Source organism: Planococcus chinensis, assembly GCF_042681545.1.
Classification (GTDB): domain Bacteria; phylum Bacillota; class Bacilli; order Bacillales_A; family Planococcaceae; genus Planococcus; species Planococcus chinensis.
The window spans coordinates 56680-114350 of the sequence record NZ_JBHUFW010000011.1; the positions used below are offsets into that span (position 1 = coordinate 56680).

Annotated in this window: 57 protein-coding genes and 1 riboswitch (2 of these 58 only partly in view); of the genes, 44 read left to right on the forward strand and 13 right to left on the reverse strand. The window is 49.6% G+C overall.

The features are described from left to right. From ACFSDB_RS12890 to ccpA, 7 genes are all read left to right on the forward strand, one after another. Window positions 1–377: the 3' end of a DNA translocase FtsK gene (locus ACFSDB_RS12890; RefSeq protein ID WP_204890208.1), read on the forward strand. Its footprint begins 2353 nt before the window's first position; the window shows 377 of its 2730 coding nt (coding positions 2354–2730); the start codon falls outside the window, past its left edge; the stop codon is at window positions 375–377. A gap of 155 nt (window positions 378–532) precedes the next feature. Continuing rightward, window positions 533–1846, forward strand: coding sequence for a UDP-N-acetylmuramate--L-alanine ligase (murC, locus tag ACFSDB_RS12895; protein WP_204890209.1), 1314 nt, complete (start codon window positions 533–535; stop codon window positions 1844–1846). Between the two features lie 173 nt (window positions 1847–2019). Continuing rightward, window positions 2020–2511 carry a DUF948 domain-containing protein gene (locus tag ACFSDB_RS12900; protein WP_204890210.1) on the forward strand — a complete coding sequence of 164 codons (492 nt, stop codon included), beginning with the start codon at window positions 2020–2022 and terminating at the stop codon, window positions 2509–2511. Between the two features lie 31 nt (window positions 2512–2542). Continuing rightward, window positions 2543–3484: a YtxH domain-containing protein gene (locus ACFSDB_RS12905; RefSeq protein WP_204890211.1), complete on the forward strand. Its 942-nt coding sequence runs from the start codon at window positions 2543–2545 to the stop codon at window positions 3482–3484. Between the two features lie 16 nt (window positions 3485–3500). Further along, entirely contained in the window at window positions 3501–3830 is a 330-nt protein-coding gene (gene ytxJ, locus ACFSDB_RS12910) for a bacillithiol system redox-active protein YtxJ (protein ID WP_204890212.1), read from the forward strand. 168 nt (window positions 3831–3998) lie between these two features. After that, window positions 3999–5084, forward strand: coding sequence for a bifunctional 3-deoxy-7-phosphoheptulonate synthase/chorismate mutase (locus ACFSDB_RS12915; RefSeq protein ID WP_204890213.1), 1086 nt, complete (start codon window positions 3999–4001; stop codon window positions 5082–5084). Window positions 5085–5183: 99 nt separating this feature from the next. After that, window positions 5184–6182: a catabolite control protein A gene (ccpA, locus tag ACFSDB_RS12920; protein ID WP_204890214.1), complete on the forward strand. Its 999-nt coding sequence runs from the start codon at window positions 5184–5186 to the stop codon at window positions 6180–6182. A gap of 20 nt (window positions 6183–6202) precedes the next feature. On the opposite strand, the gene ACFSDB_RS12925 is transcribed toward ccpA, so the two are convergent. From ACFSDB_RS12925 to ACFSDB_RS12935, 3 genes are read right to left on the reverse strand one after another with little or no spacing between them, the layout of a single operon-like run. Further along, window positions 6203–7381: an acetoin utilization protein AcuC gene (locus ACFSDB_RS12925; protein ID WP_377340280.1), complete on the reverse strand. Its 1179-nt coding sequence runs from the start codon at window positions 7379–7381 to the stop codon at window positions 6203–6205. Then, window positions 7351–7995, reverse strand: coding sequence for an acetoin utilization AcuB family protein (locus ACFSDB_RS12930; RefSeq protein WP_204890215.1), 645 nt, complete (start codon window positions 7993–7995; stop codon window positions 7351–7353). The genes ACFSDB_RS12925 and ACFSDB_RS12930 overlap by 31 nt, the downstream gene beginning before the upstream one ends. Before the next feature lie 20 nt (window positions 7996–8015). Beyond that, window positions 8016–8648, reverse strand: a complete 633-nt coding sequence (locus ACFSDB_RS12935) for a GNAT family N-acetyltransferase (protein ID WP_204890216.1) — start codon at window positions 8646–8648, stop codon at window positions 8016–8018. Window positions 8649–8815: 167 nt separating this feature from the next. Here ACFSDB_RS12935 and acsA point away from each other — a divergent pair, with 167 nt between their 5' ends. Then, window positions 8816–10534, forward strand: coding sequence for an acetate--CoA ligase (acsA, locus tag ACFSDB_RS12940; protein ID WP_204890673.1), 1719 nt, complete (start codon window positions 8816–8818; stop codon window positions 10532–10534). 56 nt (window positions 10535–10590) lie between these two features. Here the strand turns inward: acsA and ACFSDB_RS12945 are convergent, their stop codons facing one another. Beyond that, window positions 10591–13533: a transglycosylase domain-containing protein gene (locus tag ACFSDB_RS12945; protein WP_417629301.1), complete on the reverse strand. Its 2943-nt coding sequence runs from the start codon at window positions 13531–13533 to the stop codon at window positions 10591–10593. A 367-nt stretch (window positions 13534–13900) separates the two neighbouring features. On the opposite strand from ACFSDB_RS12945, the gene tyrS reads away from it, so the two are divergent. Together tyrS and ACFSDB_RS12955 are read left to right on the forward strand one after the other, a co-directional pair. Continuing rightward, window positions 13901–15169, forward strand: a complete 1269-nt coding sequence (gene tyrS, locus ACFSDB_RS12950; protein ID WP_204890218.1) for a tyrosine--tRNA ligase — start codon at window positions 13901–13903, stop codon at window positions 15167–15169. Between the two features lie 144 nt (window positions 15170–15313). Continuing rightward, on the forward strand, window positions 15314–16159 hold the full coding sequence (locus tag ACFSDB_RS12955; protein ID WP_204890219.1) for a general stress protein: 846 nt from the start codon (window positions 15314–15316) through the stop codon (window positions 16157–16159). 36 nt (window positions 16160–16195) lie between these two features. Here the strand turns inward: ACFSDB_RS12955 and ACFSDB_RS12960 are convergent, their stop codons facing one another. Continuing rightward, window positions 16196–17002: a cobalamin-binding protein gene (locus tag ACFSDB_RS12960; RefSeq protein ID WP_204890220.1), complete on the reverse strand. Its 807-nt coding sequence runs from the start codon at window positions 17000–17002 to the stop codon at window positions 16196–16198. Between the two features lie 219 nt (window positions 17003–17221). Here ACFSDB_RS12960 and ACFSDB_RS12965 point away from each other — a divergent pair, with 219 nt between their 5' ends. After that, on the forward strand, window positions 17222–18073 hold the full coding sequence (locus ACFSDB_RS12965) for an STAS domain-containing protein (RefSeq protein WP_204890221.1): 852 nt from the start codon (window positions 17222–17224) through the stop codon (window positions 18071–18073). A 406-nt stretch (window positions 18074–18479) separates the two neighbouring features. On the opposite strand, the gene rpsD is transcribed toward ACFSDB_RS12965, so the two are convergent. Continuing rightward, window positions 18480–19082, reverse strand: a complete 603-nt coding sequence (rpsD, locus tag ACFSDB_RS12970; protein ID WP_204890222.1) for a 30S ribosomal protein S4 — start codon at window positions 19080–19082, stop codon at window positions 18480–18482. A 334-nt stretch (window positions 19083–19416) separates the two neighbouring features. On the opposite strand from rpsD, the gene megL reads away from it, so the two are divergent. Next, complete coding sequence (gene megL / locus ACFSDB_RS12975) at window positions 19417–20625, forward strand: methionine gamma-lyase (RefSeq protein ID WP_204890223.1); 1209 nt, start codon at window positions 19417–19419, stop codon at window positions 20623–20625. A gap of 44 nt (window positions 20626–20669) precedes the next feature. On the opposite strand, the gene ACFSDB_RS12980 is transcribed toward megL, so the two are convergent. Next, a complete protein-coding gene (locus tag ACFSDB_RS12980) occupies window positions 20670–21149 on the reverse strand; it encodes a GAF domain-containing protein (protein ID WP_204890224.1) in 480 nt (159 codons plus the stop codon). A 27-nt stretch (window positions 21150–21176) separates the two neighbouring features. After that, window positions 21177–21971 (reverse strand): histidinol-phosphatase HisJ, encoded by a 795-nt coding sequence (gene hisJ, locus ACFSDB_RS12985; RefSeq protein ID WP_204890225.1) that lies wholly within the window; start codon window positions 21969–21971, stop codon window positions 21177–21179. A gap of 149 nt (window positions 21972–22120) precedes the next feature. Between hisJ and ezrA the strand changes: the two genes are divergently transcribed. The 15 genes from ezrA (at window position 22121) to ACFSDB_RS13060 (ending at window position 36707) form a co-directional block, all read left to right on the forward strand. Continuing rightward, window positions 22121–23824: a septation ring formation regulator EzrA gene (ezrA, locus tag ACFSDB_RS12990; RefSeq protein WP_204890226.1), complete on the forward strand. Its 1704-nt coding sequence runs from the start codon at window positions 22121–22123 to the stop codon at window positions 23822–23824. Window positions 23825–23880: 56 nt separating this feature from the next. Beyond that, entirely contained in the window at window positions 23881–24984 is a 1104-nt protein-coding gene (locus ACFSDB_RS12995; RefSeq protein ID WP_204890227.1) for a cysteine desulfurase family protein, read from the forward strand. A gap of 3 nt (window positions 24985–24987) precedes the next feature. Then, entirely contained in the window at window positions 24988–26190 is a 1203-nt protein-coding gene (gene thiI, locus ACFSDB_RS13000; RefSeq protein ID WP_204890228.1) for a tRNA uracil 4-sulfurtransferase ThiI, read from the forward strand. Window positions 26191–26350: 160 nt separating this feature from the next. Beyond that, entirely contained in the window at window positions 26351–27925 is a 1575-nt protein-coding gene (mbcS, locus tag ACFSDB_RS13005; RefSeq protein ID WP_204890229.1) for an acyl-CoA synthetase MbcS, read from the forward strand. A gap of 529 nt (window positions 27926–28454) precedes the next feature. Further along, complete coding sequence (gene rarD, locus ACFSDB_RS13010) at window positions 28455–29372, forward strand: EamA family transporter RarD (RefSeq protein ID WP_204890230.1); 918 nt, start codon at window positions 28455–28457, stop codon at window positions 29370–29372. An 82-nt stretch (window positions 29373–29454) separates the two neighbouring features. Further along, entirely contained in the window at window positions 29455–30468 is a 1014-nt protein-coding gene (gene sppA / locus ACFSDB_RS13015) for a signal peptide peptidase SppA (protein ID WP_204890231.1), read from the forward strand. Between the two features lie 16 nt (window positions 30469–30484). Further along, a complete protein-coding gene (locus tag ACFSDB_RS13020; RefSeq protein WP_204890232.1) occupies window positions 30485–31063 on the forward strand; it encodes an RDD family protein in 579 nt (192 codons plus the stop codon). Window positions 31064–31093: 30 nt separating this feature from the next. Next, window positions 31094–31600: a thiol peroxidase gene (gene tpx / locus ACFSDB_RS13025; protein ID WP_204890233.1), complete on the forward strand. Its 507-nt coding sequence runs from the start codon at window positions 31094–31096 to the stop codon at window positions 31598–31600. Window positions 31601–31654: 54 nt separating this feature from the next. Then, window positions 31655–32578, forward strand: a complete 924-nt coding sequence (locus ACFSDB_RS13030; protein WP_204890234.1) for a class I SAM-dependent methyltransferase — start codon at window positions 31655–31657, stop codon at window positions 32576–32578. Between the two features lie 73 nt (window positions 32579–32651). After that, window positions 32652–32837, forward strand: a complete 186-nt coding sequence (locus ACFSDB_RS13035; RefSeq protein ID WP_204890235.1) for a hypothetical protein — start codon at window positions 32652–32654, stop codon at window positions 32835–32837. A gap of 84 nt (window positions 32838–32921) precedes the next feature. Further along, window positions 32922–33767, forward strand: coding sequence for an alpha/beta fold hydrolase (locus ACFSDB_RS13040; protein ID WP_204890236.1), 846 nt, complete (start codon window positions 32922–32924; stop codon window positions 33765–33767). A gap of 40 nt (window positions 33768–33807) precedes the next feature. After that, complete coding sequence (locus ACFSDB_RS13045; protein WP_204890237.1) at window positions 33808–34404, forward strand: histidine phosphatase family protein; 597 nt, start codon at window positions 33808–33810, stop codon at window positions 34402–34404. Between the two features lie 116 nt (window positions 34405–34520). Further along, window positions 34521–35372, forward strand: a complete 852-nt coding sequence (locus ACFSDB_RS13050; protein ID WP_204890238.1) for a pentapeptide repeat-containing protein — start codon at window positions 34521–34523, stop codon at window positions 35370–35372. 1 nt (window position 35373) lies between these two features. Beyond that, entirely contained in the window at window positions 35374–36198 is an 825-nt protein-coding gene (locus ACFSDB_RS13055; protein WP_377340294.1) for an aminoglycoside 6-adenylyltransferase, read from the forward strand. Continuing rightward, entirely contained in the window at window positions 36195–36707 is a 513-nt protein-coding gene (locus ACFSDB_RS13060) for a GNAT family N-acetyltransferase (protein ID WP_204890239.1), read from the forward strand. The genes ACFSDB_RS13055 and ACFSDB_RS13060 overlap by 4 nt, the downstream gene beginning before the upstream one ends. Before the next feature lie 60 nt (window positions 36708–36767). On the opposite strand, the gene ACFSDB_RS13065 is transcribed toward ACFSDB_RS13060, so the two are convergent. Continuing rightward, window positions 36768–38420: an ABC transporter substrate-binding protein gene (locus tag ACFSDB_RS13065; RefSeq protein WP_204890240.1), complete on the reverse strand. Its 1653-nt coding sequence runs from the start codon at window positions 38418–38420 to the stop codon at window positions 36768–36770. 101 nt (window positions 38421–38521) lie between these two features. On the opposite strand from ACFSDB_RS13065, the gene ACFSDB_RS13070 reads away from it, so the two are divergent. The 11 genes from ACFSDB_RS13070 to ACFSDB_RS13120 all read left to right on the forward strand — a co-directional run bounded on the left by ACFSDB_RS13070 (window position 38522) and on the right by ACFSDB_RS13120 (window position 46047). Beyond that, complete coding sequence (locus ACFSDB_RS13070; RefSeq protein WP_204890241.1) at window positions 38522–39775, forward strand: MDR family MFS transporter; 1254 nt, start codon at window positions 38522–38524, stop codon at window positions 39773–39775. A gap of 131 nt (window positions 39776–39906) precedes the next feature. Continuing rightward, window positions 39907–40464 carry a GNAT family N-acetyltransferase gene (locus ACFSDB_RS13075; protein WP_204890242.1) on the forward strand — a complete coding sequence of 186 codons (558 nt, stop codon included), beginning with the start codon at window positions 39907–39909 and terminating at the stop codon, window positions 40462–40464. Next, on the forward strand, window positions 40461–41060 hold the full coding sequence (locus tag ACFSDB_RS13080; RefSeq protein ID WP_204890243.1) for a DEAD/DEAH box helicase family protein: 600 nt from the start codon (window positions 40461–40463) through the stop codon (window positions 41058–41060). The genes ACFSDB_RS13075 and ACFSDB_RS13080 overlap by 4 nt, the downstream gene beginning before the upstream one ends. Then, window positions 41048–41992: an MBL fold metallo-hydrolase gene (locus ACFSDB_RS13085; protein WP_204890244.1), complete on the forward strand. Its 945-nt coding sequence runs from the start codon at window positions 41048–41050 to the stop codon at window positions 41990–41992. Before ACFSDB_RS13080 ends, ACFSDB_RS13085 begins: the two co-directional genes overlap by 13 nt. A 20-nt stretch (window positions 41993–42012) precedes the next feature. Beyond that, on the forward strand, window positions 42013–42537 hold the full coding sequence (locus ACFSDB_RS13090; RefSeq protein WP_204890245.1) for a P-loop nucleotide/nucleoside kinase family protein: 525 nt from the start codon (window positions 42013–42015) through the stop codon (window positions 42535–42537). 20 nt (window positions 42538–42557) lie between these two features. Beyond that, window positions 42558–43409, forward strand: coding sequence for a DUF2785 domain-containing protein (locus ACFSDB_RS13095; RefSeq protein WP_204890246.1), 852 nt, complete (start codon window positions 42558–42560; stop codon window positions 43407–43409). Between the two features lie 15 nt (window positions 43410–43424). After that, window positions 43425–43841, forward strand: a complete 417-nt coding sequence (locus tag ACFSDB_RS13100; protein ID WP_204890247.1) for an NUDIX hydrolase — start codon at window positions 43425–43427, stop codon at window positions 43839–43841. Between the two features lie 95 nt (window positions 43842–43936). After that, window positions 43937–44197, forward strand: coding sequence for a hypothetical protein (locus ACFSDB_RS13105; RefSeq protein WP_204890248.1), 261 nt, complete (start codon window positions 43937–43939; stop codon window positions 44195–44197). After that, complete coding sequence (locus ACFSDB_RS13110; RefSeq protein WP_204890249.1) at window positions 44187–44756, forward strand: GrpB family protein; 570 nt, start codon at window positions 44187–44189, stop codon at window positions 44754–44756. The genes ACFSDB_RS13105 and ACFSDB_RS13110 overlap by 11 nt, the downstream gene beginning before the upstream one ends. A gap of 28 nt (window positions 44757–44784) precedes the next feature. Next, entirely contained in the window at window positions 44785–45699 is a 915-nt protein-coding gene (locus ACFSDB_RS13115; RefSeq protein WP_204890250.1) for a DMT family transporter, read from the forward strand. Window positions 45700–45741: 42 nt separating this feature from the next. Beyond that, on the forward strand, window positions 45742–46047 hold the full coding sequence (locus ACFSDB_RS13120) for a hypothetical protein (RefSeq protein ID WP_204890251.1): 306 nt from the start codon (window positions 45742–45744) through the stop codon (window positions 46045–46047). Window positions 46048–46136: 89 nt separating this feature from the next. On the opposite strand, the gene ACFSDB_RS13125 is transcribed toward ACFSDB_RS13120, so the two are convergent. After that, window positions 46137–49346 (reverse strand): M36 family metallopeptidase, encoded by a 3210-nt coding sequence (locus tag ACFSDB_RS13125; RefSeq protein ID WP_204890252.1) that lies wholly within the window; start codon window positions 49344–49346, stop codon window positions 46137–46139. 429 nt (window positions 49347–49775) lie between these two features. Between ACFSDB_RS13125 and ACFSDB_RS13130 the strand changes: the two genes are divergently transcribed. The 4 genes from ACFSDB_RS13130 to ACFSDB_RS13145 all read left to right on the forward strand — a co-directional run bounded on the left by ACFSDB_RS13130 (window position 49776) and on the right by ACFSDB_RS13145 (window position 53332). Further along, window positions 49776–50165 (forward strand): GNAT family N-acetyltransferase, encoded by a 390-nt coding sequence (locus ACFSDB_RS13130; protein ID WP_204890253.1) that lies wholly within the window; start codon window positions 49776–49778, stop codon window positions 50163–50165. Window positions 50166–50298: 133 nt separating this feature from the next. Then, window positions 50299–51345, forward strand: a complete 1047-nt coding sequence (locus ACFSDB_RS13135; RefSeq protein WP_204890254.1) for an AbrB family transcriptional regulator — start codon at window positions 50299–50301, stop codon at window positions 51343–51345. A gap of 190 nt (window positions 51346–51535) precedes the next feature. Further along, window positions 51536–52354 (forward strand): STAS domain-containing protein, encoded by an 819-nt coding sequence (locus tag ACFSDB_RS13140; RefSeq protein WP_204890255.1) that lies wholly within the window; start codon window positions 51536–51538, stop codon window positions 52352–52354. A gap of 81 nt (window positions 52355–52435) precedes the next feature. Beyond that, entirely contained in the window at window positions 52436–53332 is an 897-nt protein-coding gene (locus tag ACFSDB_RS13145; RefSeq protein ID WP_377340305.1) for a DMT family transporter, read from the forward strand. A gap of 490 nt (window positions 53333–53822) precedes the next feature. Here the strand turns inward: ACFSDB_RS13145 and queE are convergent, their stop codons facing one another. From queE to queC, 3 genes are read right to left on the reverse strand one after another with little or no spacing between them, the layout of a single operon-like run. Continuing rightward, a complete protein-coding gene (queE, locus tag ACFSDB_RS13150) occupies window positions 53823–54515 on the reverse strand; it encodes a 7-carboxy-7-deazaguanine synthase QueE (RefSeq protein WP_204890676.1) in 693 nt (230 codons plus the stop codon). 11 nt (window positions 54516–54526) lie between these two features. Further along, entirely contained in the window at window positions 54527–54952 is a 426-nt protein-coding gene (gene queD / locus ACFSDB_RS13155; RefSeq protein ID WP_204890256.1) for a 6-carboxytetrahydropterin synthase QueD, read from the reverse strand. Then, window positions 54949–55614, reverse strand: a complete 666-nt coding sequence (queC, locus tag ACFSDB_RS13160) for a 7-cyano-7-deazaguanine synthase QueC (protein WP_204890257.1) — start codon at window positions 55612–55614, stop codon at window positions 54949–54951. Before queC ends, queD begins: the two co-directional genes overlap by 4 nt. Window positions 55615–55621: 7 nt before the next feature. Beyond that, window positions 55622–55665, reverse strand: a riboswitch (PreQ1 riboswitch). Window positions 55666–55797: 132 nt separating this feature from the next. On the opposite strand from queC, the gene ACFSDB_RS13165 reads away from it, so the two are divergent. Beyond that, the gene (locus tag ACFSDB_RS13165; RefSeq protein WP_204890258.1) at window positions 55798–56412 is read left to right on the forward strand and encodes a kinase; all 615 of its coding nucleotides are present in this window, start codon (window positions 55798–55800) and stop codon (window positions 56410–56412) included. Then, on the forward strand, window positions 56409–57671 hold the 5' portion of the coding sequence (locus ACFSDB_RS13170; protein WP_204890259.1) for a M1 family metallopeptidase. It continues 126 nt past the right edge of the window; only the first 1263 of its 1389 coding nucleotides appear in the window; its start codon is at window positions 56409–56411; the stop codon falls past the right edge of the window. The genes ACFSDB_RS13165 and ACFSDB_RS13170 overlap by 4 nt, the downstream gene beginning before the upstream one ends.

Sequence of the window (57671 nt, forward strand, 5' to 3'; positions counted from 1 at the left end):
TGCTTTATCTTGGAAACGGCATGTCCGCACCGGTCCGCATCCAAGGCACGTTCGTTACAGATGATGAGATTGAAGACGTCATTGAACATGTCCGCGCCCAAGGAGAACCGGAATACATTTTCAAAGAAGATGAACTGATCCGGCGCAGCGATGCGTCAGACATCCAGGACGACCTGTTCGAGGAGGCCTGCCGGTTTATTATGTCCCAAGGCAGTGCATCGACTTCGCTCTTGCAGCGGAAGTTCCACATCGGCTATAATCGCGCAGCCCGCCTTATGGATCTGCTTGAACAGCACGGGTTTATTTCCGAACAGAATGGCAGCAAAGCCCGTACTGTTTTGATCACAGAAGAAGATTTAGAAACCGTCTTTCAGTAAAAAGTGCCCAACTGGCGCACAATAACAGGAAATATCGGGTATATCGACAAACTATTAAATAATGATATAATCTATTGATTATGTTGCGTTGACGAGCTGGAAACATTCCTTCAGGAAAACAGAAAGCTTTTTCAACTTCCACAGGAGGTTCATTTATGACAGTTTTACATTTTACCGGAATCAAAGGGTCGGGTATGAGTGCATTAGCGCAGATCATGCATGATATGGGCGCACAAGTCCAAGGATCCGATATTGCACAGCACTTCTTTACGGAGGAGCGGCTTCGGGACAGAGGCATCACGATTCTGCCTTTCGACCCTGAAAACATTCACCCGAACATGACCATCATTGCCGGAAACGCTTTTAACGACGCCCATCCGGAGCTCGTCCAGGCACGGGAGCAAGGTGCAACCATCATCCGCTACCATGAATTCTTAGGCGATTTAATGAAACAGTATGTTTCAGTCGCCATCACCGGCGCCCATGGCAAGACGTCGACAACCGGCTTGATGGCCCATGTGCTCGACGGTTTCAAACCGACATCCTATCTGATCGGCGACGGCACCGGATACGGCAAGGAAAATTCGCATTTCTTTGTTGCAGAAGCTTGTGAATACCGCCGCCATTTCCTGGCGTACCATCCGGATTATGCCATCATGACCAATATCGATTTCGATCACCCCGATTATTTTGCCGGCATCGATGATGTCTTCAACGCTTTTGAAGAAATGGCGAAGCAAGTCAAGAAGTGCATCATAGCTTGCGGAGATGACGAATATTTGCAGCGCATCCAGGCCCCTGTACCGGTCGTATACTACGGCTTCGGCCAGGAAAACGATTTTCAGGCGCGCAATGTCGTCAAATCGACTTCAGGAACGACGTTCGATGTGATGATACGCAATGAATTTTTCCATACATTCACGATCCCGATGTTCGGCGACCATGCCATACTGAATGCCTTGGCCGTGATTTCACTGTGCCATTACGAAAACATTCCAGCAGAAATCATCCAGCAGCAGTTTGCCGACTTTGAAGGAGTGAAGCGCCGCTTTACCCAAACGGAGCTCGGTGAACGCATCCTGATAGATGACTATGCCCACCACCCGACGGAAATCCGGGCGACGCTTCAATCGGCGCGCCAGAAGTTCCCAGACCGGGAAATCATCGCGATTTTCCAGCCGCATACATTTACGCGCACACAGACTTTCCTGCAGGAGTTTGCAGATAGCCTGAGTGAGGCAGACTATGTATATCTTTGTGATATTTTCGGATCAGCCCGGGAAGAAGCGGGCGTCTTGACAATCCATGACCTTGAAGAGAAGATTTCTGGCAGCCGCATTCTCCAAGCAGATAATGTGGCACCGCTCCTCGAACATGGAAATGCTGTGTACTTGTTTATGGGCGCAGGGGATGTCACGAAATTCCAAGAAGCCTTCGAGAACTTGATCAACTCGGAAAAAGCAGTTTGACCCTCGGGTCGGATTGCTTTTTTTTCGCCTTGTACTTTTTCCAGCAGGTCTTTGTATAAGGAAAGAAGGAAAAAACCGGGACATTGTTGAATAAATCTAAAGACCCTGTGTTTATACCACGATAGCTCAGGGTACAAAAGAGATATACCAGTATTTAAAAAGGAGGAAACAGAATGGATTGGAGAATATTGCTTTACATAGCGGCTATCGTAGCAGCTGTAGGATTTTTAATTTTATGCGTAGCGCTCGCTATGACATTAAACTCCCTCAAAAACACACTGAAGGAAGTTTCCGGGACTGTTTCAGGCCTCGAAAACCAATTACAGGGTGTGACGTTGGAAACAACGAATCTTCTGCATAAGACAAATGAATTGGCAGAAGATATCCAAGTGAAATCAGAAAAATTGAATACGGTGGTGGATGCAGTAAGAGGAGTCGGCAGCGCAGTTACCGATTTGAACGCCTCTGTTCGCCGCATTACGACAACCGTGTCTTCGCAAGTAGAAAACAACGAGGAAAAAATTGCGCAAGTCGTTCAATGGGGCAATGTTGCATTGGGCATCCGCGACAAATGGAAAGAGCGCAAAATCTATGAAACGCGCGCTGCTTCTTCATATGCACCCGTAGAAGGGCAGAAGCAATTGCCGCATAACGATCGATTCTAATTCGACTAACAAAAAATTGGAGGAATCACTTATGACTCAAAACAATAATAATAATAATGGAAATTACCAGAGCAATAATTACCGCAAACCGAACTATGAACCGGACTACACGAATTCGTACTATTCCGGCCAAAATGAATACGGCTCACAGCAAAGCGCTTTCGTTCCGCAATCTTACGGAATGGGCAACCGCTATGACGACCTGTACGATTATGAAGAGGAATCTTCATCTTCAGGCTTCCTGCTTGGCGCAATCGTCGGCGGAATCATCGGTGCCGCTGCGGCATTGATGCTGGCTCCGAAACCAGGCAAGGAATTGCGTTCTGATTTGAACACACATGCAGGAACGCTAAAAGAGAAAACTTCGACTTATACATCAACCGCTAAAGAAAAATCAGGCGGATTGACGCAGCAAGTGAAAGAACAGTCTTCAAAAGTGGTGGACAAAGTGAAAGGCATGAAAGGCGGCCAGTCTCCTATGGATGACGGCACTGCTTCTTCCGAAGGCGAAGAAACAATCGCTATGCTTGATACGGTCCAAGGATCTGTGGACCAAGCCCATTCTTCAGGCCAAGAAGCATTCACATCGACAGCCAACGCTTTGAAAGAAGCGGTTGAAGAAGTGAAAGATGAGAAAAAAGCACAGAATACAAGCGGTTCAACAAACCCGTCAAGCAGCACAACCACTACTGGAAGCATTGCGAACAAATCGACCGACAGCAGCTCGAACACTTCCGGCAGCAATGTGAACAAGGCATCGGGCAGCACAAGCAATAGTTCGAATAACAACTCAAATAAAAACACATCGAATAGCAGCACTTCAGGCAGTGCAGGAAGCAGTTCAAACAGCAGCACTTCCGGTTCTTCAGGAAGCAGCTCAAACAAGAACAATTCCAATAACAACTCAAACAACAATAACTCAAACAACAGTAATTCAAACAAGAACAACCCGAACAATAAATCATCGAAATAATCTGGGAGCGGATTGAATGGAAAATCTAGTGCGTGTTCAAGATTTGGACAGTTTGAAACAAGCCACGGCCCATACTGAGCATTACTGGCTGTTCAAGCACAGCAGCACATGCCCTGTATCTGCAGCAGCTTGGAACGAGTACAATGAATACTGTTCATTGCACCCGAACCAGCTCTTCCTGTTCCTTGTCGTTCAGGAAGACCGTGAACTTTCGAAAAATATCGAGGCATTGACGCAAGTCAAGCATGAATCGCCTCAGCTTTTCCACTTTGCCAACCAAAAGGTCGACTGGAAAGCTTCCCATGGAGGTATTACAAGCAAAGCGATGCAGGAATTTATCGCTTAAATAAGAGCCGAAGCCCTTGTGGCTTCGGCTTTTTGCTGCATAAAACACTTTAGCGCGTTGAAGCGCTAAAATAAAGTTCGTGACTTTCCTTCTTCCTTTGCTTATAATAGTTTAAACGTGTTAAGATGAAGCACAAAGCACGGTGAAATACGAAGGGAGCAATATGGAATGAGCCATTTAGATTTAGAGCAACTTAGAGAAAAAGTAGACGCAGTCAACTTGGAAATTCTTTCATTGATCAACGAACGGGCAAAAGTGATCCAGGAAATTGGTAAAATCAAGGAAAAACAAGGTGTCAACCGCTATGATCCTTTGCGCGAACGCCATATGCTGAACTTATTGAAAGAAAATAATAACGGGCCTCTTGACCAAAAGACCGTTGACCATATCTTCAAAGAGATTTTCAAATCCGCTTTGGATATGCAAGAAGAAGATCATCGCAAAGCTCTTCTCGTTTCCCGGAAAAAGAAAGCGGAAGACACCATTATCACAATCAATGGAGAGCGCGTTGGAGACGGTACACCATCATTTATCTTCGGACCATGTGCGGTTGAATCGCAGGAGCAAGTATCGAAAGTCGCTGAAGCGATCGGCGCAAAAGGCCTTCGCATGATCCGCGGCGGAGCTTACAAACCGCGTACATCCCCGTATGACTTCCAGGGCCTTGGACTGGATGGCTTGAAAATGCTGAAAGCTGCAGCCGAGCAGTATAACTTGGCTGTTGTCTCTGAAATCGTAACGCCTCACCATTTAGAAGAAGCTCTACCATACCTGGACGTTGTCCAAGTCGGAGCTCGCAACATGCAGAACTTCGAATTGTTGAAAGCAGTCGGCCAAATCAATAAACCGGTATTGCTCAAGAGAGGGATGTCAGCAACGATTGATGAATTCATCAATGCTGCTGAATACATCATCGCTTCCGGAAATGATCAGATCATCCTTTGTGAACGCGGTATCCGCACTTACGAGAAAGCGACCCGCAACACACTCGATATTTCTGCAGTGCCAATCTTGAAACAAGAAACGCACCTTCCGGTATTCGTGGATGTAACGCATTCTACCGGACGCCGCGACCTTCTTCTGCCGGCTGCCAAAGCTGCAATCGCGATCGGAGCTGACGGTGTTATGGCCGAAGTGCATCCGGATCCGGCAGTTGCATTGTCGGACGCTGCTCAGCAAATGGACTTGAACCAATTCGATGAGTACTACGATGCGTTGATGAAGTTCATGAAGCAGTATGAATTGAAAATGTAAGACCGAAGAGCCGGGACGCCACCCGGCTTTTCTTTTTTTAGTTGATATCAGGAAAGTTTTTATCGTATGATAAAAGATATAGAGGAAGGAGGGCGCATCGTGACCGTAACAATTTATGACGTGGCAAGAGAAGCGAATGTATCCATGGCTACTGTTTCGCGTGTAGTGAATGGAAACCAGAACGTTAAGCCTGCCACCAGGAAAAAAGTATTGAAAGTGATCGAAGAGCTTGGTTACCGCCCCAATGCAGTAGCAAGAGGGTTGGCAAGCAAAAAGACCACCACGGTTGGCGTCATCATTCCGGATATTTCAAATAGCATGTATGCCGAACTAGCCCGTGGAATTGAGGACATTGCGACAATGTACCGCTACAATATCATCTTGTCGAACTCTGACCAAAACGAGAACAAGGAATTGCAATTGCTTGAAACAATGCTCGGCAAACAAGTGGATGGCATTGTATTCATGAGCGATGTGATTTCCAGCGAGCTTCTGTATGAGATGCAGAGATCGCCGACGCCGATCGTATTGGCAGGTTCAATTGACGACTCCGATTCGATTGCTTCCGTAAACATCGATTATTACGGCGCAGCTTACGAAGCGGTACAGAAATTGATCCGCAATGGCCACAAGAAGATCGCTTTCTTGAGCGGACCGCTGACGTCCAAGGTGAATAAAGACTATAAATTGAAAGCTTATCAGAATGCCTTAAACGATGCCGGCATCGAATATGATGAAAAGTTGATTGTCGAATGCGACAATTCTTACGATGAAGCCATTGAAGCGGTCAAAACTTTAGCCGATGCAAATCCGACAGCTTATTTTGTCAGCAATGATGAAATGTCTATCGGCGTCATCCACGGCGTGGAAGCGAACGGCAAGAAGATTCCGGAAGACGTTGAAATCATCAGCTACGAGAACTCCAAATTGTCCCGTATGGCCCGCCCGATGCTTACATCGGTTGCTTTGCCGCTTTACGATATCGGCGCTGTCTCCATGCGCTTATTGACGAAGTATATGAACAAAGAGGAAATCGAAGAAAAACAAGTGATCCTGCCTTATCGGATCGAAGAACGCCAATCGACAAAGAACGCATAAAAGCTCCCGAAAGGGAGCTTTTATGCGTTTCTGATCATGTACAGTGCTTTGTTCAGCATTTCGCTGTTTTTCTCAGTGATTTCTTCTTTCCGCGGGATGGCCTGGTACATGTTTTCAGGATCTTCCCAAGTGCCGATCAGTTTGACCGGCGACTCCGGCTGCCATTTTTCAATCCAGCGGGCAGGCAAATTGCCAGATGGAAGGGGGATATTGTTCATTTCCATCCATAGAAGCGACCAGGCGCGCGGTACCACCCGCCAGATATCGTAACCGCCGCCGCCAATAGCTATCCAGCGGCCCTCACAATACTCATGGGCAAGCTCATGGGCCACTTTAGGGATTTCCCGGTAAATCGCCATCGTACCATAAAGATGCGTGAGAGGGTCCAAATAATGGGCATCAGCGCCATTCTGGCTGACGATGACATCCGGTTTGAAAAATTCGACAATTTCCTTCATGGCGGTGCGATAGATTTCAATGAAAGATTCATCTTCTGTAAAGGCATCGATCGGGAAATTGAAGGTTGTTCCATAACCTTGGCCGCTGCCGCGCTCATTGATGTTTCCGGTGCCGGGGAAGAGATATCTGCCGGTTTCATGGATTGACACGGTACAAACATCCGGATCGTCGTAGAAGCTCCACTGGACGCCGTCTCCGTGATGGGCATCCGTATCGATATACAAGACGCGTGCACCGTATTTCTTTTTCAAGTAATTGATGGCGACGGAGCCGTCGTTATAGATGCAGAATCCGGAAGCTTTCCCGCGGAATCCATGATGAAGGCCGCCGCCAAGATTGAGGGCGTGCTGGGCTTTGCCTTCCATGACCCAATCGACTGCCGTGAGCGTACCGCCGACAAGGCGTGCGCTCGCTTCATGCATATTCTCGAATATCGGTGTATCTTCTGTGCCGATGCCGTAGCTTTCGCCTTCTTCCGGTGTGATTTCTCCAGCCCCGGCTTTTTTCACTATTTCAATATAGCGTTGGTCGTGCGCGAGCAGCAATTCCTCGTCTGTCGCTATGCGCGCAGGGACCACCAGTTCTTCTGGAAGCGCATTCATTTCTCTCAGCAAGTCGACGGTCAGGACAAGCCGCTTTTGGTTGAACGGATGAGTTTCCGAAAACTTATACCCCAGTTGGTCTTCCGAAAAAACAAAAACCGCATGTTTCATTCGTTCATTTGTGGTGTGTTTGGCCATAGGACATCGAAACCTTCTTTTTGTAAGTCGTCAATAATCGCAAGCGGATTCATGGTCTGGATCCGGAATACCAGGATTTTATTGGAGCTATTGCCTTTGTCGGGGTAGACAAGGACGCTCAATACGTTGACGTGGTGCTGATAAAAAACCTTTGAAACTTCGTATAGGACACCTGAGCGGTTCGGCACCCGGATTTCAATATGGGAGCCGGGCTGGTTGGCACCCGTCAATTCAATGTATTTGTACAATAAATCCGTTTCAGTCAAAAAGCCTACAAGCTTGTCGTGGCTGATAATCGGCAGGCAGCCGATTTTCTGGTGGTAGAACGTCAATGCGGTCTCTTCGACAAAATCCATCGGATGGCCGGTGACCGGATTTTTGGTCATGATCTCTGCCACTGTTTTTTCATAGGCATTGATTTTAGGCGCTACTGAGAACCGGGAGGGAAGGGCATCTTTCAAGTCGCGTTCAGTTACGACTCCTACCACTTTTCCGTCATCCACGACTGGCGCGTGGCGAATCCGTTCATTTTCAAACAGATCCAGAACATCCTGGACAGTCTGTTGCGGATTGAGCGTATGGACATCCGTTTTCATAATTTCTTCAATTAGCATGGATTTACCCCTCCTCAGATTCAGTACATATAGCGGTTTTTAAAGCGAAGCTGATCGAATTGCTGGACTGACTCCGGCGGCACGCGTTTGCCGATTTTCGCCATCAGGCAGTTTGCCGGATGGGAGCTGATTTCCGGATCGTCTGTGGCATAATATTCCAATCCGCCGGCTTGCATCATTTTCTCCATGATTTTGCGGTATTCCCAGACATTCAACCCGGTGCCTTTCAAATCCCAATGCCAATAGTATTCCGTCGTGATGACAATAAAGTCTTCCAAAGCATCATCCATCATTGAAACTCTTAAGAGGGATTTTCCGACGCCGGTGCCGCGGAATTTCGGGATGACTTCAATGGCGCCTAGTTCGATTAAGTTTTCCATATTCCCTTCAGACCAGCGTTCAAGCGGATCCGGGTACAGGAACGTTACATAGCCGACAATCATGTTCCGGTCCCTGGCGATCAGAATACGCCCTTCAGGCAAATCGGCGATATCCGTAATCGCCTTATGCTGCTGGGCGGGTGGCCGGAAAGCGACAAGGTCTTCATGAAATTCAAGCGCTTTCAATTCCCTAGAAGGCACGGGGCCTTCAATGATGATCGGGCCGTGCTTCGTTTTCAGTTCCAATGCGTTATAGGTCTTCTTATGTTCCATCATTTCACCGCCTATTAGGTACAATTAGGTACATTATACATGAATTGCAATTGGAATTATAGGCTAAGCGAAATGGTTGTCCAATATTCTAAAAAATTAAAATTGTTCGCAATCAATTGGCAGAATGTTGTAGAATGAAAGAGAATCAACACGAAAGGGTGATGGGGATGAAAGTGGAAACGATTGCAGCGGTACCAGGTGAACACAACTTACATAATTATGAAGACGTTTCATCGGACTTCAATTGGGCGGATGTCGAAAAAGAATTCAGCTGGTCGGCTACCGGGAAAGTGAACATGGCGTATGAAGCGATTGACCGCCATGCAGAATCAGACCGGAAAAATAAAGTTGCGCTTTACTACAAAGACGCGAACCGCCATGAGGCTTATACATTCTACGAAATGAAGCGGATGACGAACAGGGCGGCGAATGTAATGAAAGCCCATTCAGATCTGGAAAAAGGGGACCGCGCGTTCATCTTTATGCCGCGTTCGCCGGAATTGTATTTTGCCATGTTCGGTGCTTTGAAAATGGGCTTGATTGTAGGGCCGCTGTTTGAGGCCTTTATGGAAGGGGCGATTTACGACCGTCTGGACGACAGCGATGCCAAAGCGATCATTACGACGCCTGAGCTCCTGCCGCGTATTCCGGTCGATCGCCTGCCGAATCTGAAAACGGTCTTTATTGTTGGCGAAGGCGTCGAGGAAGACAACCGGATGGTCGATTTTATGAAGCATCTGGAAGGCGCTTCAGACAAATTCGAAATGGAATGGCTGGACAAGGAAGACGGGTTGGTCCTGCATTATACATCGGGATCGACCGGCAAGCCAAAAGGTGTCCTTCACGCCCAGTACGCCATGGTCCAACAGCTTCAGACAGCAAAATGGGTGCTCGATTTGAAAGAACAGGATATTTACTGGTGCACGGCTGATCCGGGCTGGGTAACAGGCACCGCGTACGGCGTCTTCGCTCCGTGGCTGTCGGGGACGACAACGGTCATCCTGGGCGGCCGCTTCTCACCGGACGCTTGGTACAAAGCGATCGAGGATTTCGGCGTGACGGTATGGTACAGCGCGCCGACCGCATTCCGCATGCTTATGGGAGCAGGCGATGCGCTGGTCAAAGAATATGATCTCTCAACCCTACGCCATGTACTGTCTGTCGGCGAACCGCTGAATCCGGAAGTCGTCCGCTGGGGCGTGCAGGTATTCGGGAAACGCATCCACGATACATGGTGGATGACGGAGACCGGGGCGCAGACCATCTGCAACTACCCGTCCATGGACATCAAACCAGGTTCGATGGGCAAACCGGTGCCGGGCATCAAAGTAGCGATTGTCGATGACCAAGGAAACGAATTGCCGCCGAACCAGATGGGCAACCTGGCGATCGAAAAAGGCTGGCCGTCCATGATGCGCCAGATCTGGAACAACCCGGCCAAATACGAATCTTATTTCATGAACGATAAATGGTACGTGTCTGGAGATTCTGCCTATATGGATGAAGAAGGGTACTTCTGGTTCCAGGGCCGTGTAGATGACGTAATCATGACGTCCGGCGAACGGGTCGGGCCATTCGAAGTCGAAAGCAAGCTGCTGGAACATCCGGCTGTCGCAGAAGCGGGCGTCATCGGAAAACCTGATCCAGTCCGCGGGGAAGTGATCAAGGCATTTGTGGCGCTGAACGAAGGCTATGAGCCGTCTGAGGAACTGGTGCAGGACATCCAGCAATTCGTGAAAAAAGGGCTGGCTGCGCACGCCGCTCCGAAAGAGATCGAATTCAAGGACAAGCTGCCGAAGACACGAAGCGGGAAAATCATGCGCCGCGTCTTGAAAGCATGGGAACTTGATTTGCCAACGGGTGACTTATCCACAATGGAAGATTAATCGAAAAGCAAAAACGCCTCAGCTGATTTCTCAGCTGAGGCGTTTTTTTGTATGGATCAAGCTGCATCCGCTTCTGGATCCTCTGGTTCTTCTGGTTCTTCCGGTTCTTCAGGCTCATCCGTTTCCGGTTCCTCCGGTTCTTCCGGTTCCGGCTCGTCCGGTTCAGCAGGTTTGTCCGGCTCCTCTTCTGGAGGAGGGGTGGTGCCGCTGCTTGGCGGAGTCGGTTCTTCCGGTTTTTCCGGTTTCGGCTTTGGTTCAGCAATGCTGACCGCGTTGGACGGGCCGGATTGTTTGCCGGTGATGTCGACAGCTACAACAATATAGCTGCCAGGGCTCGGCAATTGATAGGAATTGCCGCGCGCCTCTGAGATCGAAGCGATGGACGATCCGCCGCTTCTGTAGATCCGGTAGCCGACCACGTCATTGGATGAAGAATCGCTCCAAGTGATGGTGCGGCCGTCGATGCTGGCGCTCACGCCAGAAGGCGCTACGCCGTTCGGTGTGATGCTTGTCGCGGAAACAACGGATGAGAATCTGGAGTTTCCAGGGAATAGCTTGCTGCCGTCTCCGCCGTATGGCGCCAGCATGCGTTCCACAAAGTCTTTTGAAACGCCGGTGCCTCCGCCGCTGACAAACTCGCTAGGCGTGCTAGGAAGCGCAGCGACACGGCTGCCGTTGATCGTCGTATACGTTCCGGACGTCAAGCTATCATCCGGTTTTGACGGTACCATGACATTGGCGTTGAACAGATCCGATTCGACCAATCCTGCAGCCGAGCATGCACCGCCCGGAGCAAGTCCGGAGATGCCGCAGAACGAGCGGGTGACGACGCCTTTCGGCGCTTTGAAAGTTTCTTTCGTTCCGATAAGTTCCGGGTTGACGTCATAAGAACTGTTTGCCATGCTGGCCCATAATTGGTTCACTCGCACAGATGGCATCAAATTCGAGTTCTTGAAGTTATCAAGGGAGTATTTTTCCTTGTCATAGCCAAGCCATACGGTCATGGTGATGTTCGGGTTGTAGCCGACCAGCCAGACATCGCGTGTATCTTGTGTCGTACCGGTCTTGCCGGCGAAATCGCTGTTGAATTTCAGCAAGCCGTTTGCACGGTTCGCTGTCCCGCGGTCGTTGTTGAACACGTCACGCAGCATATCGGTTAAGATATAAGCGGACTGCGGAGAGTAAATCTCCGACGGTTCCACTTTGCGTTCGAAGACGATGTTTCCGTCCGCGTCCTCGATGCGGTCGATCATATGCGGTTCGATCCGCTTCCCGCCATTGGCAAGAGTGGCGTATCCGCTTGTCAGTTCTTCAACGGAACCTTCGATACCGCCGCCAAGTGCGGCAGAAGGATATCCGTATTTTTCAGGATCCTCGACAGTCGAGAAGCCAGATTTTGCTAAATAGGTAGCTGGTAATTTTTCTTTTATTTGTGCATAGAGACGTAATGCCGGCAAGTTCTGGGACTGTGCCAAGGCATCGCGCGCCGGCATGATGCCTTGCTCGCTTGTTGGCACAAAGTTGGCCGGTTCGTACATTTTGCCGCCATCCATGACAGAGAACTTCACATCGACTACCGGGCTGCCGGCGCCAATGTTGCCGTACTCTAATGCGGGACCATATACAAGCAGAGGTTTGACCGTCGAGCCGAGTGAACGGAATGCCTGCGTGGCATGGTTCAATTTCTCGATTTCATGGTCGCGTCCGCCGACAAAGCTCAGGATGCGGCCGGTCTTGTTCTCGATGGTCATCGATCCGACCTGGACGGGAAGAGGCTTCATTTCTTCTTCGCCGTCTTCATTCGTGACAGGCACGGTCAATGTGGTGCCGTAGCTCTGGTAAGCATTTTTCGCTTTTTCCTGGGCATCGTACATTTCTTTGTTCAAAGAAGAATGGATGCGGTAGCCGTTCGAGCGGACAGCGCGGTCTGCCAAGATGGCGTATTCTTCATAAAGTTTGTTGTTCTCTTCCAATTCCTTCGGGTCGATGCCGTTTTGCTCTGCCAGGACATCCATGATGATCCGGGCTGCACGCTTCTCAAGTTCGACAGTGATGAACGGGTATTTCTCATAAGAACGCTGTTCATCCAACCGGAAATCTTTGACGATATCATAAGCAACGGCTTCGTTATATTCCGCTTCGGTGATGTAATTGGTTTCCTTCATCCGGTAAAGGACCGTCTTCATGCGGTCGATGCCGGGCTGCAGGCCTTCAGCTTCTTTCAGTCCGCCGCCTGATGAATAAGGCGTGTACCGGAAAGGCGCTTTTGGAATGCCGGCGATGAACGCCGCCTGCGGCAAGTTCAATTCGCTGGCAGAAACATTGAACAGTCCATTTGCGGCGGTTTCAATTCCGGCGATGTTTGCACCGGAAGAATTCCGTCCGTAAGGGATGATGTTCAAATAGGCTTCCATGATTTCATCTTTCGTCATGAATTTCTCCAGGCGGAGCGCAAGCAGGATCTCTTTGGCTTTCCGTTCGTAGGAGACTTCATTTGTCAGAATCTGGTTTTTAATCAATTGCTGCGTCAGCGTAGAGCCGCCGGTCTGGCTGTCGGAGTTCGATACGTCCTGGAACAGCCCGCGCATGATCGCTTTTGGGACAATGCCGTCGTGGTCATTGAAGTACTCATCCTCAGTGGCAAGAACTGCATCAACAGCCACTTTTGACACTTTGTCGAGGGATGTTTCCTTCCGCTCCAGATCGGTCGATACCTTACCGATATAGACTTCATTATCGAAAAACATTTCGGATGTTTCTTCGTAGCTGTAAATTTCGGTCCGCATCTCGTCTGGAGACCGAAGCTTTTCTTCATCCACCAGGGAAGCGAAATAGCCGGCTCCGACTGAAGCTGCAAACACGCCGCCGGTGACCAGGATAATCGCCAAAAGCACGGCGAGATTCCAAAACACGCCTGTCGTGATATTCAATCGTCTATACCATTTGGTTGCCGTCCATTTATTGTATGCCGCTTCAGCTTGGTTGAGATATTTCTTCATCTTTTCTTGCACGTTTTTCCCCCCCTAAAATCTCGTTCCATTATAGCATATTCTCGTAATATCAACGAAAAAGATTGACAAGATGGCAAAATAAAGTAAACTAAATTTTATAGTTTTTAAATCAAACGAAGAAGAGTCCGAAGTAGGGCATGCGATCTTTGTCTAGAGAGCCGGTGGGTGGTGCAAACCGGTCAAAGCGCAATGGCTGAATTACAGGCTTGGAGTTTGCGGAAGTGCCCCGATCGGCACATTTTGAGTCGGGAGAATCGGATTCTCCAAGCTGGGTGGTACCGCGCAAAAGCGTCCCTGCATGAACATTCATGCAGGGGCTTTTTTTATTGTTTCATTATCAAAAGGAGGAATTAGAATGGCGAATGAATTATTGGAAGATCTGAAATGGAGAGGCCTCTTATACCAGCAGACCGATGAAGAAGGGCTTGCCGGTTTGCTTGAGAAAGAAAAGATTTCGTTGTACTGCGGTGTAGACCCGACAGCTGACAGCATGCATATCGGACATATCGTGCCGCTCTTGACGCTGCGGAGATTCCAGATGCACGGACACCGCCCGATCCTGCTAGTGGGAGGTGCAACCGGGATGATCGGCGACCCGTCCGGGCGCAATGAAGAACGGCAGCTGCAGACGACTGAACAGATCGATCAGAACGTCGAAGGCATCAAAGTGCAGATGCAGCAGATTTTCGATTTCCAGACGGAGAACGGAGCGCAGATGGTCAACAACCGGGATTGGATCGGGGCGATGAGCGTCATCGAATTCCTGCGCGATTACGGGAAGCTGATCTCGGTCAACTACATGCTGGCGAAAGATTCGGTGGCGTCGCGCCTTGAGACCGGGATTTCGTTCACCGAGTTCTCATACACGCTGATTCAGGCAATCGATTTCAATCACTTGTACGACCACTTCAATTGCCGCGTGCAGATCGGCGGTTCGGACCAGTGGGGGAACATCACGTCCGGACTTGAAGTCATCCGCAAGACGCACGATACTGAAGATACAAAAGCATTCGGCATCACGATTCCATTGGTGACAAAAGCGGACGGCACAAAATTCGGCAAGTCAGCAGGCGGGGCAGTATGGCTGGATGCGAAAAAGACATCCCCTTACGAGTTCTACCAGTTCTGGATCAATACGGCCGATGCGGATGTGATCAAGTACTTGAAGATCTTCACGTTTATCAGCCGTGAAGAAATCGAGGCACTGGAAACGTCCGTCCAGAACGAAGCACATCTGCGCAAAGCGCAGATGGTTCTCGCTGAAGAAATGACAAAATTGATCCACGGGGAAGAGGCGCTCCAAGATGCCCAGCGCATCACAAAAGCGCTGTTCAGCGGAGATTTGAAAGCTTTGTCCGCCGAGGAAATGAAAGCGGCCTTCAAAGACGTGCCATCCGTGGAAATGGCGAAATCGCCGACGTCCATCGTGGATCTGATCGTTGAAGCCGGCATCACATCTTCGAAGCGCCAAGCGCGTGAAGATGTCACGAATGGAGCGATTTCAGTCAACGGCGAGAAAGTGACTGATGTCGAATACATCGTGGATGAAAAAGACCGCTTGGAAGATGCGTTTGCCATCGTCCGCCGCGGCAAGAAAAAATACCACATGATCCAATTCAATTGAACGGATTGCAGAACGGGGGCAGGCCTAAACGCCTGTCCTTTTTCTTGTTTTTTGGAAACTGAATGTTTTAAATATTTAAGCGACGGGTAACCATTCATTAGGCACAAAATTAATAAATCCAAATTTATAGGAGGCGTTAAGAAGATGTCAAGAATGGTAGGTTCATACAATTCAGAAAATGAAGCGATTCGCGCAATTGAAGATTTGAAAGCACAAGGGTACAGCTCAGAGGACATTTCGGTGCTTAGTAAAGATAAAGGTGAAACCCGGCACGTAACAGAAGAAACCGGGACGCATGCAGGCGAAGGCGCAGCAACCGGCGCTTTGACAGGCGGAGCGCTTGGCGGGCTTGGCGGCGTGCTTGCAGGCATTGGTGCCTTGGCAATTCCAGGGATCGGGCCAATTGTTGCAGCAGGGCCGATTGTAGCAGGATTGACCGGAGCAGCAGCAGGAGCAGGTGTAGGCGGCCTCGCAGGTGCCTTGATCGGTGCCGGCATTCCGGAAGATGAAGCAAAAGAATATGAAGGCCATTTCAATGAAGGCCGTATTTTGGTCATGGTGAATGACGGCGGCTCGTCGATTCCTGACCATAATGACCGCGACCGCTTTACAGGAAGCGACCGAGATTCAACGCTCGGAAGCGACCGTACGATTATCGGCAGCGACGGCGATGTTCGCCATGAGCGCGGAGATAGTTTCCGCGGCGACAGCAGCCTCACCGGCCGCAAGGACCACGACTTGTTCGACGACGAGGCGAGGACTGCTGGTCTGGGAAGCAACCGGGATATGCTGGATGGCAGCAACCGGAGCAGCGGCCTCGGCAGCGATGACGGCTTGCTTCGCGATACCGACCGTCGCCTTGGGTCAGACAATCGCAGCGACCGCGATCCATTGATCGGCGGCGAAGGCGATACGACGATCAGAGGCGATCGCGATCCATTATTCGATGACCGTGACGACCCATCCAAACGTGGGCGTGCAGGATTATAAGCAGACGAAAAGCCAACCTTCGCAGGTTGGCTTTTTTCACGCTTGTTTGTTGCGGATAAATTCGGGCAGTTCCATGTCCTGGTATAGAGCCGGATGGATCAGCTTGCCTAAGCGGATCGCACCTTCGATCAACCGCGGGGAAGGGCGGCAGAACAGTTCTTCTTCCATGATGTGGATGTTGCCATAGCCTTTCATGCTATCCCAGCCAGGGCGCTTTCGGACCAATTCCGGCTTGACTTTTGAAGTCATGATGCCGACCCAGGCAAGAAGGATGAACTCCGGATTGCGCTTCCGCACATCTTCCCAATCCGTCTGGATATTCGCCGACTCCACATCGGCGAAGGCATTGCGTCCGCCGGTGATATTGCTGATTTCAGTGAGCCAGTTTATGCGCCCGGGTGTAAAAACAGGTTTCGGCCACCATTCCCAGTAAAGGGAAGGGCGGGCGGGCACCTGACTCGAGCGGTCTTTGATTTCTTCAATCACCGCCTGATACTGTTGGTGCACCTTTTCCGCGTCAATGCCGCAGGCGCGTCCGACAGAGAGCAGGTCCTCGCCGATTTCATCCAATGACTGGGGATTCAGGATCAGATGGGGGATGTTGCGCTTCTCCAGTTCCTCGATATTCTTCTCCATGCCAGGTACACTCAAAGAAGCAAGCACCAGATCCGGCTCCAGAGTTTCCAATTCGTCCATCCGGATGGACAGATCCGGTCCGAGCTTTGGCAAACCGGCAATGTTTTTCGGCCAATCCGAAAAATCATCGATGCCGACCAACAGATGTTCCGCATCCAAAAAAGCGAGCAGTTCGGTATTGCTGGGACAGATTGAAACAATTCGCATAAGTTAGCACCTCCACTTGACTCTAGTCTAGCATATCCGCTGAATTGAGGGGTGTGAGGTATGCTGAAACATGAATAGCAATTATTGCTAAAATTAATGCACCTTTACGCATAATGTATTATAGTAAAGCAAAGGAACTTTCGCTGATTAATTTCTCGATGCCGAAAGTCTGCCCGATTCGATAAAACTTGCCAATGGACAAGCAAAGGGAGAGAAATTATGCTGATTGATAAAGAATTGCATGAATATATATGTGACCGAACATGGGATCTGACAGAACAGTGGTATGAAACTTTGGACAAGAGCCAAGGCGGCGTCTACAGTTCTGCAGACCCCGAAAAGATTAAAACATTGAAAAAGCAGAACCATGCTTTCCATGTCCGTTTCTGTGATATGTTTGCCAAAGATCATGCAGACTTCCTGCAGGATTTCCAGGACTGGATCAATGAAATCGCGGAAGATGAAGAACACATCTCGACGCCGCTTGTCAGCGTCATCGGTGAATTTCTGCGGACGCAGGAGCAATATTTGGGGCTGGTGGGAGATTATGCTGCCCAAAACCAGAGGAAGGTCAGCTATGAGCAATTGAAAACCTGGAATTTGGCCATTGTCCGCACCATCAGCGACATTATTTTGAAGTTTACCCAGCAGAGCACAGATGCAGCACAAAAACGGCTGCAGAACCAGCAGGAAATCATTGTCGAAATGAGTGCGCCGGTCATTTTGCTAACGAAAAATACCGGCTTGCTGCCGCTGATCGGGGAAATCACTTCGCACCGTGCGCAGATCGTCTTCGAAAAAACGTTGAAACAAAGTTCGAAGCATAACCTTGAAAAGCTGTTTGTGGACTTATCGGGTGTGCCGGTCATCGATACGATGGTCGCCCAGCAGATATTCCAGCTGATCAGCGGGTTGAAAATTATCGGCGTCCAGACGGCATTGTCCGGCATCAGCCCGGTTATTGCCCAGACAGCCGTGCATCTGGGCATCAAGTTTGTCGATATCGAAGTGTATAATACCTTGGCGCAGGCCCTTCATCAAAATGAAATCGAGTTTATGGAATATAAGTAAGAGAAAAAGGGCTTTTTAAAAAGCTCAAAACGAAAGGCCAGAGGAGAAAAGCATTGCTTTCCTCCTCTGGCTTTTTCCTTATTCTATAACGGCTGTTGGGAATGAAGGCGGCGAGCAACTTGGCCGAAGGCAGTTCGGCCGACTTGTTTGCGACGAAGCAGCGCAGCGATGCAACGCCCTTTCATGTCTCGAAGCTAGCGCAGCGATGCAGAGACAGGAGCATCCGTTTTGCCTGCGGGACAGCGAAGTGCCGAAATCCACTCGGACGCGAGGCCGAGTTAGTTCGGCGCAAGCCCGCGGAAAGCGTCCGCCGCAATGGACAGCAGCCCTTTTTGGACAGCACCTTTTATTATACAAAGAAACGCTCTGCAGCAATTTGCTGCAGAGCGTTTTCCGGAAACAGAGATTAACGTGAGTAGTACTCAACGATCAACTGTTCGCTGATTTCAGCAGACAATTCGCTGCGTTCTGGGTAGCGAGTGAATGTGCCTGTTTTGCTGTCTGTGTCGATTGTAACGTATTCAGGGACGAAGTTGTTCACTTCGATTGCTTCGTTTACTACATCAAGGTTGTTTGATTTTTCACGGAAAGCAATTGTTTGTCCTGGTTTTACGCTGTATGACGGGATGTCAACGCGTTTGCCGTCAACAAGGATGTGGCCGTGGTTTACGATTTGGCGAGCTTGGCGGCGTGTGCGCGCAAGGCCTAAACGGTAAACAACGTTGTCAAGGCGAGCTTCAAGCAAGATCATGAAGTTTTCACCGTGTTTGCCAGGCATTTTGCCGGCTTTGTTGAACAAAGTTCTGAACTGGCGTTCGTTTACTCCGTACATGAAACGAAGTTTTTGTTTTTCTTGAAGTTGCAAACCATACTCAGAAACTTTTCTGCGTTGGTTAGCACCGTGTTGACCTGGTGCGTAAGGGCGTTTTTCTAATTCTTTACCTGTTCCGCTAAGAGAAACTCCTAGGCGACGGGACAGTTTCCATGCTGGACCTGTATAACGAGACATATATGTCTCCTCCTCTGTTTTTGGTTTTTGAAGTAAAATAAAAACCAGATGCATTCATGCTGCAAGCCATTTTGTTTTCATGTACCTTCGCTCAGCAGCCAAGAGTTACGCGATACACCTAGTCATTAAGATAGGAACAAAATGGACGAACACGCACATACAACTGCTGCGATTATTTTACACAAATTATAGTATAACCGAATCTTATGCAGAAAGTCAACGGTAAGAAAGAAGTCTTGGTCAGAAGCCGGCTTTCCTTTTTCAATTGTTCAAGGTAAAATGGAAGAAGATCCAATGTAAGCGCTTTCTATTTTTAATAAGGGGTGTATCAGCAATGGAAAAACCATCAGTGAATTTGGAAACCGCAATCATACACAAAGGGTATGACAGCAAACAGCATCATGACAGTTTAGCCACACCGCTTTATCAGACGTCGACGTTTTCATTTTCCACAGCGGAAGAAGGGGAGGACCGATTTGCCGGAACCTGTGAGGGCAATATCTATTCAAGGCTCGGCAATCCGACAGTCCGGGTCCTTGAAGATCGGATGGCAGAACTCGAATCTGGCGGCGGCGCTCTTGCCTTCGGATCAGGAATGGCGTCAGTCAGCGCTATTTTGATCCATCTCACAAAGTCAGGCGACCACGTGCTGTGTTCCCGTGGAATCTACGGCTGCACGTTCGGGTTACTTGAAATGATGGAAGAGAAATACGCCATCAGCCATGATTTGGTGTCTATGACGACAGAAGAAGAGATTGAAAGTGCCATCCGCCCGGAGACAGTATGCCTCTACATTGAAACACCGATCAATCCGACAATGGAGCTGGTCAATCTCGAAGCGGCTGTTAACGTAGCCAAGAAGCACGGCCTGCGGGTAGTGGTGGACAATACGTTCAGCTCCCCATACCTGCAGAACCCGCTACAGCTCGGAGCGGATTTCGTCCTGCACAGCGCAACGAAATATCTGAACGGACATGGGGATGTGGTCGGAGGGATATTGGTCGGCAAGGATGCGGACGAAATGCAGGAAATCCGGATGACAGTGCAAAAAGACGTGGGCGGGATCATGTCGCCGTTTGATGCTTGGTTATTGCTGCGAGGCATGAAAACGTTGCATGTACGGATGGATCGCCATATTGCAAATGCCAAACAGGTCCTGGAGTTCTTAAAACAGGAAGCGCTCGTGAAGAAAATCTTTTATCCGTACGATGAAAACCATCCGCAATTCGACATCGCCAAACGCCAAATGCGGGGAGGCGGAGGCTTGATCTCGTTCGAAATTGAAGGCGGCAAAAAAGAAGCCCAAGCCTTCATGAATGCACTATCCCTGATTCAGATTGCTGTCAGCCTCGGGGACGCTGAAACACTGATCCAGCATCCGGCGTCGATGACGCATGCCGTAGTGCCGCCGGAAAGCCGGGAAAAGATGGGCATCACCGAATCGCTGATGCGGCTGTCTGTCGGCCTAGAGCATTCCGACGATTTGATCGGCGACCTTGCTGCCGCATTTGAAGCAGTCAAACCGAAACTCCAGGAAGCATAAAAGAACGCCCGGCTCTCCATTGAGAGCCGGGCGTTCTTTTGAGATTAGATATGTTTGATCAAAACTTCTGCGAATTTCTCGAGTCCGTCCTGGTCTTCTTCTGTGAAGCGGCTGAGTTCCGGGCTGTCGATGTCGAGGACACCGATCACTTCGCCGTCTTTGATCAACGGGACGACGATTTCAGAGCGTGAAGCTGCATCACAGGCAATGTGGCCAGGGAATGCGTGTACATCTTCAACCAGCATGGTTTTCTTTTCAGAAACCGCTGTTCCGCAAACACCCCGCCCGACTTGGATGCGAACGCAAGCCGGCAATCCTTGGAACGGACCGAGAACCAGCTCGCCGCCTTCCATCAAATAAAAGCCGACCCAGTTGATGCGGTCAAGAAATTGGTTCAATAACGCCGAAGCGTTGCTCAAATTCGCTACTTGATTCGTTTCGCCTTCCAATAAGGCGTCGAGCTGTTTGCCGAGCAATGCATATTGGCTGGCACGTGTGCCGCTGTAATCGGTTTGAGTGAACATGAAAACCCTCTTTTCGTTGGATAAGATTCATTTATTATAAAGTCTGCCGTAATCTTTATGCAAGCCATTGACGCTATGGGCATCGGAACCGAATACAAGCGGAATCCTCAACGCTTCAGCATATGCCAGCCATTTCAGCGGCGGATAAGGCTCGAGGCAATCTGGTTTTGAATAGCCGGCACTATTGGCATCGAGTTCAAAGCCGGCGCGCGCCATATGCTCAAGCACTCCTTTGATCCGGTCCCCGTCGTCGACTGCTGCGCCGTGCGCCAACTGGAATTTATGGGCAAGCGTCGGATGGCCGATGCGCTTCGGCTTGTAAGGGCCAAGATCGGCATCGATCGACGCTTCGACCGTAGCGTAATACAAGTCGTATGCCGCTTCAACGGAACCGGCAGCTCGCGCAAGGTCCATGAAAACTTCCTTGCTGTAATCGAGGCAATAATAATGCGGCCCGGCTTTCAGGAAATGAACGGACAAGATGGCATCGTCGAGCGAAGGGCCCACGCTGTCGAGAAACGCGCGGGTCTCCGCTTCATAGCCTTTGATGAAATCGACTTCCAAGCCGACGCGGATCCGGATGTGCTCTTTATATGCATCCTTTGCTTTTGCCACGGCGTCTAAATAAAGCGGCAGGACCTCCATATCCATCCCGCTGTCTTTCATCGGGGTCGTATCCGTAAAGGAAGGGGGAAGGGGAGCGTGCTCGGTAAATGAAATGTCGCTGAAGCCTGAAAGGATCGCTTTTTCAATATAAGCATCCAAGGCATCTGGCGTGCCGTGCGGGCAAAAAGGCGTATGGATATGGCCGTCTCGTTTCATAGAAAAACCAACTTTCTTTAGAGAATAAAAATTTTTATTCCATTTCTTTTATTTTGGCCAACATAAGACTTCAATACATGTTAAAATAATAGAATCATGAATACATTTATATAGAGGAAATGTGATTTGGAACAGGGGGCTAATGACTTATGATGAAGTATATCATCATTGCGGTCATCATTCTATTAGCGGTAATTATCGTCGGATTCATGTTTCGAAAGAAACACAACGCGGAAATTGAACGCTTGGAACAGTTAAAACTGCAAATACAAAACAAACCGATACTCGAAGAACTGACAAAAGTGAAACAGCTGAACATGAACGGCCAGACAGAAGAGATGTTTGAGCGCTGGCGCGGCATTTGGACTGAAATCATGGATGTACATATTCCGAAAATCGATGCAGCCCTGTTCGACGCAGAGGACGCAATTGACCGGTTCAACTTCGGAAAAGCGACAAAAATCGAACGCGATATTGAAACCCGCATCGAAAATGTCGATCAGGAGATGAACAAGATCCTGACGGAATTGAGCGAATTGATTGGCAGCGAAGAGAAGAACCGCAGCGAAATGGACATTATGAGAGATCATTATCGCCAGGCACGCAAGAACCTGCTTGCTCATCAGCATTCCTATGGTGCAGCAGCCGGACCGCTTGAGAAAAAGCTGGAAACGTTCACACCGATGTTCGCTGAATACGACGAATTGACAGAATCAGGGAATTATTTGAAGGCTCGTGAAATTGTTATGAGCTTATCCGATGAAGCTGATTACGTCTTCTCATTGATTGACGACATTCCGCCGCTTTTAGCGGACGTCCAGTCGAAAATCCCGGCATCCATCCACGAGCTGCGCAGCGGCGTCCGTGAAATGGAATCGCAGTCCTATTACCTGAACCACCTTGAACTGACAGGGCAATTGGATGCAATGGAACAGGAGCTCGCAGCAATGAAAGGCCAGATTGCCGCACTCCAGATTGCTGAAACCAAAGCGAAAGCCGAAGAAATGAAGGATCGGATCGATTCATTCTACGAATTGCTTGAAAAAGAAGTTGCTGCGAAGCATTATGTCGATCAGTACAAAGGGGAGACGGGACGCCAGCTGGAAGTGATCACCCGTGAAACCCGCGATACATTCGATGAATGTGCAGTGGTGCAGCAAAGCTATAAAATCACTGAAAGCGAAGCGGCAATTCCAAGAACTTGCTTGAACAAACTGGAAGAGCTGCAGCGCCGGTTCGACCTTTTGATCTCGCGTACGCAGGAAGAACAATCCGCGTATTCGAGCCTGGAAGAAGAATTGCGTGCGATCCGCAAAGAATTGGCGGAAACGGATACGGCTCAAAGCGAATTCGCCTCTTCATTGAAGAACTTGCGCATTGATGAAACGGCAGCCCGGACGAAAGTCGAAGGCCTGAAACGCCAATTGCAGGAAACGGATCGATTGCTCCATAAAGCGAACATGCCAGGGATTCCGGAAGAGATGGATGTCCGCCTGGAAGAAGCCGAAGAGCATTTATTTGTAGCAATGCAAGGCCTGCAGGAAGTGCCGCTGAACATGAAGCTGGTTGACAGCTACTTGACGAAAGCGGAAAAATGCATTGATGAAGTGGAAGATAAAGCGAAGGAAATGGTGGAGAATGTGCTGCTGATCGAACGGATCATCCAGTACGGAAACCGTTACCGCAAGACCAATCCGCAAATGAATGCCAAGCTGATGGAAGCCGAAGAATCGTTCCGCCAGCTCCGTTATTCGAAAGCATTGGAAGAAGCAGCGACGGCAGTCGAAAACTTTGAACCGGGCTCGATGAAGCGCATCGAAGTGCTGGTCAAAGAAGATGCATGGCGCGTATAAAATCATACAAAGACCACCAGCCCCGGGCTGGTGGTTTTCTTTTCGGAGGTGGACAAATGATTTACTTGGACAATAGCGCAACGACAAAACCGAGAGCCGAAGTGCTCGAAACATTCATCAAGGCGAACACCGATTTTTATGCCAATCCGGCTTCGATCCATGCAATGGGAAACAAAGCGGAAGATCTTCTGGAAGGAGCGCGGGCGCAAATTGCCGGCCTCTTGGGGATGCCTCGGGTCATCTTCACATCTGGGGGCACCGAGTCGAACAATCTGGCGATCATCGGCACCGCTGAATCGCTCCGCCCTCGCGGGAAGCATTTGATCACTGCGGCGACAGAGCATGCATCCGTGTTGAAAGCGATGGAAGTGCTCGAGGCGCGGGGGTTCGAAATCACGCGCCTCGCTGTGGATGCGGAAGGCAAAATCAAGCTGGATGAATTGCAGAGCGCGCTCAGACAGGATACGATTCTTGTGAGCTTGATGCACGTGAACAATGAAATCGGGACAATCCACCCTGTAGCACAAGTGAAGAAGCTCTTGGATGGCACGCGGACGCTCTTGCATGTCGATGGGGTCCAAAGCGTCGGGAAGATTGCCCTGCCGGAAGAAATGCCGGATTTGTTTACAGTATCAGCCCATAAAATCCACGGATTGAAGGGCAGCGGCGTCTTGGCGTATGGCGACCAAGGGGGATTGTCGCCCCAAATCCACGGCGGCGGGCAGGAAGCGGGCATCCGCAGCGGGACCGTCTCCGTGCCGAACGCCGCAGCTTTGGCAAAAGCGCTGCGGCTCGCAGCACCGCGGGATGAATACACGGCTTGGAACCGGGAGCTCCGCAGTTTCTTTGCAGGCTTTCCGAAAGCGCGTATTGTCAGTCCGGAAGGAGCCGCGCCGCATATCTTGTCGGTGGCTGTCAAAGGCATCAAAGGAGAAGTGCTTGTGTCGGGGCTTCAGCAGGAAGGGATCATCGTCTCTACATCGAGCGCCTGCTCGTCAAAAAGCAAAAGCACCAGCCATGTGATCGAGGCCATCGCCTTGCCGCGTGAATTCAAGGATGGCGTCATCCGGATCAGCACGGGCGCATTCACTAGCCAGGAAGAAATCGAAAGCCTGAAACGGGCATTCACCAAAGTCTATGAAATTATCGAAGGAGTTTAATATATGAAAACAAACCAAATCCTCGTGCGCTACGGCGAGTTGTCAACGAAGGGCAAAAACAGGAGCTCGTTCATCGGCCGGCTCCGCGACAATGTGCGCCAGACCTTTTCAGATATCGAAGGCTTCCGCGTCAAAGCGGAGCGCGACCGGATGTTCATCTACCTGGATGACGAAGCTGCCATGGAACAGGTTTTAGCGCGCTTGCCCCGGGTGTTCGGCATCCAGACATTCAGTCCGGTCACACAGGCTGAACTGTCGCTTGAATCGATGCAGGAAGCGGCGATGAAAGTGATGGAAAAGCTGGATACGGACCAGAAAAGCTTCAAGGTTTCCGTCAAGCGGCCCAATAAAGCATTTCCGCATGAAAAGCCGGAGATTGTCCAAGCGGTCGGTTCCCAAGTGCTGCGGAATTATCCAGGCTTGTCTGTCCAGATGAAAGACCCGGACATCGATTTGAAGATTGAAGTGCGCGAAGAAGGCGCCTTCATGATGGCCGAGACGATCCAAGGTGCCGGCGGGCTTCCGGTCGGTGCAGGCGGCAAGGCGCTTTTGATGCTGTCGGGCGGTCTTGATAGCCCGGTTGCCGGCTACCATATGCTAAAGCGTGGCGTCCGCCTGGAGCTGATCCACTTCTTCAGCCCGCCGTTCACCAATGAACGGGCGAAGGAAAAAGTCTTCGACCTGGCTGAAAAGCTGAGCGGGTTCGGCTCATCAGTCAATCTCCACATCATTCCGTTTACCAAGCTGCAGCAAGAAGTCCATAAGCAGGTGCCGGATAATATCACGATGACTTCGACACGGCGCATGATGATGCGTGTGGCTGACCTGGTATTGGAAGAAACCAAGTGCCAGGCCATTGTCACTGGAGAAAGCCTGGGGCAGGTGGCCAGCCAGACGCTTGAATCGCTTCATGCCATCAATGCAGTCACCCATACACCGGTGCTCCGGCCGCTGATCGCGATGGACAAGCTGGACATCATCGAAACAGCCCAGGCCATTGATACGTATGACATTTCAATCCGGCCGTTTGAAGACTGCTGCACCATTTTCACACCGGCTAATCCGAAAACAAAGCCGAAGCTCGAGAAAGTCGAGTATTATGAAAACTTCGTGGATTTTGACGAGCTGATCCGGGAAGCGGCAGCTGAACGGGAAACGATCAAATTTCCGCGGGCCAAAGCGGCCGCGTTCGATGACCTGCTGTAACCGGGAATGAAACATCCGAATATGAAGAATGATTGGGCGGCATGGAACTTTTCCATGCCGTTTTTTTCATGCTTCATTATAGAGGAATTATTTTGAATACTAAAACTTTTGCGATATAATGAAAGGGATTTAGTTAAACTAACGCCAAGGGGGATTTTAGATGAAGCGAGAAGAATTGCTGGCACCGGAATCGTACAACTTAGTGGAAGAAATCGAACGGTTCGCTGTAGGGGATGGCAAGAAGGCCATCATCTTGGAAAACGATAAAGGCGAAACACATGAAGTTACATATGACGAATTGATGAAACGCGCGAACAAAGCGGCCAATAGCTTCCAAAAAGCTGGCCTCGCGAAAGGCGATATTGTGCTAGTCATGGTGCCGCGCCTAATAGAGGCGTACGTGGCTTATATCGGCGCACTGAAAGCCGGGCTGGCCGTCATTCCGAGTTCGGAAATGCTCCGTGCAAAAGACATTTCCTACCGGCTGAACCATAGTGACGCAAAGGCCGTTATCGCATATGAGCCGTTCATGGACCAGTTTGCTGATGTGAAAGAAATGGATCGTGTCGTCAAATTTGTCATCGGAAAAAGCGACAGCTCATGGATTTCATTGACCGACGAGATGGAAAATGCCTCCGAAGAATATGAAGCAGCTAGAACGAAAAGCGGCGATATGGCATTCCTGTCCTATACTTCAGGCACGACAGGCAATCCGAAAGGAGCTGTCCATAGCCATGGCTGGGCGTACGCACATCTGCGGACATCGGCTGAACATTGGCTAGGGGCGAAAGAAGGGGATCTTGTATGGGCGACTGCGAGCCCGGGCTGGCAGAAGTGGATCTGGAGCCCGTTCCTGGCGACGCTCGGCAGCGGCGCGACCGGCTTTGTCTATAACGGCAAATTCGACCCGGAAGTCTACTTGCAGATTCTGGAGCGCCGCAAGATCAACGTGCTATGCTGCACTCCGACGGAATACCGGTTGATGGCGAAGCAGAAAAACCTGGCTTCCTTCGACTTGTCGTCGTTGAAGAGCGCCGTCTCAGCAGGAGAGCCGCTGAACGCCGAAGTCATCAATGTATTCAAGGACAACTTCAATTTGAACGTCCGCGACGGCTATGGCCAGACCGAGAACACACTGCTGGTTGGGGTCATGAAAGAAATGGAAATCCGCATCGGTTCCATGGGCAAACCGACACCCGGGAATACAGTGGAAATCATCGATGAATTCGGCAAACCGGTGGCGGCAGGGGAAGTCGGCGATATTGCGGTCCATGTCGATACGCCCGCTCTGTTCAAAGGTTATTTTAAAGACGACGAACGGACCAAGATGCAGTTCCGCGGCGACTATTATGTGACCGGCGATAAAGCATCGAAAGACGATGACGGTTATTTCTGGTTTGAAGGAAGAGGCGACGACATTATCATTTCATCCGGCTACACGATCGGGCCGTTTGAAGTGGAGGATGCGCTCGTCAAACATCCCGCTGTTCAGGAATGTGCGGTGGTCGGGTCGCCGGATGAAATCCGTGGGACCATCGTTAAAGCCTTCGTCGTCCTGGTGGATGAGAACACAGCATCGGATGAACTGGTGAAGGAATTGCAGGAGCACGTCAAGGAATTGACCGCTCCTTATAAATATCCGCGGGCCGTGGAATTCATTCCGGAATTGCCGAAGACGGCATCCGGGAAAATCCGCCGCGTGGAGCTGCGCCAGCAGGAAAATAATAAACGATAAACGGCGGCCGGTTTTACCGGCCGTGAGGCTGTCGAGAACTTTCTATAGCCGAGTTCATAAAAGAAATGAACTTTTCACACCGCTTCGGTCGCTTGGGGCATAGCTCTCGCCATGAGCCGAGAAGGACACTCGTCTCATGGCTTCGCTTAGCCCACGGACGCGCCGGCGCTGGATAGGCTTTCTAGAAGAGAAATATTTCTCACCTCAACCTGGTTTATTAAGCTTCTCTTAGATATGAAGCAAAATAGCGGAGACACCTGCGGGAGCAGCTCGGAGCGAGCCCGCGGTATGCGTAGCTGTTTTGCGGAATATCGGTTTATCATTTTACAAGAAATTAAATCTATCTCTTTCTCAACATGCTGGCGGCCGGTTTTACCGGCTGTTTTTCTTTTGCCTTCATTTCTGTGGGAAGATCGAAAATCGAAGAGGCCAATCGGGCTTCGAAGGTTTACTTTGAAATTATCCAGGCATATAATTAGTCTATTATTTCGAGCAACAAAATATCTAGAGAGAATGGTGAAGGCGGACAATGAATGATGAAAAAAGAGGCATCCTCTACACAGCGCTGACATACACAATATGGGGATTTTTGCCGATCTACTGGAAGCTGCTCGACCAGGTGCCGAGCGATGAAATCTTGGCCTCGCGGATCGTCTGGTCGCTGTTTTTGACCGTGGCATTCATTTTCCTGATCAAGGGACGGAAGATGCTCTTATCGGATCTAAAGGATTTATGGAAATCAAAAAAGACATTTTTCACGTTGATGATTGCCTCCTACCTGATCACGTTGAACTGGTTCCTTTATATTTTTGCGGTAACGAACGACCGGATCGTTGAAACGAGCCTCGGCTATTACATCAATCCGCTCGTCTCGATGCTCCTCGGAGTCATTTTCCTGAAAGAAAAATTGTCGCCTGCAATTAAATTCGCATTTGTTCTGGCTGCGACCGGTGTGACCATCTTAGCCGTTTCTTACGGTACATTGCCGTGGCTTGCTTTCGGGATGGCGTTCAGTTTCGCTTTCTACGGATTGATCAAAAAGACGATCAAGCTGAATGCGCTCCGCGGGCTGGCGCTTGAAACCCTGTTTGTCATGCCGGTTGCCGTGGCTTATTATATCTACCTTTTTGCCAACGGCGATGCGCATTTCCTGCATACCGGCGTGTCAACAGACATTCTGCTGGTCATCAGCGGGGCCGCAACGGCGCTTCCGCTCTTCCTGTTTGCGACAGGCGCACCGTTGATCCCGCTGTACATGGTCGGATTCCTTCAGTACATTGCGCCGACACTGATGCTGATCTTGGGCGTATTGGTCTACGGCGAGGAATTCAACCGCATCAACCTGATTTCATTTTCCTTTGTCTGGGTGGCCCTCGCCATTTTCACCACTTCCAAAGTGATGGAGGCGCGGACGGTAAGAAGAGGCCGGCTCAATTCAGGGCATTGATTTCAAAAAGGGCTGAGACGAAACTTTTGGACCGGTTCCCCGTATAATATGGAGTAGAAACAAAAGGAGGGAATCAAGGCGTATGAATACAAAAAGATGGATTGCGGTGATTGCGGCCGTTGTGTTGCTGGGAGTATCCATTGTCATCAACTCAGCATTCGCGATTTTCCAGAGCGGCTTCGGCACAGGATTGGATGAATGGGTGGCGCCCACTGAAGGCGAGCTTGCTGAAACAGTCATCGAGCCAGGAGACATGAACAAGCGGATTGCGGTCCTTAATGTAGAAGGGGCCATCCAGGATACCGGCGAAGCCGCATCTTTTTTCGGCACAACCGGCTACAATCATGACCTGTTCATGGAGCAATTAGAGAAAATCAAAGAAGACGATACCGTGAAAGCGGTTATGCTGAAGGTCAATTCGCCGGGCGGCGGCGTAGTGGAATCCGCAGAAATCTATGACAAGATCACGGAAATCCAGGCAGAGACACAAAAGCCGTTTTACGTTTCGATGGGGGCTACTGCAGCTTCAGGCGGATATTACATCTCTGCGCCGGCTGAAAAAATCTATGTCAACGAAGAAACTACTACAGGATCTATCGGCGTCATCATGCAGCTGATGAATTACGATGGCTTAGCAGAAAAATACGGCGTCGATTTTGTTACGATCAAATCAGGCCCGTACAAAGACATCGGCAGCCCTACACGGGATATGACCGAAGAAGAGCAGAAGATTCTTCAAGATATGCTGAACCAGTCTTATGAGTCGTTTGTCGATGTTATTGAAGAAGGGCGCGGCATGACAGAAGCGGAAGTGAAGGCAGTTGCAGACGGCCGCATCATGAATGGCCGCCAGGCAGTCGAAGCCAATTTGGCTGATGATTTCGGATTTGAAGAAGACGTGCTGGCTGCACTCCGCGCGGACTTCGATCTTGGGGACGCTGAAGCGTTTGAATACGGAGCTTCCGAAGGGCTGGGCTCCTTGTTTTCGATGAAAGTGAAATCGATGTTCAAACCGGACTTGGAGTCGGAAATGATTGCAAAATTGCTGACAGATTACAGCGCGCCGCGCATGATGTATTTGTATGGCGAGAACTGAGGAAGGGGCGATAAGCATGGCGGACCAAACAAGCGGAACACCTTCCGTTGAGGAGCGGACCGGGCAAGCCCGTCCTGACACTCAGCGCTATGAAGAAGTGCTTTATTACGAGCGGATGCCGGCCGGTTTCTGGATCCGGTTCTGGGCCTATTTGGTCGATTTGCTGGTGGTAGCGTCGCTCACATCCATTGTGGCGAAACCGGTTTTCCTGCTGCTTGGCATCGAGACGGCTAATGGCGCCTGGTATGCGCCGTATGCCATTGTATCCGCAATTTTCTTTTATGGCTATTTCGTGCTGATGACGAAATTCTTCTCGCAGACAGTCGGCAAGATGATTTTCGGAATCCGGGTTTTTTCCTTGAAGGAAGAAGGGCTGTCCTGGGGGACGCTGTTGTTCAGGGAATGGATCGGGCGATTTTTATCGGTGACGATTCTACCGCTTTATTGGATTGTGGGATTCACCCGATTAAAGCAAGGCGTCCATGATTTTATTGCGGATACGACCGTGATTCATGAAGCGGCCTACCAAAAACATAGAGAACTTCGGAAACCGCACGTGGATGGGTCTGAGTTGCAAGAGACCCGGGCGTTCTAGTAAGATGGAGAAAGAAAGGGAGGCGTTTTGATGGTACAGATCACGTTTAAGAATAACCCGGTCACATTGCCGGGGAATGAAGTCAAAGTTGGAGACCAGGCACCGAACTTCACTGCACTTGCAAACGATTTAAGCCCAGTGACATTGGAGGATACTTCCGGGAAAGTCCGGTTGATCAGTGTTGTTCCTTCTTTGGATACAGGTTTATGTTCGGATCAGACAAAACGGTTTAGCGACGAAGCGGCTTCACTTGGGGAAAACGTAGAAGTATTGACGATTTCGGCAGATTTGCCATTCGCCCAAAAACGTTGGACAGAGATCAATAAGGTGGATTCGATCACCACATTGTCTGACCACCGGGATTTGTCCTTTGGGCAGGCATACGGTACAGCAATGAAAGAATTGCGCTTGTTGGCCCGTTCGATTTTTGTCATCGATGAAAATGACAAAGTGGCGTATGTGGAATACGTGCCGGAAGGAACCGACCACCCGAATTATGAGAAAGCGCTCCAAGCAGTAAAAGAACTGACAAACTAAAACCGGAAACCCACTCCAACCGAGTGGGTTTCCTTATTGAGGACGGAGAACTGCATGAATTCATCTATGGAAAAAGTTTTTAATTTTATTGACCAGCACACAACGCAATACCAGAAAGAGCGGGACCTTCCGTATTTGGAGAGCCTGCTCGAAACGGTTGAAAGCTGGCTTGACGGCCATATCAAGCCGGAAGCGGAGCCCGGCAAAGAGGATATCCGGAAAGCCATCCAGCTGGCTGTTTTAAAGGGCATGAAGGAACATGTCCAGCCGCATCACCAGATGACGCCGGATACGCTTGGCTTGCTTGTCGGCTATCTGGTGGAATTGTTCGTGAAGGAAAAGCAATTCACGTTGATGGACCCGGCACTGGGAACCGGCAACCTTCTGCTGACCGTCATGAATTATTTGGACGGCCGCGTAACTGGGACCGGCGTTGAAATCGACGATCTGCTCATCCGTTTGGCAGCATCTGCTGCGGACCTAGTGGAGCAGCCGGTTACATTCTACCGGCAGGATGCCTTGCAGCCGCTACTGATCGATCCGGTCGATGCAGTGGTGTCGGATCTTCCGGTCGGCTATTATCCGGACGAAGAAGCGGCTTCCGTATATGAACTGAAAGCGGAAGAAGGCATGTCCTATGCGCACCATCTCTTTATCGAGCAAGCGATCAAACATACAGCTGACGGCGGCTATCTGTTCTTCGTCGTGCCAAAAGCCTTGTTCGAATCCCCGCAGGCGCCGCAGCTCCACGCATTCCTGAAAAAAGCTGCGTATATCCAAGCAGTGATGGAATTGCCGGAATCGCTCTTCAAGAACTCGGCGCATGCCAAAGGGATCCTCGTGCTGCAGAAGAAAAAAGAAGGCGTAAAAGCGCCGAAAGAAGTGCTGTTGGCCCGTGTACCGAACATGTCGAACCCTAACAGCATGGCCAACTTCTTCGGCCAAGTCAGCGCGTGGTTCAAAGAAAACAAGCAATAATCGGCAAGATTTGTGGTATAATGAAGGTCATAAAACTCTCGCAATTATTTCCAATCAGAAAAGAGGGATCAACGTGACAGAAACAAACGAAACGCCAAAAAAAGTAAGCTTGCAGGAAGCGGTGAAACGCCAGTTGGAAGCCAAAAAAAACCAGGCGGCAAACAGCAAAAGCAATAACGGTGCTTCGAAGGAAGCGAAAAAGCTGAAAAGCCAACAAACGAAAAAAGTCAGCAACACCCGCCGCAAAATGGGCGTGTAATGGGAAAGCCCGGCCAAGTGCCGGGCTTTTTTGTACAGATTTCTATTTCGGAAATTGTTTGGCAGCTTGGGGAAGGAGTAATATATGTCCAATTGGGAACAAAAGCTCATCAAAACAGACCGAGGGATATTTGAAGTTTTTACAAAAGGAAACGGAGAACCGATTTGCGTAACTCATCATTACTCGGTATTCAATAAGTCTGGTGATTATTTCGGAGAAGCTTTTACCGGGACTCATCAAGTTTTTTTAGTAAATCTTCGGGAAGCGGGACAGTCGGAACGCGCGCATGCTTCTTATGAGCTGAGCATGCTGGAGACTGTTTTTGACTTGGAAGCTGTCAGGAAAGCGCTTGGTTTTGAGCAGTGGGGATTTGCTGGACATTCGACCGGCGGAATGCTTGGAATCATTTACGGCATCCACTATTCTGAATCGCTGCAGTTTTTGATCATCGCAGGAGCTGCTGCAAGGGAATATGCAACGTTCTCTGCGAATTGCATCTATAACCAGGCACACCCGAGCTTCCAAAAGATGCAGCAACTAATCGAATCTTTAAAAAATCCAGATCTGGCAGAGGGTCAGCGGAAAAATCTATCAGCCGAACGGACGGCACTTTCACTTTATCGGCCAGACCGCTATTCGGAGTTGTTCCATCTACCCATTACGAAAACCATCTCTGCTGCAAGGATGAATTTTTTTAATCGCGAACTGCCGATTTTTGACGTTACAAGAAAATTGAGCTTGATACAGGTTCCAACATTGATCCTCTGCGGCCGGCATGATGTCCAATGCCCGCTTGAATATTCACTGGAAATGAATGTTGGAATCCGGGATTCCAAATTCGTCATTTTTAATGAAAGCAACCATTATCCATTTTTAGAAGAAAAGGACAAGTTCTCTAATGGAGTGGCAAGTTTTCTGAAAGAACTGTAGACTGGAATTCTGGAAATACATAAGCAAAGGGGAAATGGAAATGACATTCATCGGTATTGTACGGCACGGCATTACAGACTGGAATATACAAGGAATTGCCCAAGGCAGCGCAGATGTGCCGTTGAATGATGCCGGCAGGCTGCAAGCTGCAGCGGTAGCGGAGCGGTTGGCAGGGGAAGAGCCGTGGGACATGATTGTTTCAAGCGATCTCGCACGTGCAAAAGAAACAGCTGAAATCATTTCGGAAAAATTGGCGTTGCCGATCAGTTTCTTTGATACGCGTCTGCGGGAAATGAACGGCGGGGAAATCGAAGGGACGACGGAAGAGCAGCGCGTGGAAAAATGGGGCGCAGACTGGCGCCAGCTCGACCTCGGCATGGAAAGCAAGGAAGCGGTCGCCCAGCGCGGCGTGGATTTCATAGAAAACATTTCAGCTGATTTTGCAGGGAAACGCGTATTGGTCGTCAGCCACGGTGGTTGGATCGGCATCACACTGCGAAAACTTCTGCCGGAGCGGTTCGGAAAAACAAACCTTGAAAACACATCTCTCACACTTTTGCAGTACAGTGAAAACAACTGGGATTGCCCGTTGTACAATTGCATCAAGCACTTGGAAAAGGCTGAAATTGCCGAATAGCTAAGAACCGGATTCCAAAGGCAGGAGTCCGGTTTTTTCTCTTTCATTGGCGCATTTTTGATCTATACTGTTTATAAAGCGTGTGGAATTGAGACTTCTCTTAAGGGGGGGCGGATATGGTGAATGATCCGAAGCAGATAAGAGACCGAAGTACTTTGCGGGCGGATTGCAGCCGATGTGCAGCGCTTTGCTGTGTTGGACTGGCATATGCCGCTTCGGCGGATTTTGCGTTCAGCAAAAAGGCAGGCGTTCCATGCCCGAACCTCCAGCCTGATTTCCGCTGCGGCATCCATAGCGAACTCCGGCGTTCGGGTTTTAAAGGATGTACCGTTTTCGACTGCTTCGGTTCCGGACAGAAAATGGTCCAGGAAACTTTTCGGGGACTGGATTGGCGCAGCAGTCCAGATACCGCTGCAAAGATGTTCCGGGTATTTCCGCTGATGACTCAGCTGCATGAAATCCTATGGTATTTGGCGGAAGCAATCGAATCGGGCCCTCCTGAGCCGCTGGCCGGGAAACTGGTCCAGTTGGAAGAGGAAACGGAGCGGCTTACTTCTTTAGGCCCTGAAGGGATTCTCGGAGTGGACATAGAGGCGCACCGGCAGGAAGTGAGCGCGCTGCTGATGGAGACGAGCGGGGTTGTGCGGAAGCGGTTTAAGAAAAGCAAGAAAAAACTGGACCGGCGAAATGCGGATCTGATGGGTGCCGAACTGAAAGGGTCTGACTTTTCTGGTGTGGATTTTCGGGGAGCTTATTTTATCGCGGCGAATTTGCGGAAGGCGAATTTCACTTCTGCAGACCTTTTGGGGGCAGATTTCCGGGACGCCGACATCAGCGGCGCCGATTTGTCCATGAGCCTGTTCCTGACGCAGAGCCAGGCCAATGCAGCAATCGGCGATTGCATTACGAAGCTGCCCGCACAGTTGGACCGGCCTGCACATTGGGCAAAAAAACCAAGAGACTTCTAGGATGAAAGCGGGAGAAACCATGCTGGCACAAGAAAAAGCGGTACAACAAATATGCGAAAGCCTGAAAGGCGATCCACGCGTTAAAGCGGTATTTCTGAAAGGCTCAATGGGACGGGGAGAGCACGATGAGCATTCAGATATCGACCTTTATTGCCTGGTCGACCGAAAAGGGCTGGATAGCTTTCTGTCCGAGCGTTTCCGCCATTTAAGCGCTTATCGCGAAATCATTTTCATGGATGATATTTTTATCGTCGCTCCTCAGCTGATAGCGGTTTTTGATGATTTTCTGCATATCGACCTTTTTACGGTGACGGCTGATACGTTCACTGGGAAAGACTTTTATAAAGTGCTCTTCGATCCGGAAGGTATTTTGGAGGGATTTGCAGAAACACAAGGCTTGGAACTGACACCATCGGAATACCGGGACCACATCAACGATATTGCATGGTTCCTGTTCCAATACAAAAAGGCGGCAGCCCGCGGCAACAGTCTCTGGGCCGTGAAAATGCTGTCAAATTCCATGGAGCATCTGGCGCGGGCCTTGCTGTACCGGTATGCACCCGGACGCGCCCAATTAGGGTTGAAAGCATTGCAATCGGACTTGCCGGAAGCCCAATACAGTCAGGCAGAAGCGATCGCCGATGTGATGACCCCGGAAGGCCATCACAAAGCAGCAGTCATGCTGTGCGGGTTCATTTCACAGGAACTTGGGTGGATGATGGACCATGTGAAAGACGGCAGCCAGATCGAGCGGCTGATGAAAGAAATGCTCGCCATCTATTCGGATGGCAACGTTTCGCAGGAAGAAGGAGGCGAGGCAAAGTGAACATTCAAGTGGAGTTATTGGCCGCGGAAGATGCGGCAGCGCTGCTGGCTTTTGAGATCGAAAACCGGACGTTTTTCGAATCCAGCGTGCCAGGTCGGGGCGATGGCTACTATCAGCCAGAAGGTTTCCAGGAACGGCAAGGAGTGCTGCTCGATGAGCAAGAAGGAGGCGAGTCGTTTTTTTACTTGATCAAAGATGAAAAAGGGGGCATCTTGGGAAGGGTCAACTTGGTTGATATCGACAAGCAAGAGAGATGCGGGAGCCTGGGATATCGCATCAGCGAAAACCAATGCGGAAAAGGCATTGCGGCAAAAGCAGTCGGAATGTTGATCGATGAGCTTCCGGCCCTCGGCGTGAAAAGAGTGGACGCAAAAACCGCACCGAACAACGCGGCCTCTCAGCGAGTCCTGGAGAAAAATGGCTTTGAGATGACCGAAAACAGCCTTGTGGGAATCAGTGGCAGTAAAGAAGACGCCCAATTTATTTATTATAGCTGGATACAAAACTAAAGCCCGAATGGTTTCGGGCTTTAGTTCATTCCATCAGATTACATAATATTATTATAAATATCATAAATTCGGCCGGACCCATAATTTTGAGAAATCGACATAGCCGAAATGGGACAGATTGATGTTTTTCAGATCGGCTGAGAACGGGATTTGCCGTTTGGCATAATACAGCGGCACCATGACCGATGAGCCGATCAAGTGTTTTTCCGCTACCAGATTCAGCCTGGACCATTCCGGAAAGGGGGTGCCGACATATTGCTCCAACAAACCCGATAGATAGGGGTCACTGGCAATCATCGGTTTTAAGGGAGAAAGTCCATTGATCAGGAAATAATAGAATGAAAAGTCCTGGTTCATCTCGAAAACTTCCCCATGAAGAAAGATGTCCGCTTGCTGGCCGGTTCCGTTATCCGTCAAATACTCATGGAACGGCATCTCGTACATTTCCACAGGAATCCCTTCCTGTAGGAGAACGTCCCGAAGCCATTCGGAACTTTCGCCCAGATAGCCTGTCGTCTTGATCACAATCGGCTTATCGAATTCCGGCTTTGAGAAAGGCGGCGTTTCATAATCGCTGCTTCGGCCGATCAGCATCCCTTTGGCATTGGGCAAGATCCGGGAATCGATTCTGCTGATTGAGCTGCGGTGCCTAGCGATGGCCCAATGGATGTAATCACGCACTTCTTTTCTTTTTATCGGGGAATCGCGGAATGCGTTCATGAACAGCATGCCGACGCCGGAGTCGCTTTCGACCAGGAACGTCTCATCTTTGCTTTGGTGCCGGGATGACCGGTAAGCGATATCGAAGTCTTCAGGAACTTGTACAAACTCGATGGCATCGAGGAGCGGCCGCTCTCCGAAAAATTCATTGAATGCCAATAGAACAGTTTTCAGTTCATGCGAATCATCCACATAAAAGCTTCCTGTCCCCAAAAGCTTTCCGTTCGTTTCCTTATAGATGCTTGAAGTGATCATCCCGAGCAACTGGAGGCAATAGCTGCACCCATCCGGGAATTCCAAATCAATCACGAGCGGCGCAGCAGCAGTAATTTTCTTGATCGGTGCCCATAGCTCTTTGAAGTTTGAGTGCTTCCGGAGCCGGTTCAAGCAGGCAGCGGCATCTTCAGCACTTAATGTGGAGCCGTCATGGAACTTCACACCTTTTTTCATATAAAGGCGCAGGTGCGTCGGCGAGAGATCCCAACTATGTGCGAGTTCCGGCCAAATGCCGCCGACAGAATCGACAAAGACCAGCCGGTTGAAGACCGTGGCGACAAAGTTGGCACTGTGGACATCGGCAGTTTCTTGGGGATGCATGGTCATCAATTTATAGCGTCTCGGAATGATCAATTTATCGTTTTCCTGGCTGTCCTGGGAAAAGCCGAACTTGGAACGGAAGCGGTCGAGCAGCCGCAGCTTGGCATCCTGTGACCAATCATAAACCAGGTATTTGCTGCTTTTCTCAACCGCTTCCTGGTCGATCAGGTTCATCACTTCCCGTTCAAAAACCTCTTCCACATTCTTCAGCCAGCGGAGCGTTGAAATTTTTCCTCTGCCTCGCCCTGAAGTGTAATCGAACCAGCCTTCAGAAGCCCATTTTCCAATATAGCGGCTGGTCTGCTTCAGGCTCAGGCCGAGGACATCCGCCATTTCCTCTTTTTTGATATCCCCGGAAGGCACGGAATGCCACAATGCCAATAAATTCTTGTCCATAAGCCGTCTCCTTTTATAAAACTGGACATATTGAATTAAACTGTCCATTTTTAAAATTTTGAGTCTAGTTTAATATACATAGACAAGAGGAGGTTGGCAATATGAACTGGAAACAATATCCCCGTAATATCAAAGTCCGTCTGATTACATCTTTTTTCAACCGGGCAGTTTTTTCGGCAGTCATGCCGTTCATGGCCTTGTTTTTTGCTGACGCCATGGGAAAGGTATGGGCCGGATCGTTCCTGATGCTCACCGTGGCCATCAGTTTTATCATCAATTTGATTGGCGGCTATATTTCCGACCGGTTCCAACGGAAGAAAGTGGTCATTTGGACTGCTTCGCTCAGTGCAGCGATGTTCCTGGCGATGACCATCAGCCTGGTGCCGGGAGAGCCGCTGATTTGGCTGTTCGCGTTCGCCTATACGGCCTTTATTGTCACCAGCAGCCTCGGCCGGCCCGCCATCCACGCAATTATCATCGATTCGACGACGCCGGAAAACCGGAAAGCGGTCTACACGCTGGAGTATTGGCTGACGAATTTATCGATGGCGATCGGAGCTGCGCTTGGCGGTTTGCTGTATGTCAGCCACCAGCTGGAGCTGTTCGCGCTCCTGACGTTCACTTCTGCCTGCCTGCCGATTGCTTATGCCCTTTGGCTGACGGACGACAAGGATGTACAGCTTCTTGAAAAGCAGCATCAAAACGTATTGCTGGATGTCATCGGAAGTTATAGGATCGCGTTCCGGGACGCGCCATTTGTTAAAGTGGTGGCAGGTTCGACTTTCATTTTTGCAGCCGAATTCACGCTGAACAGCTATATCGGCGTCCGGCTGGCACAGACGTTCAAACCGGTCAGCATCGGCAGTTTTGAACTGGATGGCGTCCGTATGCTCAGCTTATTGAATATCCAGAACATGCTCTTGGTCGTCTGTTTCACGTTTCTGGTCAGCAGGGCAGCAGACCGGTTCAAAAAACAGCACGTGCTGCTAGGCGGCTTGCTTCTATACAGCATCGGCTACATTGCCATCACGTCTGCGAATGTCTGGTATGTCCTTCTCGCGTTCAACCTGCTGGCGACCATCGGGGAATTGGTTTATTCGCCGGTGCGCAACACGGAACAAGCCAATATGATGCCGGATGATAAGCGGGGCTCCTACTCCGCGTTCTCAGGAATCTCGTTCAGCGGAGCCGACATGCTGGCCCGCTCGTCCATCATCCTCGGCGCCTATCTGGCACCGGCCATGATGTCTGTCTATATGGGCGTTCTGCTGCTGGTTGGGACAGCTCTGGTTTACAGCGGATTGTTCGTCCGGAAAGAAAAAGCGCCAGAAATTGAACTGTCCAATGTATCCTGATGCAAAGCCCCTCTGCCTCTTCTGGCGGAGGGGTTTTTATTGGAAAAATTTAACGGATGTCGAAATAAACGGACAGAACTTATGATAGAATAAAAAAACTAGCAAAAGATTCTGAAGAATGGAGGGGGAGCATGAGCCGAAGAATCGAAGGGATGCGCATCTATCTTAGGCCGATGGCTGCAGAAGACTTGGACGCGGTCCACAGCTATGCCTCGTTGGAAAGCGTTTCCGAGCACCAGCCGTGGGGGCCGAATTCCTGGGAAGAAACAAAAGCATACGTTGAAGATGTTTTGGCGGATGCCGAAGAACTGCCGCAGATCCGCTTTGTTTTTGCCGTCATCCTGAAAGAAGGCGAAAAGATGATCGGCGCTGGGGAAATCTGGTTACATAATTACGACAATCTGGCAGGCGAGATCGGTTATGTGTTTCATCCGGACTATTGGGGCAAAGGGTTCGCAACGGAAACTGCCGGCCTGCTGCTGGCATTCGGGTTTAAGGAAAAGCGCCTTCACCGGATCCAGGCGACTTGTTCGCCGCACAATGCCCGTTCAAAAAAACTGCTGGAAAAACTCGGCATGGTCCAGGAGGGGCGGATCCGCGATGCGCTCCGCATGAATGGCGGCTGGCGGGATTCGCTCCTGTACAGCATCCTGGAAGATGAATGGAGAGCCGGAAAGGAGCAGACATGAAACTGATTTTATTATTCGGACCACAGGCTGTCGGGAAGATGACGGTCGGACAGGAACTTGAGAAAGAGACGGGGTTGAAGTTGTTCCATAACCATATGACGCTTGAACTGCTGCATCCTTTTTTCGGTTTCACCGAAGAAACGTTCCGGCTCTCCGCTCTGATACGCGAGGAGATGTTCAAATCGATGGCTAAAAGTGATATCCCTGGCATCATATTCACGTACGTTTGGGCATTCGATAGAGAAGAGGATAAGGCGTTTGTCGAAAAGGTCTGCAGCATCTTCGAACAGGAAGGGCACGAAGTGTATTTTGCAGAACTCGAAGCGGATGTGGAAACCCGTATCGGGCGCAATAAAACTGAACGCCGCCTTCAGCACAAACCGACAAAGCGCAATATCGGGGAATCGGAGAAAAACCTTCTTGAGTCGATGGAGCAGCACCGGTTGAATTCTTTGCCCGGTGAAATCCAGCGGGACAACTATGTCCGGATCGACAATACATATTTAGGGCCTGCAGAAACAGCAGGGAAAATCATCGAAGCGTTTGCTCTGAACAGCAGCGCAGACGCAAAGGGGGCAGCCGGATGCCAATCGTAAGAGAAACACCCTATTTCATTTTGCAGGAACTTTCAGAAGGTGTCTTTGCTGCTGTCGCCAAACCCGGACAAGGGGCCTGGAGCAATTCGGGGTTTGTGGACCTGGGCGCTGAGCTCGTGGTCTTTGATACCTTCAACACGCCGTCTGCTGCAGAAGAACTGAGAAGGCAAGCTGAAAGCCTGACCGGGAAAAAGGCGGCATATGTTGTCAACAGCCATTACCACGGGGACCATGTTTTCGGCAACCAGGCCTTCGGTGATGCTGTGATCGTTTCGACACGGACCACCAGGGAATGGTTTGAAGAAAAAAATATCATGGGGGACCCCGAAGAAGAGCAAAAAGAGACAGCTGCCTACTTAACAGGGCTGCAGAATCAAATTTCAGCAGCCGAACCCGGCATCCGCCGGGAAAGCCTGATCAATCAGCATCTCGAAATGGAAAAGCTGTTAGCGGATTTGCCTAGGCTCAAAATGGTCAAGCCCGCTCTGGTTTTTGAAAGCCGCTTGACGATCCACGGAGCCGAACGCCGAGTGGAACTGCATTGCTTCAGCGGACATACGGCAAGCGACGCAATCATGTATGTGCCGGATGCCGGGGTTTTATTTGCAGGCGACTTGGTGACAGAGAACCTGCATGTGCCTGTCACTGATCCGCCGGCATTCCGCGCTGCCCTGGAGGCACTGGCCAAATTGGAAGCAGAAACGCTCGTCCCGGGCCATGGGAATGTCGGCACCAAAGAATTGCTGCCGCCGATGGCCGGCTATTTGGACCTTCTGATCGATTCCTCAAGAGGAGCGGCTTCTTCCGGGAAGACGGTTGAAGAATTCATCTCGGCGTTCCAGGTACCCGCTGAATACCATGTTTGGCGGGGCATCAATGGAATGGAGCGGAATTTGAAGACTGCGTATGAATTTTTCGCTCTGCAAAAATAAAGATTGAAAAGAGGGGAAGCATGTTTTTTCTGCAAATGTCCGGATTTCCGGGCTCGGGAAAATCGACGCTCGCCAAAAGGCTGGCATCTGAGACGGGAGCAGTCATCATCGACCACGATACTTCCAAAACGGCGCTTTTGGCTTCACTGGGCGAAAGTGGACTTGACGCCCGGGCGTTAGGAAAGGCAGCTTACAGCGTCGATTGGGCGTCCATAGAGTTCCAGTTGGCGCAAGGGAAAAGCGTCATTTTCGACAGCCCTTGCCTGTATGAGGAAATGATCCTGAAAGGAACCAAGTTGGCGCATAAATACGATGCTCCCTACAAATACATTGAGTGCTATTTGAATGATTTCACGGAAATCAACCAACGGCTAAGAAACCGGGAACGGCTGCCGAGCCAGATTCCGGAAGTGGAATCGGAGAGCATTTTCAAAAGAGCGTTAGCCAGCAGTAAAAAGCCGGAGGGGCATCCATGGATCCGGGTGGATTCTGGCGAAGAAATTAGGACATATCTGCATACTGCTTTGCAGTATATAAAAGAGTAGAAGTTTAAAGGAGAACGTCTATGCTGAAAGAGCGCTTAAAGGAAATCAAAGCCATGCCGCTGGAGGAACTGCAATGCCTCAATGGGCAGCAAAGAGACGAGTTGACGGCCGCTATGCTTGAAGCGATCGGTTCTACAGACGAAGAATTACGGGATGGACTCATTTATTCCATATTTTACAGGCTTGCTGCGGAGGGAGTATTAACGGATCGGGAGCTGGCGTCCATTTTAGAGGTATGCCTGGATGAAGGCCATTTGTTCTATAAGATTGATGAACCCTCCGATGATGCGGTGTTCACGCGTTCTTTTTCATCCTTGGTGATCGCATTGGTCCTGTGTCAGGACAAGACCCGGAAGTTCCTGCCGCCAGCCAAAGTGGAACAAGTTTTCCACCGGAGTGTGGAATATTTACAGCGGGAACAGGACATCCGCGGGTTTGTTGAAGGAAAGGGATGGGCGCACAGCATAGCGCACGGTGCGGATATGCTGGCAGAAGCGGCGGGGCATCCCGGAATTGATTTGGACTGTGCCGAAGAAACGCTGAAGGCTGTCGGGGCCGGCCTTTTCAAGCAAGGCCATTACAGCAATGAAGAAGATGACCGGCTCATTTTCGTCATTGAAGCTTTGATCGCCAAAGGGTTTCCGGACGAGCGGCTTTCGGAATGGATTGCTTCAGTTTTTGAAAAGCTCCAGGCAATCCATGAGAAAGAAAAATACTCGGCAGGATTTTTCCGTAACAAGACCAATGTCCTTAACTTCGCAAAAACCTTATATTTCCGGTTGGTGTTCCGTGGCGGAAATCCGGCTGCAAAAGAACGGATCACTGAAAATCTGGAACATTGGCACGGGGTCCTTTATGGACGGACAAGCTGAAAGAAGGAGGACCACATGGAAAGAGTCGATGTTGTGTATGTCTATCTGGCAAATAAGACTGAGGACCAAGTGCTGATGGTGAAGAATTTCGGAGCGGGCGATTCCTATTATACGCTGCCGGGAGGTGCGGTCGAAAAAGGGGAGACCCTGAAAGAAGCGGCAATAAGGGAAGCCAAAGAAGAAACGGGGTTAGATGTTTCTATCGGGGGCATCCTTTCCGTCAGTGAAAAGTTTTTTGAAGACCGGAACCACCATGCGGTGTTTTTTACGTTCATAGGCGAAGTGGTCGGAGGCCATCTGGAAATCGCTTTTCCCGAGGAGATTGAAGAAGTGGTGTGGATGGACGCGGCGAAGGCTAAAGAATATACCTTCCTGGGAGAACAGCAAGGCAAGGGACCAACGATCCCTTATGTGTTACACAAGCAAATATAAAGGGCTCAACAAAGCCATGTGGTGGTCCGTTCAATCTCTATTCAAGGCATAGGTGATGAAATACAGAAACCATTATAAACCTAAGGGGAGTCCATATGAATTTATTCTTTTTCATGTTAGTCAGCGCTTTTCTGGGTCTTCTTTTACTGGCCGTCGGCCCCACCTTTGGCAGTTTTTTTGCATTCGTGATTTTGGCATCTTGTTTGTTCCGAGGGTTATATTTGTTGAATAAAATCAACGACAAGCTCTCAAGAATTTCAAATCGGGTAGACCATGTTCCCCAAGCAGTGAAGGAAAATGAAGGCAAGGCTATGAGCGGAAAATATATCAGCCAAGAACAACACGATGGCCAATAGAAAAATGAAAACCGAAATTGCTATTGAAGATTACAACCCTCTTTGGCCAATCGAATTTCGAGAATTATCTTCGGTGTACGCCTCCGTGTTGGCTGGTGAGGTTGCGGCGGTCGCGCACGTCGGGAGTACGGCCGTTCCGGAATTATGCGCAAAACCGATTTTGGATATTGATATTGTTCTCTCTGACTGGAACCGATTGCCGGCCGTTATTGAGAAGTTGGGAAAGATAGGGTATCTTCATGAAGGGGACCTGGGCATTGATGGCCGGGAAGCTTTCAAATTAGTGGACCAAGCTTTGTTTTCTGAAGTCTTCTGGAAGCAGGCAATGGACCACCATCTTTATGTCTGTTCAATTGATAGCGTTGAACTCAAGCGTCATATTGCATTCCGCAACCATCTGCGCAAGTATAGAGATAGTGCTGTGGAATACGGCAAGTTGAAAAGGGATCTTGCTGAAAGAGCAGAGAGCCGGAACTCATATACAGCAGGTAAAAGCGCATTTATTGGCATGATTTTGGCCAAAGAAATGGATATCTCCAGTGGGAAATACATAAAATAGAACTAGCATCTTTTAGCAAATAACTAAAATGTACTTCATAGAGGGGGCAGCCGATATCAAAAGTAAATTCATCTTCGCATTTTTAGTTGTTTTGACCACCAGTTTGATGGGCTCCTCTTTTGCGGTCGGAAAAATCGGGCTTGAACACGTTTCACCCCTTCTTTTGGTTGGGATGCGGTTCGTGCTGGCAGGAATCTTGATGATTGCCCTCGTCCTGCTGTTGAAACGTCCGCATCCGAAAGGCGCACGGAATTGGCTGCGCATTTTCATCATCGGCGCATGCCAGACTGCCGGCGTCATGGGCTGCATTTTTCTCAGCTTGCGCACTATCACGGCAGGGGAATCTGCAATTTTGACGTTTATGAACCCGCTGCTCGTGGTCGTTTTCGGAACGCTGGCCCTGAAGCTGAGCTACCGGTTTATTCAATGGGCAGGCGTGCTGCTCGGTTTTATCGGGGTTTTCATCACGATGGGCGGACAGCTGCAATTTGAAATCGGTACGGTTTTCGGATTTTCGAGTGCGGTGTTCTGGGCTGTCGGTACATTATTGATCAAACGATGGGGCCAGCAGTTTGATGTCTGGGTGCTGACAGCTTACCAAATGCTTTTCGGAGGACTCGTCCTGTTGCTGCTGAGCACGCTCTTGGAAGATCAGCAATTGGCCCTCAACCCGGTTTCGGTCGCGGTTATTTTATGGCTTGCCATCCCGGCATCCATCGTCCAGTTTGCTGTCTGGTTTTACTTGCTGCAAAACGGCAATCCGGGGAAAGTCAGTGCATTCTTATTCCTGGCACCTTTCTTCGGCATCATTTCCGGCTGGCTGATACTTGATGAAAAGATCGGCATTACACTCCTTGCAGGAGGAGCACTGATTTTCGCCGGCATTTTCCTTGTGAATTGGCCTGAAAAGCGGAAAGATCACCTTGCGGAGGAAGACACTTGATGCGGTATACTGAATGTATAAAGAGAGTAAGGGGGATCGGCCATGCTTAAATTCATCGCCAGCGCAGTGGGCGGCGTGCTGTTATTGAAAGCGGGAGGTACAATCGAGTCCTATTTGGCATCGCCATCCAAGCTGAATGCCAATCTTGAAAAGCTGGATCAAGAAGTATGGTTCCGGACGCTGAGGGAAGATTACCGCTATAATCATATCATTGAGCACAACGGGAAGATCCGGAAATATTTGAGCAATGAAAAAAATACCGATTTGCTGTTAGAAGACGGCAAAGAGCAGGAGAGGTTCACGGCCCTCGTCCATGAGGAATTCGAACTCTTGCTGAAGCGGAAGTGACCGGAAATAACTGGTCTTAGATGGAATATTAAAAACCCCTGGAAATGAAGGATTTCTTCATTTCCAGGGGTTTTTGGTCCCCGGTTTTCTTAATAGGGGCTTGTCACATTCAAGTTAAAGTTCACATTCGCTCCGTTATAAAGACCGACATAGATGTATTTTGTGCCACCTGGTACAACTCCTGATTCATCAGCTGCGGAAGTGGCGACGCTGCCGATGACATTGAAGCCTGCATCGTAAAAGTAAAGGTCGATATCATGTCCAGTTTCACTAGTTCCGGTTACTGATATGTTATGGATGCCATCCCCATATTGTTCTGGAAGACTAACTACATACCCATCCACGCCTTGTGAAGCGGGTTCAGGGTTTTGAGTAGTGACAAATTCGTTCTGTGTTGCGGCCAGGGACAATTCGTCAACGTCTGCCAACGACCCTGCTCCAGTTCCTGCATTTCCCAATTGAATCGTTCCAGAAGCGGTGAATGGCGCTTCAGGTTCCAAATCAAGCGGCGAAATTTTGACTTTATCCGTTGTGAATGCCTGAATTTCTGCAACTTGGATATATCCTGCAGCATTGTCCTGCGCCGATTTTGCAATGAATTTCAGCTGCGTGGCTTGCGAGGACTGTTCAAGTTTGTATTCTTGATAATCCAGGTCCGGTGTCGCAGGACGCGGTTTTCCGGCGGAGAAACGATCCTCAAGAATCGTGGTCCAAGTTTTTCCATCAACAGATGCTTGGACTTCAAAATCCTTCAGCGTGGCAAAACGCCCTTTCGCTACGTCTTTCATTGCACTAATATGCAGCTCAGAAATGAAAAGCGGTTCGTCTCCTGCAAGATCCACAATGAGTTCAGAACCAGTGAAACCATCTTCTTTTTGTTCGGAAGCAAATACGCTAGCTTCGGTATCATCAATCGCCAATTTTGCCGGATTGCTCGAAGAGACATCAGATGCACTTGCAATAGAGGCTCCATTGAAGGAAGACGCAACGTTTGGTGAAAGCTGGACATTCCAGCGTTCGTTTTCCCCAGCAGTGATCCGGACATTTTCAAGCGTCCGTGATCCATAGCCTCTTGCTTGGATCGTGATATCATAGGTGCCATCTGCCAGTTCTATTGCAAACCCTCCTTTATTGGAAGTAGTCGCTACTGGAGTGGTGCGTGCTTCGTATTGGCTGACAAAGATCCGTACATCCTCAATCGGCTTGTTCGTCTGGCCATTAACAATTTTCCCTAAGAGTTTTCCGTTCAGTGAGTCGTCCGGATGGTTGAATGCTGGCTGCGGATCCGTATCATCCCCGCCATTGGAATAGGCATCATCCCCAAGCCCTCGTTGGGCAAAGGCTTTCCACAGGACCTCTTGGTATTTGCCGCCGTACCGTTCAAACTCTGAAGCCATGATGGCTGAGCGCATGTCGACCATGGAAGGGTTCGGAACCGCAATCGGCATAGCATCAACAACCAACTGCTCCAGCACTGTTACCGCTTCGGCTTCCCCGAATTCAGCAATCAAAGCTTCACGTGCATGCCAAAGGATTGCAGCCCATATATCTCCATCAGCATGGACTTCCGGTCCGATAATATCATAGCCGACATCTCCATAATTGATCGGTGCTTCAGCCAAAGACCAGTTGCGTATTCCGCGTTCGGCATTTCCGGTGACATAAGCGCCAACGACCGGCTCATCCTGCAATCCTTTTTTGACCAAGTAGTTCATGCCGAACCAGTCTCCCCAGCCTTCTCCCATCGAGCCGGACTGGTGGCTGCCAAGCGCCTCTCCTCCTGCGACCAACCGCGATGAAAGGGCATGGGAATATTCGTGGTAAATGATTCCGGCATCGTAATCGCCGTCTGCATACGCTCCTTCAAATGCACCAGGAATCGGCTCCCAAAGGAACATGCCGCTCCAAGCCGCGATGCCATCAGGGAGCGTCAGCATATATGCGTTATCTCGCCCGGTGTAGGTCGGATTCCCGCCGCTGGCTGCGCCAGCTTGCACTAGCCCTAAAATCGGGTCGCCGGCCATGCCGCCTTTGCCAAAATTATCTGCTTGCAAATTCCCAGCGTCTTCGGTCCAGCCCAGTTTATAGAAATAATCATGGAACAAATTATGATGGTAGAACAAATTGGCTGTTGCGCTGTTGACGTCTTCCGCATAAGAAGGAGGGAGGATTGCCCCTTTGTTTTTCTGCCAGGCATTCAAGAATGGATAATTGAATTTCCCAAGGGGGCTCACCGGCCGGATTAATGTGTCAGCGGGAACCAGGAAATTGCTCCAGTTTGCATAAGAACTTGCATTATTGCCCAATGTCGTAGCTCCGAGGTCGCTAGTTGGCAGCAGCCAGCCATTAGGAGATGCTGCAGGATCGCCTTTAAATGATTTCACGGTTTGCTGCCCGCCGGCAGGAGCACCCGGATAGTTTTCAAAAATAAGACCTTCCGGATTCAGGTAATCTACCAGTGAACGGCGATATAACGTTTCGCCGTTTTCAGCATCGATAATCACTTCATAAGCTTCATTCAGTTTCTCGATGAACAAGACGCGGTAAGCAGGCCGAATGCCATCAGCAGTGAAAAAGGCTGCAGGTTTGACACGCTGTTTTGTCGGAAGCACACCCATCCCATCAAACACTTTCCATCCTTTTTCATCTTCTAAAGCTTTCGGAGTAATATCGAGGCCCGGAAGAAAAGTACTGACCACAGCTTCTAGTGCTTCTTCTGCAGTCAATCGGAATTCTCCAGTGAATTCACCTGATGGAGAAGCGTCGCTTACGACTGAAAGAATATGCCCTTGTTCATTGACTGCCACGATTATACGGCCGCCAAAAACCGATTCAATGCCTGCAACAGTTTGCTGGAAGGTGACCGGGGAAAGATTGGTGCCTGGAACTTTTTGGCTCCGAATGACTGCTAATTCCGTAACATCTTGCTCCGTTAAACCGAAGATTGCCTTGTTTGCAGAAAGCCAATTACGGGCAATCGTTTCAGCACTGCCAGTACTTGCAGGCGATAAATAGCCCTTATCTTTCATGATGCTGGATGGAGTGCCGAACTTTCTATTCCATTTTATTTTTGTTCCAGTCCCTGCAGCTTCCACGATTTTGTCCGCAGCCTCAAGTTGGGAGCGGGAGGGCAGGACTTCGGACAGCGCTTTTCGGACATCGACGATTTCATCTGCATGTACATGCGGATCACTATTGTTCTGATTCTCATCGGTGACTGCAAAGGCAGGGGAAATGGAAAAAACAGAGCTTGCAATCAATATGGAGCTAAGCAACGCTAAACTTTTTTTCTTCGGCATCGTCTTCATCCCTTCATCTGGAAAAATTTAATTTTTCAACTAATTCAATTAGAACAATTTAAAATCTCTCAGTCTATTCAACTTAAGGATAGTTCGTATACTACTTTATGCGTAGGTTTTGCTTTTAAGTCGAGTCATAAGATAAAAACGTAAAGGGACGAATATGCTGAAGAGGGCAAAAGTGCGGAGTTTCTTTTAGACATGTTAAATCGGGATGTGTGATGCTGGTGGCTGAGAGAAGGGTATTAAAGCTTTTTGGCTCTTTGCCGTTCATGATATAGTTGAATGAATAAAAAAAAGCCGTAATACATGTTTAGCTTTTATTCAAAAAGGGGATTAACAAAAAAGGTTTGAATTTTTTTGCCTTGCAGTACATACGCGGTTTTAGATGAACAGCAAGACAACAGAGAGAATGAGGGAAGATGAGAGATGTTAACCAAATACAAGAAAACATATAAGAAAGTCGCAATGGGGCTTCTGTCTTTAGTAGCGTCCCGAAAAAGCGTAAAAGACTTGCAGGAACTGATTTTATCTTATGAAGAAAAACCTGAACGGCAGCTGTTCTTTTGGAAAGAAGGAGAGAACATCACCGGCCTGATCGGGGTCGAAAAGAGAGATGGCCATTATGTCATTTTGCATCTATCGGTTAATCCATCCTACCCCGGGGAAGAAACCGGCTATAAGATCATTGAAAGCCTGCGCCAGCAGATGGCCGGGCAAGAAATGAGGCTTTCAAGGGAAACAGCGTTGTTTTTAGCGAAATGCCGCAACATGACGGAAGATTTGATGCCATATCACGAGGAACAAGCGATATCCTGAGAAGCATCCGGAATATGTCCGTTGCCTGCCTTTATGGCAGGTTTTTTTGTTTTTCATATGAACCGCTTTTCCTGCCAGCGCTTAGCGTTATAATAGAATATGGACTTTACCTACAATGAAAGAAGATGAACAAATGAAATATTATCCTGTGGCTATAGCTTTCCTGGTCGGATTGGCAGGTGCTTGGGTGTTTAATCTGGCGGGGGCGCCGATGCCTTTTCTTTTAGGTCCGCTTTTCGCGGTCCTCGCGGTACAGCTCTTTACTCCGATCCCATTGAAATGGCACAGCGGGTTCCGGAACGCGGGATTGGTCGCAGCCGGGTATGTCATCGGCATCGCCTTTACGTTGCAGGCGATCCAAGGAATGAAGCAATACTTTGCAGCGATGCTTGTGATCAATGTCGCTTTTTTCTTTTTGTTTTTATTGATCAGTTCTGTGATGGAGCGCCGGACGAAAGTGGATAAAGGAACAGCGATGACGTGCTGTGTTCCTGGCGGGCTTTCCCAAATCATCGCTTTCGCCGAAGAACAGAAGGGCATCGATCTAACGGCGGTCACTTTTTATCATCTCCTGCGCGTTTTGATGATTGTCGCGATTGTGCCTTTTATCGTAGCTGGCGGAAATGCGGCAAATGCTCAGCATGTGGCAGAGGCGCATATTTCGTTCCCGCTGATCGGGCTTCTGGCCGTCAGTTATATAGCGGGAATGGCGAGCCATAAGTTGAAGATTCCCACGGCTTTTCTTCTAGGTCCGATCTTTTTCATCATGGTGCTGAATTTGGCCGGCATCGAGGTTCCGCAGATGCCTGCTTCGCTTCTGCATCTGGCACAGGGGATGATCGGCATCTATATCGGGCTGCTGCTGAAAAAAGAGAACCTGAAGCTTTCAAACAAACTCATTCTCTATGCTTTTATCTCGAGTGCAATGCTGATAGCTGCAGCATACGGGGTAAGCTTGATATTGCAGGATTTATACGGTTTGAGTTTCTCCACAAGTTTCTTGAGTGTTGTACCCGGCGGGCTGGACCAGATGGGTATTATCGCAGCTTCTGTACATGCGGATGTAACTGTCGTCACGGCCTTTCAATTGTTCCGCATCCTGTTCTTGTCGGCCTTTGTCGTGCCTTTTGTCAAATACATGGGAAATCGCCGGGTGAAAGCGAAAGCCGCGGAAATGTAGCGCAGAACCATTTCCTTTATTTGGAGAAATAGCTTATAATTTTAGATATAGCACTATGGACTCAGCAAGCGTTATATGTGGAGCGGCCTGCACCAACCTTCACCTCAAGCGGAAAGGCTGAATACGCTGACCGCTGGAATGCCGGCCCTTAAGGAATTCAATCATCAGATATTGCAAAGGAAGGTTTTGGATGAACGCACTCAACGATTTTACGCAGCACATACACGAACAGGTGGCACCGATGGCCAATGAAATCGTCGACAAGGTAATCGGGAGGTTGAATATCGAAATAATGCCGGAAGAGCGCGGCCAAGCAGTTGGCATGTATGAAGCATTCCTGAAGTTCCTTGCAGATGTTCTGGAAAAGGAGCAAACAGAAGCCGTACCGGCTGCATTGATCGAGTGGAGCAGAAAAAATGCCGAAATGGTTGTTTCGCTGGATGAAGACATCTCATTGATCGTTGTCCGTTATCCCCCGACCCGTGATGTCTTTACGGAGTTGTTTACCGATCTGTCTATCGAATTCGGACTGACGGTCCGGGAAAATGCTTTCATCATTAAACGGATCAATAATCTGTTGGATGTCAGTCTAACTGAAACATTTTCCGCTTTTGAACGGTTTTCAAAGAAAAAGCAAGAAGAGACCCAGGCGGAGCTTGTTAAACTTTCTGCTCCGATTGTGCCGATCCAAGACGGCGTTGCGGTCATTCCGTTGATCGGCTTTCTGGATGAAAGAAGAGTACAGCATATTCTGCATAATGTAATTCCGCAAGTGGCGGATATGGACATCGATTACGTCATTACAGACTTCTCCGGAGTGGTGACAATCAATGAAAAAGTGGCTGAAGCCCTGCAGCAGATTGGTGGTACACTCCGTTTGATGGGAATCCATGTATTGTCGGCAGGACTCCGTCCGGATCTTGCCCAGACCATCGTCAACAGCGGCATCAGCATGTCGAAAATCGAATCGTTTTCAACTGTAAAACAAGCGCTGAAAAGCATGAAGTGATTAGGTGAACAGTCAAAAAGGAATCGCTGAGATTCCTTTTTTTGTTAGCAAGATTACGTCGACTGACAGAAGGAGGCCCAAATGGATATTCGCATTTTATTCGCTTACGGAATGGCAATCATTCTTTGGGGTTCAGCATTTCCGGGAATCAGGGTCGCTCTGGAATCGTATAGTCCGGAACATGTCGCACTTCTGCCCATGGGGACCGCTTCCTTTGTCCTGTTTTTCATTGCGTTGAAAATGAAGATGAAACCGCCGGCACTCAAGGATATCCCGGCCATCCTTCTATTAGGCGGGCTTGGCTTTTCGGTTTATCACACATTTCTCAGTATCGGAGAAAAAACTGTAGAAGCAGGCACAGCCAGTTTACTGATTGCGTTGGTGCCCCTTCTTTCAGCTTTGCTCGCTGTCGTCTTTCTAAAAGAGAAATTTGGCGCTGCCGGTTGGATTGGATCATTGATCGCTTTCATCGGCGTTGGGGTTATTTCGCTATCCGGCGGAACTTTCCAGATTGAGTGGGGGGTACTTGTGATTTTAGCAGGGGCGTTAGGAGAAGCCTTCTATTTCGTCTTCCAGTCTTCCTATCTTCAAAAATACGGTTTTCTGCCATTTACATTTTATGCAATCTTTGCCGGAACGTTATTCATGCTTCCATTTGCAGGCGGTTTAGGTACTGCCGTCGGGCAGGCTTCCGTTGAAAGTACTTTGACCATCCTGTATCTTGGCCTTTTTCCGACAGTCATCCCTTATTTTGCCATCGCGTATGCGACTTCCAGGCAAGGGGCATCAGAAGCGACCAGTTTCTTTTATCTCGTTCCTGTCATGGCAATAATGATTTCCTGGCTTTGGCTCGGGGAACTTCCGACCCTGCTTTCAATCCTCGGGGGAATCCTGGCGCTCATCGGCGTTGCTACTCCGCGTATGGCCTTTCTCTTCAAGCAAAAAACTATTTCAGCAGCAGAACATAGAAAAACGTGAAATCGGCTTGCCGATTTCACGTGAGCTTGTAGACAAAAGAATATTTACATCTATTAAAGAATGAACATACATTTATAATTAGCTATACCGAATCCTCCACTTCAGGCGGACGCTTTCCGCGGGCTAGCGCCGAACTAACTCGGACTGGCGTCCGAGTGGATTTCGGCACTTCGCTATCCCGCAGGAGTCGCCGCCTTCCGTTTCGGATTCTTAAGCCAGCGGCTTGTACCTAACAGGTCAAAGTAGAATCAGTATCCTAAACTCGTCTTTTAGGTATAGGTGACGCTCCCGACCCGGTTGGCCACGAGACTCCTGTGGGACCAGCTCGAGCTGAAGACCCTGGACTGAGCGAAGCGAGGGAAGCGGCTGAAGCCGAGCCCACGGAAAGCGAAGTGGCCAGCCCGGTCGGGCTTATGCATCTCTATTAATTTAAATTAGACTTTGTCTACAGTCTGACGTGAAATCGGCTTGCCGATTTCACGTTTTTTATTTAGACGCCGCGTTTATTGCCCCAAACCAGGGTATGAAGCTGCGGGAGCACTTTGGCATCATTCATGATATGGGAGCGGACAGCCAGGCTAATCAGCCATTCGTAGCGCTCTAATAACGACGCAGTCAATAGGGCATCATCCGTTGTAGAGGTGTCGCTATTGCCCGTCTGCAAAAAGAACGGGACTGCCGGATAGCGCAGGTGGAGATCTTCTGCATATTTGAAATCTTCTTCGTCGAATATGACAACTTTCAATGTCGCGTTGGCCTCTGCCAAGTTTTCAATAAAGAAATCGAGTTTCGTAAAATCGGTCTGCATGCCGGAACTTGGGGGTTTCGGCGATAAGGTGATGTCATCGATTTCACGCATCCAGTCCTGCCAAAACGAACCTTGCGTTTCAACGCCGACTTTCCAGCCGTTTTCATGGCAAAGCTCGACCAATTGGCCGATGCCTTTATGGAGCGCCGGGTTTCCGCCGGAAATCGTGACGTGCGAAAAAGCGCCGCCGCCGATTGCTTTCAATTCTTCTATGATTTGTTCAGGCTTTTTCGAGACACTCGTGCCGGTGCCGTCCCAAGTGAATTTAGAATCGCACCAAGAGCAGGAATAATCGCATCCGGCTGTGCGCACGAACATCGTTTTCTGTCCCATGACCATGCCTTCGCCTTGGATCGTCGGGCCGAACACTTCCATTACCGGTATCTTCACTGGAGGTCCTCCTTGCGCGGGCGGTAGACGACGTAGCTGGTCGGTGTTTCGCGGACGATGATTTGAAGGCAGTCCGGCCGGTTGTCTGTCGCTTTCAGGAGCTCTTGGATGCTGTGCCAGATCTGCTCGGCCAGCAACTCGGTTGTCGGAAACTTGTTTTCAAATTCGGGATGGTTGTTCAGCACCGAATGGTCGTATTTCTTATGGATTGCCCGTTTGAGTTTTTTGAAGTCAATCAAAAATCCGGTTGCATCGAGTTCATCGCCGCCGATTGTCACATTGACGAAATAGGTGTGGCCGTGCATTTCCTGGCACTGGCCGGCGTCTGCACTCGGAATGAAATGCGCAGCTGAGAAGTTCAGGTCCTTGTTCAGCTCGAACCGGTAATCATGCGGGACGGAGGGGTAGAATTGCTGCATCATACGGGCTCACCTGCGGCTTTCCGTGTTTTATATTCGGCCAACCCTTCGTTGCGCAAAACGCACGCCGGGCATTCGCCGCAGCCTGTGCTTGGAATGCCGTTATAGCAGGTCAAAGTCTTCTCCTGCACAAAGTCCAATGCGCCAAGCTGATCGGAAAGGGCCCAGACTTGGGATTTATCCAGCCACATGAGCGGCGTGTGGATGATGAATTGCTTGTCCATCGCCAGATTCAATGTCACGTTCAGCGACCGGATAAACGTGTCCCGGCAATCGGGATAGCCGCTGAAATCGGTTTGGCTGACACCCGTTACCAGATGGCGGGCTCCGATGGCATCGGCATAGACTGCTGCAAACGACAGGAAAAGATGGTTTCTGCCGGGGACGAACGTTGAAGGCAGTTCGCCTTCTTTAGCGGAAACTTCGATGTCATCACGCGTCAGCGCGTTCGCTGATAATTGGTTGATCAAGGTCATGTCGAGCACTTTGAATGAAACGCCGAGTTCATCGGCGATTTTTTGTGCACATTGAATTTCAGCTGAATGGCGCTGCCCATAATCGAATGTCACAGTCGCTACTTCGCTGAAGTTCTCTATTGCCCAAAATAGGCAAGTTGTACTGTCTTGGCCGCCGCTGAAAACGACAACCGCTTTTTCCTTTTTCATATTGAACATCTCCTTAGTTTTTTAGAGAGGGAGTTTGCGAACCTCTTTTTTTCACAACATCGTTAATAATAACATAGGGCTGCATATAAATGGTACGGCTGTTTCATCCATGGCTAAAGGGAAAGCCGCGCTTTTGTCGAATCACTTACAGGAGTACATTATGGAAGGCTGGAAACGGAAGACATGGAAAAAGTGAAAAAAGCTCTGGGTGAAGTATGGGCAAAGCAGCCAGAAGGCCGAACGGTCATTGCAATCGACGGGCTTAGCCGCTCCGGCAAAACAACTTTATCAAAGAGTATAGCGGAATATTTGTCAGTACAGAATATACCTTACAAACTGTTCCATATCGATGACTTGATCGTCGAACGAATGCGACGGTACGGAACCGGGCGCGACGAATGGCAGGAATATTATTTTCTGCAATGGGAAATCGAAACCCTTCAAGAACAATTCTTCGGCAAATTGAAAACCGAAACGGAAATCAGTCTTGCTTTTTATGATAGCGGCTTGGATAGTCATGTCAGCAAGAAAATCCGGCTTCCGGCAGCCGGGATTGTCCTGATTGAAGGTGTATTTCTTCAACGACCGGAATGGCGGCGTTATTTTGACGCCGCCTTCTACTTGGATTGTCCCAAAGAGCAGCGGTTCGAGCGGGAATCCGAAGCAGCAAAGCGGAATAGTAGAAAGTTTGCCGACAGGTACTGGAAAGCGGAGCAGTATTATGAAGAAATCGTAAGGCCGAAAGAACGGGCGGATTGGGTTATTCAAAGCGGTCCAGAGATAGGAGAGACAACATGAGGATCAGCAGCAGGATTTGGATCGTTATAGCCGCGGGAATTGCCGCAATCATTGCATTAACCGTCTGGTATTTTTATTTTAAGGAAAATGGAGAAGGTGAAAACGGAAACACCGCTATGGGCGCCAGTGCAACTTACGAGATCGAACTTTCCCTAAATGAAAGGGATGAATTTCAGATCAGGACCGTCATCGAAGTGGCCAATGAAACGGAGAGGCCGTTCGATGACATCGGGTTCTACTTTGTGCCCAATGCCCTGAATTCCGATGAAACACCGGACTTGCCGCAGGAAGCTGCCGAAACGGCTATCAGCTCCATAAAGGTTGGAGATGAAGAGGTAGAGTACGAGCTTGAAAACAATGAGCTGCTGGTGGAACTCGCGGAGCCGCTTGAGCCTGGAGAGAAAGAAGCCATCCAAGTGCTCTATTCACTGGCACTTCCGGAAAACGGCATGCGGCTGTCCCAGGACGGCAACAATTTCTTTTTGGCCCAGTGGTACCCGATGCTTGCCCAGTTCGACAATGGCTGGGATATCGAACCGTTTGACATGGACGGCGAATCCTACCATACCGGATTTGGGGACTTCCGGATAGACTATCAATTGCCACGGGAGTATTTGGTCGCGAGTTCTGCCACGGACGGCGAAGTGAAGCCATCCGTTTCAGGGACGCTCGAGGGGGACCGCATCAAAGATTTCTATCTCGCGTTGATGGACCCGGAAGAGTGGATTCATGAAACGGTATCCGTTGAAGGAGCCGAGCTCCGCTTGTTCATGCCGGACGACCCGGAGCTTCTGGAGGAGTCGGCGGTCATGGCGGAAGCGGCTTACGTGTTTTTCGAAGAACGGATCGGGGACAATCCGTTCCCGGAACTCGATATCGTCGGAAATGACGGCTATATGGAATACCCGAACATCATTGAAGTTGCAACCACTTGGGAGGCTCTGGATTCCGTGCTGGTCCACGAAATCGCACACCAATGGTTTTATTACATCGTCGGCAATGATCCGTTTGAGGATGCATGGATTGACGAAAGCATCACGGAATTTGCCGCTTCGCTGTTCTTGTCGGATTATTACGGGGACGAAGAATACGGCTTCAGTTCTGCGGAGGCTGCAGCGAATGCATACCGCCAGGAAAAGTACGCCAATTTGCCGCTGGATGAATTCGCCGGCGCACAGTATTTATCGACAGTCTACGGAGCCGCACCGCTGACGCTCCGGAACTTTTTTGAGGAGCGGGGTGGCCAGGAAGAAGCGCTC

Bases quoted from the DNA above. Each gene is read 5' to 3' on its own strand.
- ACFSDB_RS12945 (WP_417629301.1), bottom strand. From the start codon at position 13,533: ATGAAGAAATATCTCAACCAAGCTGAAGCGGCATACAATAAATGGACG.
- ACFSDB_RS13110 (WP_204890249.1), top strand. From the start codon at position 44,187: ATGGCCAATAGAAAAATGAAAACCGAAATTGCTATTGAAGATTACAAC.
- queD (WP_204890256.1), bottom strand. From the start codon at position 54,952: ATGATGCAGCAATTCTACCCCTCCGTCCCGCATGATTACCGGTTCGAG.
- ACFSDB_RS12960 (WP_204890220.1), bottom strand. From the start codon at position 17,002: ATGCGAATTGTTTCAATCTGTCCCAGCAATACCGAACTGCTCGCTTTT.
- hisJ (WP_204890225.1), bottom strand. From the start codon at position 21,971: ATGAAACGAGACGGCCATATCCATACGCCTTTTTGCCCGCACGGCACG.
- ACFSDB_RS13105 (WP_204890248.1), top strand. From the start codon at position 43,937: ATGAATTTATTCTTTTTCATGTTAGTCAGCGCTTTTCTGGGTCTTCTT.
- megL (WP_204890223.1), top strand. From the start codon at position 19,417: ATGGAAAAACCATCAGTGAATTTGGAAACCGCAATCATACACAAAGGG.
- ACFSDB_RS13050 (WP_204890238.1), top strand. From the start codon at position 34,521: ATGGTGAATGATCCGAAGCAGATAAGAGACCGAAGTACTTTGCGGGCG.
- ACFSDB_RS13040 (WP_204890236.1), top strand. From the start codon at position 32,922: ATGTCCAATTGGGAACAAAAGCTCATCAAAACAGACCGAGGGATATTT.
- ACFSDB_RS12995 (WP_204890227.1), top strand. From the start codon at position 23,881: ATGATTTACTTGGACAATAGCGCAACGACAAAACCGAGAGCCGAAGTG.
- sppA (WP_204890231.1), top strand. From the start codon at position 29,455: ATGAATACAAAAAGATGGATTGCGGTGATTGCGGCCGTTGTGTTGCTG.
- ACFSDB_RS12955 (WP_204890219.1), top strand. From the start codon at position 15,314: ATGTCAAGAATGGTAGGTTCATACAATTCAGAAAATGAAGCGATTCGC.
- ACFSDB_RS13055 (WP_377340294.1), top strand. From the start codon at position 35,374: ATGAAAGCGGGAGAAACCATGCTGGCACAAGAAAAAGCGGTACAACAA.
- thiI (WP_204890228.1), top strand. From the start codon at position 24,988: ATGAAAACAAACCAAATCCTCGTGCGCTACGGCGAGTTGTCAACGAAG.
- ACFSDB_RS13095 (WP_204890246.1), top strand. From the start codon at position 42,558: ATGCTGAAAGAGCGCTTAAAGGAAATCAAAGCCATGCCGCTGGAGGAA.
- queC (WP_204890257.1), bottom strand. From the start codon at position 55,614: ATGAAAAAGGAAAAAGCGGTTGTCGTTTTCAGCGGCGGCCAAGACAGT.
- rpsD (WP_204890222.1), bottom strand. From the start codon at position 19,082: ATGTCTCGTTATACAGGTCCAGCATGGAAACTGTCCCGTCGCCTAGGA.
- ACFSDB_RS13115 (WP_204890250.1), top strand. From the start codon at position 44,785: ATGTACTTCATAGAGGGGGCAGCCGATATCAAAAGTAAATTCATCTTC.
- ACFSDB_RS12980 (WP_204890224.1), bottom strand. From the start codon at position 21,149: ATGTTCACTCAAACCGATTACAGCGGCACACGTGCCAGCCAATATGCA.
- ACFSDB_RS12935 (WP_204890216.1), bottom strand. From the start codon at position 8,648: ATGGAACATAAGAAGACCTATAACGCATTGGAACTGAAAACGAAGCAC.
- ytxJ (WP_204890212.1), top strand. From the start codon at position 3,501: ATGGAAAATCTAGTGCGTGTTCAAGATTTGGACAGTTTGAAACAAGCC.
- tyrS (WP_204890218.1), top strand. From the start codon at position 13,901: ATGGCGAATGAATTATTGGAAGATCTGAAATGGAGAGGCCTCTTATAC.
- ACFSDB_RS12930 (WP_204890215.1), bottom strand. From the start codon at position 7,995: ATGCTAATTGAAGAAATTATGAAAACGGATGTCCATACGCTCAATCCG.
- ACFSDB_RS12905 (WP_204890211.1), top strand. From the start codon at position 2,543: ATGACTCAAAACAATAATAATAATAATGGAAATTACCAGAGCAATAAT.
- ACFSDB_RS13135 (WP_204890254.1), top strand. From the start codon at position 50,299: ATGAAATATTATCCTGTGGCTATAGCTTTCCTGGTCGGATTGGCAGGT.
- ACFSDB_RS13140 (WP_204890255.1), top strand. From the start codon at position 51,536: ATGAACGCACTCAACGATTTTACGCAGCACATACACGAACAGGTGGCA.
- ACFSDB_RS13065 (WP_204890240.1), bottom strand. From the start codon at position 38,420: ATGGACAAGAATTTATTGGCATTGTGGCATTCCGTGCCTTCCGGGGAT.
- ACFSDB_RS12900 (WP_204890210.1), top strand. From the start codon at position 2,020: ATGGATTGGAGAATATTGCTTTACATAGCGGCTATCGTAGCAGCTGTA.
- murC (WP_204890209.1), top strand. From the start codon at position 533: ATGACAGTTTTACATTTTACCGGAATCAAAGGGTCGGGTATGAGTGCA.
- ACFSDB_RS12965 (WP_204890221.1), top strand. From the start codon at position 17,222: ATGCTGATTGATAAAGAATTGCATGAATATATATGTGACCGAACATGG.
- ACFSDB_RS13075 (WP_204890242.1), top strand. From the start codon at position 39,907: ATGAGCCGAAGAATCGAAGGGATGCGCATCTATCTTAGGCCGATGGCT.
- tpx (WP_204890233.1), top strand. From the start codon at position 31,094: ATGGTACAGATCACGTTTAAGAATAACCCGGTCACATTGCCGGGGAAT.
- ACFSDB_RS13080 (WP_204890243.1), top strand. From the start codon at position 40,461: ATGAAACTGATTTTATTATTCGGACCACAGGCTGTCGGGAAGATGACG.
- queE (WP_204890676.1), bottom strand. From the start codon at position 54,515: ATGGAAGTGTTCGGCCCGACGATCCAAGGCGAAGGCATGGTCATGGGA.
- ACFSDB_RS13020 (WP_204890232.1), top strand. From the start codon at position 30,485: ATGGCGGACCAAACAAGCGGAACACCTTCCGTTGAGGAGCGGACCGGG.
- ACFSDB_RS13120 (WP_204890251.1), top strand. From the start codon at position 45,742: ATGCTTAAATTCATCGCCAGCGCAGTGGGCGGCGTGCTGTTATTGAAA.
- rarD (WP_204890230.1), top strand. From the start codon at position 28,455: ATGAATGATGAAAAAAGAGGCATCCTCTACACAGCGCTGACATACACA.
- ACFSDB_RS13125 (WP_204890252.1), bottom strand. From the start codon at position 49,346: ATGCCGAAGAAAAAAAGTTTAGCGTTGCTTAGCTCCATATTGATTGCA.
- ACFSDB_RS12915 (WP_204890213.1), top strand. From the start codon at position 3,999: ATGAGCCATTTAGATTTAGAGCAACTTAGAGAAAAAGTAGACGCAGTC.
- ACFSDB_RS13030 (WP_204890234.1), top strand. From the start codon at position 31,655: ATGAATTCATCTATGGAAAAAGTTTTTAATTTTATTGACCAGCACACA.
- ACFSDB_RS13100 (WP_204890247.1), top strand. From the start codon at position 43,425: ATGGAAAGAGTCGATGTTGTGTATGTCTATCTGGCAAATAAGACTGAG.
- mbcS (WP_204890229.1), top strand. From the start codon at position 26,351: ATGAAGCGAGAAGAATTGCTGGCACCGGAATCGTACAACTTAGTGGAA.
- ACFSDB_RS12925 (WP_377340280.1), bottom strand. From the start codon at position 7,381: ATGGCCAAACACACCACAAATGAACGAATGAAACATGCGGTTTTTGTT.
- ACFSDB_RS13045 (WP_204890237.1), top strand. From the start codon at position 33,808: ATGACATTCATCGGTATTGTACGGCACGGCATTACAGACTGGAATATA.
- ACFSDB_RS13130 (WP_204890253.1), top strand. From the start codon at position 49,776: ATGTTAACCAAATACAAGAAAACATATAAGAAAGTCGCAATGGGGCTT.
- ACFSDB_RS13165 (WP_204890258.1), top strand. From the start codon at position 55,798: ATGGAAAAAGTGAAAAAAGCTCTGGGTGAAGTATGGGCAAAGCAGCCA.
- ACFSDB_RS13090 (WP_204890245.1), top strand. From the start codon at position 42,013: ATGTTTTTTCTGCAAATGTCCGGATTTCCGGGCTCGGGAAAATCGACG.
- ACFSDB_RS13085 (WP_204890244.1), top strand. From the start codon at position 41,048: ATGCCAATCGTAAGAGAAACACCCTATTTCATTTTGCAGGAACTTTCA.
- ACFSDB_RS13145 (WP_377340305.1), top strand. From the start codon at position 52,436: ATGGATATTCGCATTTTATTCGCTTACGGAATGGCAATCATTCTTTGG.
- acsA (WP_204890673.1), top strand. From the start codon at position 8,816: ATGAAAGTGGAAACGATTGCAGCGGTACCAGGTGAACACAACTTACAT.
- ezrA (WP_204890226.1), top strand. From the start codon at position 22,121: ATGATGAAGTATATCATCATTGCGGTCATCATTCTATTAGCGGTAATT.
- ACFSDB_RS13070 (WP_204890241.1), top strand. From the start codon at position 38,522: ATGAACTGGAAACAATATCCCCGTAATATCAAAGTCCGTCTGATTACA.